49 protein-coding genes and 1 pseudogene (1 of these 50 cut by a window edge) are annotated in these 56521 nt (G+C 65.1%); 11 read left to right on the top strand and 39 right to left on the bottom strand.

The genetic code is table 11. The features are described 5' to 3' along the window. The 3 genes in view from EJC49_RS00250 to EJC49_RS00240 are tightly spaced (at most 28 nt apart) and all read right to left on the bottom strand, a layout consistent with a single transcriptional unit that may run on beyond the window. Nucleotides 1-1108, bottom strand: partial view of a substrate-binding domain-containing protein gene (locus EJC49_RS00250; protein WP_126697440.1) — the 5' portion only. It extends 98 nt beyond the left edge of the window; only the first 1108 of its 1206 coding nucleotides appear in the window; the start codon lies at nt 1106-1108; its stop codon lies off the left edge, out of view. Nucleotides 1109-1136: 28 nt separating this feature from the next. Further along, nucleotides 1137-1946: a 3-hydroxybutyrate dehydrogenase gene (locus EJC49_RS00245; RefSeq protein ID WP_126697439.1), complete on the bottom strand. Its 810-nt coding sequence runs from the start codon at nt 1944-1946 to the stop codon at nt 1137-1139. Then, nucleotides 1943-3499 (bottom strand): AMP-binding protein, encoded by a 1557-nt coding sequence (locus EJC49_RS00240; RefSeq protein ID WP_126697438.1) that lies wholly within the window; start codon nt 3497-3499, stop codon nt 1943-1945. Before EJC49_RS00240 ends, EJC49_RS00245 begins: the two co-directional genes overlap by 4 nt. Between EJC49_RS00240 and EJC49_RS00235 the strand changes: the two genes are divergently transcribed. Next, nucleotides 3498-4169 carry a PAS and helix-turn-helix domain-containing protein gene (locus EJC49_RS00235; RefSeq protein WP_210211727.1) on the top strand — a complete coding sequence of 224 codons (672 nt, stop codon included), beginning with the start codon at nt 3498-3500 and terminating at the stop codon, nt 4167-4169. The two genes, EJC49_RS00240 and EJC49_RS00235, sit on opposite strands and share 2 nt — an antisense overlap. 63 nt (nt 4170-4232) lie before the next feature. Here the strand turns inward: EJC49_RS00235 and EJC49_RS00230 are convergent, their stop codons facing one another. The 6 genes from EJC49_RS00230 to EJC49_RS00205 all read right to left on the bottom strand — a co-directional run bounded on the left by EJC49_RS00230 (nt 4233) and on the right by EJC49_RS00205 (nt 9721). Then, nucleotides 4233-5204, bottom strand: coding sequence for a sensor histidine kinase (locus tag EJC49_RS00230; protein ID WP_245453197.1), 972 nt, complete (start codon nt 5202-5204; stop codon nt 4233-4235). 194 nt (nt 5205-5398) lie between these two features. Next, nucleotides 5399-6148 carry an SDR family NAD(P)-dependent oxidoreductase gene (locus tag EJC49_RS00225; RefSeq protein WP_126697436.1) on the bottom strand — a complete coding sequence of 250 codons (750 nt, stop codon included), beginning with the start codon at nt 6146-6148 and terminating at the stop codon, nt 5399-5401. A 68-nt stretch (nt 6149-6216) separates the two neighbouring features. Then, complete coding sequence (locus tag EJC49_RS00220) at nt 6217-7941, bottom strand: SulP family inorganic anion transporter (protein WP_126697435.1); 1725 nt, start codon at nt 7939-7941, stop codon at nt 6217-6219. Nucleotides 7942-8138: 197 nt separating this feature from the next. Further along, nucleotides 8139-8393, bottom strand: a complete 255-nt coding sequence (locus EJC49_RS00215; RefSeq protein ID WP_126697434.1) for a helix-turn-helix domain-containing protein — start codon at nt 8391-8393, stop codon at nt 8139-8141. A gap of 93 nt (nt 8394-8486) precedes the next feature. Then, nucleotides 8487-8825 (bottom strand): hypothetical protein, encoded by a 339-nt coding sequence (locus EJC49_RS00210; protein WP_126697433.1) that lies wholly within the window; start codon nt 8823-8825, stop codon nt 8487-8489. A gap of 101 nt (nt 8826-8926) precedes the next feature. Next, a complete protein-coding gene (locus EJC49_RS00205; protein ID WP_126697470.1) occupies nt 8927-9721 on the bottom strand; it encodes a potassium channel family protein in 795 nt (264 codons plus the stop codon). Nucleotides 9722-9861: 140 nt separating this feature from the next. Between EJC49_RS00205 and lepA the strand changes: the two genes are divergently transcribed. Next, on the top strand, nt 9862-11667 hold the full coding sequence (gene lepA, locus EJC49_RS00200) for a translation elongation factor 4 (RefSeq protein WP_126697432.1): 1806 nt from the start codon (nt 9862-9864) through the stop codon (nt 11665-11667). Nucleotides 11668-11732: 65 nt separating this feature from the next. Here lepA and EJC49_RS00195 read toward each other — a convergent pair whose 3' ends face one another. The 4 genes from EJC49_RS00195 to EJC49_RS00180 form a co-directional block, all read right to left on the bottom strand. Continuing rightward, on the bottom strand, nt 11733-12125 hold the full coding sequence (locus EJC49_RS00195) for an endonuclease domain-containing protein (protein WP_245453196.1): 393 nt from the start codon (nt 12123-12125) through the stop codon (nt 11733-11735). Between the two features lie 137 nt (nt 12126-12262). After that, nucleotides 12263-12667 carry a hypothetical protein gene (locus EJC49_RS00190; RefSeq protein ID WP_126697431.1) on the bottom strand — a complete coding sequence of 135 codons (405 nt, stop codon included), beginning with the start codon at nt 12665-12667 and terminating at the stop codon, nt 12263-12265. A 413-nt stretch (nt 12668-13080) separates the two neighbouring features. After that, complete coding sequence (locus tag EJC49_RS00185) at nt 13081-14919, bottom strand: 5'-methylthioadenosine/S-adenosylhomocysteine nucleosidase family protein (RefSeq protein ID WP_126697430.1); 1839 nt, start codon at nt 14917-14919, stop codon at nt 13081-13083. A 4-nt stretch (nt 14920-14923) separates the two neighbouring features. Then, on the bottom strand, nt 14924-15817 hold the full coding sequence (locus EJC49_RS00180; protein ID WP_126697429.1) for a winged helix-turn-helix domain-containing protein: 894 nt from the start codon (nt 15815-15817) through the stop codon (nt 14924-14926). Between the two features lie 402 nt (nt 15818-16219). Between EJC49_RS00180 and dtd the strand changes: the two genes are divergently transcribed. Both dtd and EJC49_RS00170 read left to right on the top strand, forming a co-directional pair. Beyond that, complete coding sequence (gene dtd / locus EJC49_RS00175; RefSeq protein WP_126697428.1) at nt 16220-16660, top strand: D-aminoacyl-tRNA deacylase; 441 nt, start codon at nt 16220-16222, stop codon at nt 16658-16660. Nucleotides 16661-16737: 77 nt separating this feature from the next. Then, nucleotides 16738-17100, top strand: a complete 363-nt coding sequence (locus EJC49_RS00170; RefSeq protein ID WP_126697427.1) for a hypothetical protein — start codon at nt 16738-16740, stop codon at nt 17098-17100. 54 nt (nt 17101-17154) lie between these two features. On the opposite strand, the gene EJC49_RS00165 is transcribed toward EJC49_RS00170, so the two are convergent. Further along, nucleotides 17155-18288 (bottom strand): acyltransferase family protein, encoded by a 1134-nt coding sequence (locus EJC49_RS00165; protein WP_126697426.1) that lies wholly within the window; start codon nt 18286-18288, stop codon nt 17155-17157. A gap of 222 nt (nt 18289-18510) precedes the next feature. Here EJC49_RS00165 and EJC49_RS00160 point away from each other — a divergent pair, with 222 nt between their 5' ends. Then, entirely contained in the window at nt 18511-20742 is a 2232-nt protein-coding gene (locus EJC49_RS00160) for a transglycosylase domain-containing protein (RefSeq protein ID WP_126697425.1), read from the top strand. A 44-nt stretch (nt 20743-20786) separates the two neighbouring features. Here the strand turns inward: EJC49_RS00160 and pheS are convergent, their stop codons facing one another. From pheS to infC, 4 genes are all read right to left on the bottom strand, one after another. Then, entirely contained in the window at nt 20787-21872 is a 1086-nt protein-coding gene (gene pheS / locus EJC49_RS00155; RefSeq protein WP_126697424.1) for a phenylalanine--tRNA ligase subunit alpha, read from the bottom strand. A 120-nt stretch (nt 21873-21992) separates the two neighbouring features. Then, nucleotides 21993-22394, bottom strand: a complete 402-nt coding sequence (rplT, locus tag EJC49_RS00150) for a 50S ribosomal protein L20 (RefSeq protein WP_126697423.1) — start codon at nt 22392-22394, stop codon at nt 21993-21995. A gap of 45 nt (nt 22395-22439) precedes the next feature. Continuing rightward, the gene (gene rpmI / locus EJC49_RS00145; protein WP_126697422.1) at nt 22440-22649 is read right to left on the bottom strand and encodes a 50S ribosomal protein L35; all 210 of its coding nucleotides are present in this window, start codon (nt 22647-22649) and stop codon (nt 22440-22442) included. A 366-nt stretch (nt 22650-23015) separates the two neighbouring features. Continuing rightward, complete coding sequence (gene infC / locus EJC49_RS00140) at nt 23016-23552, bottom strand: translation initiation factor IF-3 (RefSeq protein WP_126697421.1); 537 nt, start codon at nt 23550-23552, stop codon at nt 23016-23018. A 193-nt stretch (nt 23553-23745) separates the two neighbouring features. Here infC and EJC49_RS00135 point away from each other — a divergent pair, with 193 nt between their 5' ends. Both EJC49_RS00135 and EJC49_RS00130 read left to right on the top strand, forming a co-directional pair. After that, entirely contained in the window at nt 23746-24522 is a 777-nt protein-coding gene (locus EJC49_RS00135; protein WP_126697420.1) for an alpha/beta hydrolase, read from the top strand. A 126-nt stretch (nt 24523-24648) separates the two neighbouring features. Further along, nucleotides 24649-25113 (top strand): DUF2852 domain-containing protein, encoded by a 465-nt coding sequence (locus tag EJC49_RS00130; RefSeq protein ID WP_126697419.1) that lies wholly within the window; start codon nt 24649-24651, stop codon nt 25111-25113. 82 nt (nt 25114-25195) lie between these two features. Here the strand turns inward: EJC49_RS00130 and EJC49_RS00125 are convergent, their stop codons facing one another. The 19 genes from EJC49_RS00125 to EJC49_RS00035 all read right to left on the bottom strand — a co-directional run bounded on the left by EJC49_RS00125 (nt 25196) and on the right by EJC49_RS00035 (nt 49905). Then, nucleotides 25196-26527, bottom strand: a complete 1332-nt coding sequence (locus EJC49_RS00125) for a bifunctional folylpolyglutamate synthase/dihydrofolate synthase (RefSeq protein WP_126697418.1) — start codon at nt 26525-26527, stop codon at nt 25196-25198. Between the two features lie 59 nt (nt 26528-26586). Continuing rightward, the gene (gene accD / locus EJC49_RS00120) at nt 26587-27513 is read right to left on the bottom strand and encodes an acetyl-CoA carboxylase, carboxyltransferase subunit beta (protein WP_126697417.1); all 927 of its coding nucleotides are present in this window, start codon (nt 27511-27513) and stop codon (nt 26587-26589) included. Nucleotides 27514-27570: 57 nt separating this feature from the next. After that, complete coding sequence (gene trpA, locus EJC49_RS00115; RefSeq protein WP_126697416.1) at nt 27571-28413, bottom strand: tryptophan synthase subunit alpha; 843 nt, start codon at nt 28411-28413, stop codon at nt 27571-27573. 263 nt (nt 28414-28676) lie between these two features. Beyond that, the gene (locus EJC49_RS00110; protein WP_126697415.1) at nt 28677-29513 is read right to left on the bottom strand and encodes a glycosyltransferase family 2 protein; all 837 of its coding nucleotides are present in this window, start codon (nt 29511-29513) and stop codon (nt 28677-28679) included. Nucleotides 29514-29530: 17 nt separating this feature from the next. Continuing rightward, nucleotides 29531-30751 carry a tryptophan synthase subunit beta gene (gene trpB, locus EJC49_RS00105; protein WP_126697414.1) on the bottom strand — a complete coding sequence of 407 codons (1221 nt, stop codon included), beginning with the start codon at nt 30749-30751 and terminating at the stop codon, nt 29531-29533. Nucleotides 30752-30840: 89 nt separating this feature from the next. After that, nucleotides 30841-31482 (bottom strand): phosphoribosylanthranilate isomerase, encoded by a 642-nt coding sequence (locus tag EJC49_RS00100; protein ID WP_126697413.1) that lies wholly within the window; start codon nt 31480-31482, stop codon nt 30841-30843. A gap of 53 nt (nt 31483-31535) precedes the next feature. Further along, the gene (locus EJC49_RS00095) at nt 31536-32303 is read right to left on the bottom strand and encodes a M48 family metallopeptidase (RefSeq protein ID WP_126697412.1); all 768 of its coding nucleotides are present in this window, start codon (nt 32301-32303) and stop codon (nt 31536-31538) included. Nucleotides 32304-32463: 160 nt separating this feature from the next. Next, entirely contained in the window at nt 32464-32784 is a 321-nt protein-coding gene (trxA, locus tag EJC49_RS00090; RefSeq protein WP_126697411.1) for a thioredoxin, read from the bottom strand. A gap of 103 nt (nt 32785-32887) precedes the next feature. Next, complete coding sequence (gene addA, locus EJC49_RS00085) at nt 32888-36406, bottom strand: double-strand break repair helicase AddA (protein WP_126697410.1); 3519 nt, start codon at nt 36404-36406, stop codon at nt 32888-32890. After that, nucleotides 36403-39546 (bottom strand): double-strand break repair protein AddB, encoded by a 3144-nt coding sequence (gene addB, locus EJC49_RS00080; RefSeq protein WP_126697409.1) that lies wholly within the window; start codon nt 39544-39546, stop codon nt 36403-36405. The genes addA and addB overlap by 4 nt, the downstream gene beginning before the upstream one ends. Continuing rightward, complete coding sequence (locus tag EJC49_RS00075) at nt 39543-40274, bottom strand: nucleotidyltransferase family protein (protein WP_126697408.1); 732 nt, start codon at nt 40272-40274, stop codon at nt 39543-39545. The genes addB and EJC49_RS00075 overlap by 4 nt, the downstream gene beginning before the upstream one ends. Further along, complete coding sequence (tsaE, locus tag EJC49_RS00070) at nt 40271-41779, bottom strand: tRNA (adenosine(37)-N6)-threonylcarbamoyltransferase complex ATPase subunit type 1 TsaE (RefSeq protein ID WP_126697407.1); 1509 nt, start codon at nt 41777-41779, stop codon at nt 40271-40273. The genes EJC49_RS00075 and tsaE overlap by 4 nt, the downstream gene beginning before the upstream one ends. Before the next feature lie 11 nt (nt 41780-41790). Continuing rightward, nucleotides 41791-44337, bottom strand: coding sequence for a sensor histidine kinase (locus tag EJC49_RS00065; protein ID WP_126697406.1), 2547 nt, complete (start codon nt 44335-44337; stop codon nt 41791-41793). A gap of 205 nt (nt 44338-44542) precedes the next feature. Beyond that, complete coding sequence (gene ahcY / locus EJC49_RS00060; protein ID WP_126697405.1) at nt 44543-45943, bottom strand: adenosylhomocysteinase; 1401 nt, start codon at nt 45941-45943, stop codon at nt 44543-44545. Nucleotides 45944-46090: 147 nt separating this feature from the next. Next, complete coding sequence (locus EJC49_RS00055) at nt 46091-46387, bottom strand: HPr family phosphocarrier protein (protein WP_126697404.1); 297 nt, start codon at nt 46385-46387, stop codon at nt 46091-46093. Then, nucleotides 46384-46785: a PTS sugar transporter subunit IIA gene (locus tag EJC49_RS00050; RefSeq protein ID WP_126697403.1), complete on the bottom strand. Its 402-nt coding sequence runs from the start codon at nt 46783-46785 to the stop codon at nt 46384-46386. The genes EJC49_RS00055 and EJC49_RS00050 overlap by 4 nt, the downstream gene beginning before the upstream one ends. A 133-nt stretch (nt 46786-46918) precedes the next feature. Beyond that, on the bottom strand, nt 46919-47383 hold the full coding sequence (locus EJC49_RS00045; protein WP_126697402.1) for an HPr kinase/phosphorylase: 465 nt from the start codon (nt 47381-47383) through the stop codon (nt 46919-46921). 5 nt (nt 47384-47388) lie between these two features. Next, nucleotides 47389-49158: a sensor histidine kinase gene (locus EJC49_RS00040; RefSeq protein WP_126697401.1), complete on the bottom strand. Its 1770-nt coding sequence runs from the start codon at nt 49156-49158 to the stop codon at nt 47389-47391. A 45-nt stretch (nt 49159-49203) separates the two neighbouring features. Beyond that, nucleotides 49204-49905: a response regulator transcription factor gene (locus EJC49_RS00035; RefSeq protein ID WP_126697400.1), complete on the bottom strand. Its 702-nt coding sequence runs from the start codon at nt 49903-49905 to the stop codon at nt 49204-49206. Between the two features lie 367 nt (nt 49906-50272). Here EJC49_RS00035 and EJC49_RS00030 point away from each other — a divergent pair, with 367 nt between their 5' ends. The 4 genes from EJC49_RS00030 to EJC49_RS00015 all read left to right on the top strand — a co-directional run bounded on the left by EJC49_RS00030 (nt 50273) and on the right by EJC49_RS00015 (nt 53965). After that, nucleotides 50273-51883 (top strand): phosphoenolpyruvate carboxykinase, encoded by a 1611-nt coding sequence (locus EJC49_RS00030; protein WP_126697399.1) that lies wholly within the window; start codon nt 50273-50275, stop codon nt 51881-51883. A 129-nt stretch (nt 51884-52012) separates the two neighbouring features. Further along, nucleotides 52013-52678 (top strand): nitroreductase family protein, encoded by a 666-nt coding sequence (locus tag EJC49_RS00025; protein ID WP_126697398.1) that lies wholly within the window; start codon nt 52013-52015, stop codon nt 52676-52678. After that, nucleotides 52678-53112 (top strand): alternative ribosome rescue aminoacyl-tRNA hydrolase ArfB, encoded by a 435-nt coding sequence (gene arfB / locus EJC49_RS00020; RefSeq protein ID WP_126697397.1) that lies wholly within the window; start codon nt 52678-52680, stop codon nt 53110-53112. The genes EJC49_RS00025 and arfB overlap by 1 nt, the downstream gene beginning before the upstream one ends. 238 nt (nt 53113-53350) lie before the next feature. Next, on the top strand, nt 53351-53965 hold the full coding sequence (locus EJC49_RS00015) for a transglutaminase-like cysteine peptidase (RefSeq protein WP_126697396.1): 615 nt from the start codon (nt 53351-53353) through the stop codon (nt 53963-53965). Between the two features lie 90 nt (nt 53966-54055). Here EJC49_RS00015 and EJC49_RS00010 read toward each other — a convergent pair. Together EJC49_RS00010 and EJC49_RS00005 are read right to left on the bottom strand one after the other, a co-directional pair. Beyond that, a pseudogene (locus tag EJC49_RS00010) lies at nt 54056-55360 on the bottom strand (YifB family Mg chelatase-like AAA ATPase); the annotation flags it as partial. Between the two features lie 559 nt (nt 55361-55919). Then, a complete protein-coding gene (locus EJC49_RS00005; protein ID WP_126697394.1) occupies nt 55920-56183 on the bottom strand; it encodes a helix-turn-helix domain-containing protein in 264 nt (87 codons plus the stop codon). Between the last annotated feature and the right edge of the window lie 338 nt (nt 56184-56521).

The raw sequence follows: 56521 nt of genomic DNA, 5'->3' as shown, positions 1-56521 counted from the left end.
CGATCTTGAAGTGGTACATTGACTGCAGCGCCTGGTGATCCTCGGGGCGGAAGGTCATGGTGCCCTTCGGCGTCTCCCAAGACATCCCTTCCATGGTGGAGATCAACGTTTCGGTCTCCCAGTCGTCGGCCTTCTCCAGAGCTGCGACGATGGCAAGCGCTGCGGCCATGCCGCCAGCGGTGAAGAAATCGGGCGGCGAGCCGAACTTCTCCTGATGCTTCTCAACCAGCCAGTCGTTGATCTCATTCTTTGGCGCTTCATAGTAGTAGTAGATCGCGCCTTCCATGCCCGGCACCTTCTTGTAGGATGCCATGGCTGGCAGGATGTTGCCGCCAGTGGACAGCTCGATGCCGTAGCGGCCCGGGTCGGCGGCGGCGAGCGGCGTCATGGCGTCGATGCCGGCGACGTACATGACGATGACCTTGCGACCCTCCTTGTCGCGCAGCGCGCCGAACAGCCGCTCGATCGTGGCGGTGAAGTCCGTGGTTTGCTGCGGCACGTACTCCTCGGCGACGAGATTGGCGCCAGTGCCTTCGAGCGCCTTCTTGAACGCGGCGATCCCGTCGCGGCCGAAAGCGTAGTCCTGCGCAAGAGTAGCGACGTACAGGTTTTCGTTCGGCTGCAGCGCGATGGCCTGCGCCTGCATGTCCATGGAGGAGTTGCGCGAGGTCTTGAAGACGTAGCGGTTGGAATCCGGGCCGGTCAGCGAGTCGGCCACGGCCGGCTCGACCAGCAAGATCTTCTCGTATTCAGCCGCAATCGGCAGCATCGCGGTGGTGACGCCGGACGACGTACCGCCGACGGCGATCAGCACGTCGTCATCGCCATAGGCCTCGGCGAGAACCGAACGGGCGACGTCGGGCTTGAACTGGGTGTCCTTCTCTATGACCTCGATCTTCCGGCCCTTGATCTCCATCGTGCCGTTGGTCGCGTATTCGAGCCCGAGATTGAAGCCGTTCGTGGTCTGCTTCGAATAGGCCTCGAGCGGCGAACCGGAAAGGCCGTGCACGAGCGCTATCTTGACCGGGTCTTCCTGTGTGAAGCTCGTCAATGTGCCGCCGACCGCAAAAACTGCGGCGATGGCGACCGTCGAAAACAGTCTCTTCATGTCATCTCCTCCTTTGAGAGCGGGTCGTTCATTGGGCGGTCCAACCGCCATCGACCGGGATCGCGGTCCCGGTGAGATTGTGGGCCGGCTTCTGGCAGAGCCAGAGGGCGAGCGCGCCGATCTCCGAGGGGTCGGACATCCGCAGGCTCGGCTGCTTCTCCGACAAGAGGCTTGCTATGCCGGCATCGTGATCGCCGCCATGGGTGGCCGCGCGGGCTTCGACCTGGGGTCCGATGATCGCGGTTTCGGTCCAGCCGGGGCAGATGCAGTTGACGGTGACGCCACCGGTTTCTCGCGAACCGCTGGCGGCATATTCAAGCGCGGCGACCTTGCTCAGGCCGACAAGGCCGAACTTCGACGCAACGTAGGGCGACTTGTCCCTGGAGGCGACGAGGCCATGCACGGAGGCGATGTTGATGACGCGTCCGAAACCGCGTGCGCCCATTCCGGGCATGCCCAGCCGCATGGTGTGGAAGGCCGCCGACAGGTTGACCGCCAGGATCTCGTTCCATACGGCAGCGGTTGCATCGGCCAGCGGCGCCGTCCGCTGGATGCCGGCATTGTTGACGAGGATGTCGATCGGCCCCCATTCGGCGGCACGCGCCATCATCGTTTCGATCGCGGCCACGTCGAGGAGGTCGGCCTCGAGAAAGATCGTTTCCGGCGCGCCGCATGCCCGCAGGTCCGCCTCCACCGCGGCCACCTGCTCCGGCGTCGCATGGCCGTGGATCGCCATGCGGGCGCCCTCGGCGGCCAGCGCCCTTGCGATGGCAAGGCCGATGCCCTGGACCGACCCCGTGACCAGCGCCGTGCGTTCTGCAAGCGTCTTTCCAGTCATCGGGCATCCTCTCCGACGTTCGGCGCCGCTTCGGCCTCGAGCATCGCCCGAAGGTCGGTCTTCAGCACCTTTCCATAGGCGTTCTTCGGCAGCGCCTCGACGAAACGATAGTGCTTCGGCCGCTTGAAGCGGGCGATCAGGTCGAGGCAATGGGCGTCGAGCCCGGTCGGGTCCGCGCTTTCGCCCGGCGCCAGCACCACGAAGGCGACGACCGCCTCGCCCCATTCGGGATCGGCCCGGCCGATGACGGAGACCTCGCGCACGGCGGGGTGGGTCAAAAGCGCCTCCTCCACCTCGCGCGGGTAGATGTTGGTGCCGCCGGAGATGATCAGGTCCTTCGACCGATCCTTCAGCGTCAGGAAGCCGTCCTCGTCGAGCGCGCCCATGTCGCCGGTCCACAGCCAGCCGTCCCTGAGCGTCCGGTCGGTCGCGTCCGGGTTGTTCCAGTAGCCGGTCATGACGGCGGCGCCGCGCACGACGACCTCGCCGGTTTCGCCGGCAGTGAGCGGTATGCCGTCCGGATCGACGACGCGAACCTCCACGCAGGACTGCGCCGTGCCGACCGAGGCGAGGCGTTCCTTCCAGCGCGGATGGGATCGATCCGCGACGAGATCGCGCGGCAGCGCCGTGATCGTCATCGGGCTCTCGCCCTGCCCGTAAATCTGGCAAAAGCGCGAACCCATGATCTCGACGGCCTCGACGATGTCGGCGAAATACATCGGACCGCCGCCATAGACGACGGTCCGGATACCCTCTCCCGTCCGGCCACTCGCCTTCGCGGCATCGACGAGACGGCGCACCATGGTGGGCGCGGCGAACATGTGCACGCTGCCCAGACGCTCCGCGAGATCGAGTATCTCGGCAGTATCGAAAGCGCCCGATTCCGGCACCACGTGCCGCGCGCCCTTCAGCACGTGCTGGACATTGTAGAGCCCCGCGCCGTGGCTCATCGGCGCGGCATAGAGCGCGGCGTCAGACGGGTGCACCGCGTCCACGTCGGCGAGATAGGCGAATGTCATGGCGTGAATGTTGCCGTTGGAGATCATCACGCCCTTCGGCTTGCCGGTGGTCCCCGACGTATAGAATAGCCAAGCCATGTCATCGCGGTCGCGCGGCAGCGGCGCCGGCAGGGGCTCGCTGCCGCGCATGACGTGGAACTCCTCCGAACCAAGATCGACGATGAACCGACAAGCGGGCGGCAGATTCGGCGCCACAGCCGCGCCGAGTTCCGATGTCACGAAGACGATGGTCGCGCCGGAATTTTCCAGGATCCATGCGGCTTCGCGCGGATGCAGCTTGGCGTTGATGGGAACGACGGCTGCGCCGGCGAACCAGGCCCCATACATGACTTCCAGATATTCCGTGCCATTGATGGCCAGGATTGCGACGCGGTCGCCGGGTGCGATACCAAACCGCGAGGACAGCGATCCGCCGATGCCGGCAGCCGATGCGGCGAAGGCGCGATAGTCGGCGACGACCCTTGCCCCCTGCATCAATGCAGGGCTGTCGGGCGACAATGCCGCGCGTCTTGCCAGCCATTCGGCCAGGTTCATGGATGCAGTCCTCCCCGCGCGCATGGACGTTGTGGAATTCTTGTGTTGCGATCCAGCGCGCCTTGGTACTATCCGTTTCGGGCCCCCTCTCATCAATATCGTACAAATACGCATGGATAACCGGGAGACGACGCTAGAGACGCTGGCCTTCGAGCATGCTCCGGTCGGCATCGTGCTGACCGAAAACAGGATCATCAGGGCATGCAACCTGACCTTCGCGCAGGTGTTCCGCTACGACAGGGCCGAGCTCATCAACCAGTCGTTCGCGTTTCTCTATCCAACCTACGAGGAGTTCGAACGGATTCGCGACGTGGGTGTGGAACCGCTGCGCCGCGCCAACGAGTATTCCGACGAGCGCATCATGGCCCGCAAGGACGGGGCCTTGTTCTGGTGCCGCGTTCGCGGCCACTCGTTCACCAGGGACAATCCGCTCGCACGCGCCGTGTGGTCCTTTGCCGATCTCTCGGCCTACCGCCCGGTGATGCAGCTCACGACGCGCGAGCGCCAGATCGTGATGCACTTGGGCGAAGGCCGCACGAGCAAAGAAATCGGCCGGCTGCTCGCCATCTCGCCGCGCACGGTGGAGGCGCACCGCGCCCGACTGCTCAAGAAGTACTGCGCCAGCAACGTTGCAGAACTCCTTGCCTCGCTGTCTGGCATGCCGAACTAGAGGTTCCGAAGCACGAGCAACCCCACACAGATGGGATGCGATCGGTCGGCAGCCGCCGCGGCGTCAGGCAAGCTGGCCGTTCAGTTCGAAACGCAATCCATCGCGATCGTAATGCGTTCGTCCCTCTCCGGAAAAATAGGCGGCGACGATCCGGTTCGTCAGTCGTGAGCCGAAGCCCGAGCGCGTCGGCGGCTCGACGGGCGGACCGCCGCTTTCCTGCCAGGTGAAGCTGAAACCGCGTCGCCCATGCGTGTTCCAGGAGACATCAATTCTGCCTCCGTCGACCGACAGAGCGCCATACTTCATCGCGTTTGTTGCCAGTTCATAGGCCGCAAGGGATAGACCTATGGCCTGCTGGGAACTGATCTTCACCCCCGGTCCCGACAGGCTCACCCGACTGCTGTGATCGAGATGGGCGCGAAGCGCCGCGCGCAGGACAACGTCGACTTCGGCGCTGTCGGCATTGTCGTTGAACAGGTTCTGCGCATCGGCCAGCGCCGCCAGCCGCCTGGTTATGGTTTCGCGCGCCACCTCCAGCGACGGCGCCTGCCGCAAGGTCGCCGATATCACGCTGGAGGTCACCGCCAACGAATTCTTGACGCGGTGCATCAGTTCCCGCCGCATAACCTGCTGGGTGCGCTGGGCCAGGACCGCCTGCGTGGTCTCGACGGTCACGTTGATCAGTCCGCGTACCCGACCGTCATCGTCAAACAGGGGGCTGTACGAAAAGGTGAAGTAGGTTTCCTCCTCGAATCCGTTCCGGAACATCATCAGCCGCATGTTTTCGGCATAGGTGCCTTCGCCGCCCAGCGCCATGTCGACGAAGGGTTTCACGTCGTTCCAGACGTCGGACCAGATGTCTCGAAACGGTTTCCCGAGAGCGTCTCTTTCCTTGGCCCCGAGCAACGGCGCATAGGCGTCGTTGTAGAGCATGTTCAGGTCGTCACCCCAAAACAGACAGATTGCCTGGCGCTGGTGCAGCATCATCTGCACGACCGATCGAAGCGAAAGCGGCCAGGTTTCGGCTGGTCCCATCGACGTGGCACTCCAGTCGAAGGCGTGTATCGCTCGTGCCATCCGGCTGCCAGCTTGAGGGATCTGGTCCAAGAATGCGTCTCGCTTCACTGCACTGTCTCTGCCGTTGCAGCCGGCACTACCCTGCCCTGACGACATCGCAGCAATGCTATCCGATCCAACGCGCGGTTGAAAAGCCTCGCATCGCCGCGACTTCAGACATGCTGTCCACCATTGATGTGGATCTCGGAGCCGGAAACATAGGAAGATTGCGGAGAGCAGAGGAAATAGATGATGTCGGCCACCTCGGCCGTCTCGCCCAGCCGGCGCAGCGGAATCGTCTCGACGATCTTGTCGGTGCCGGGCGAGAGGATCGCGGTGTCGATCTCTCCCGGCGCGATGGCATTGACCCGAATGCCGTGCGGTCCGAAATCGGCTGACATCTCGCGGGTCAAGGAACCGAGCGCTGCCTTGGAGGTGGCATAGGCCGTGCCCGCGAAGGGGTGGACGCGGGTGCCGGTGATCGAGGTGACGTTTACCACGGAACCGCCCGCGGCCGCGAGTTCCTTGAAAAGGCCCCGCGCCAGCATGATGGGCGCAAAGAAGTTGACCTGGAAGACATCGCGCCAGACGTGCATCGGCGTGTCGATGGAGTTCATCCGGCTGCCGTCGGACAGTTTCGGCGAGATGCCGGCATTGTTGACCAGCGCCTCAAGCCTGCCGCCAAGGGCCTGGAGGCGATGGCGGATTTCCGAGACCGCGAGGCCCACGTCCTCTGGATCGGTCAGATCGACGCGGATGTGGTCTTCGGCACCCTGCGGCCAGGGGCAGTCCTCCGAAAAGGCCTGCCGCGAACAGGTGATGACTCGCCAACCCTCGCGTGAGAAGCGCTTCACCGTCGCATGGCCGATGCCGCGGCTGGCCCCGGTCAGGACGATGGTCTTGCGGGTCTCGGTGTCTGTCATGCGGGGTTCTCCAACCGCCTATGTAGGCGAGCGGGAGCCGCTTGGCGAGGGACGGTCGCCGCGACGGTTCAAGGATGGTCCACGACCTCGACCGTCCGTCCCTGAACCAGGTCCCACGCATCCGCGAGCGTCGCGGCATAGTCGACGTCCGGTGCCCTTATCCCGTGGCTGACCAACGTTCGGCGCACGTCCATCGACGCCCCCGCGATGACGAAGCGGACGCCGGATCGATGCGCCTTGCGCGCCGCTCCCTCGATGACGTTGGCGGCGGTGGAATCGAGGAACGGCACGACCGAGCAATCGAGAATGAAGTTCCGCCGCTGGTCGGCGATGCGGTCGAGCACAGCGCCGACGGTCGCCGCGGTGCCGAAGAAAAATGCCCCAGGAATGCGGTAGACCACCGTATCCGGATCGCTCGCCATCGCTGCGTCGTAGTCTTCGCGGTCCACGTCGTCTGCAACGTCCTCCTCTATGCGGGACGCATATCCCTCGGTGGCCACCGTTCTGGACATGCGGTCGATGTACAGGATCGAGCCGAGCAGGAAGCCCACCACGATGCCTTCCGTGAGGTCGCGGAAGATCACCAGGAGCAGCGTGACGGCGAGCACCGCCGTGTCGGCGCGCGAAGTACGCAGGATGGCGGCGAAAGCCGGTTTCTCGATCATGTTCCAGGCCACCGTGGCCAGCACGCCCGCGAGCGCGGCAAGCGGGATGTAGGCCGCCAAAGGTGCGGCCACCAGCATGAAGACAAGCAGGAACAGCGAGTGCAACATGCCGGCCACGGGGCCGCGCGCGCCTGCCCGCACGTTGGTCGCCGTGCGCGCGATGGTGCCCGTCACGCAAAAGCCACCGAAAAGGGCCGCGCCGATGTTGGCGAAGCCCTGCGCCACCAATTCGCAGTTGGAACGGTGCCGCCGCCCGGTCATGCCGTCGGCGACCACCGCCGACAGGAGCGATTCGATCGAGCCGAGAAGCGCGAACGCGATCGCGTCGGGCAAGACGGCGAAGGCCAGTTCCCAACTGATCGACGGCAAGCCCGGCGTGGGCAGCATGCGCGGTATGCCGCCGAAGCGGGTGCCGATCGTCTCCACAGGCAACGCCAGCGCCACCACCAGGGCCGAGGTCAGAACGACGGCGAACAGCATGCCGGGCCAGCCCGGCCGGTAACGCTTCAGCCCGACGATCAGCCCGATGGTCAAAGCGGCGACGCCGATCGCCGCCGGGCTCGCCGTTCCCGCCGCCGCCCAGAGCGCCGGCAGCTTTTCCAGGATTTCACCGGGCTCCGGCCCGGTCAGCGTCAGTCCGAAAAGGTCCCGGATCTGGCTTGCGAAGATGATGACGCCGATGCCCGCGGTGAACCCCACCGTGACCGGAAAAGGAATGTACTTGATGTATGTGCCGAGCCGCAGATAGCCGATGGCCAGAAGGAACAAGCCCGACATCATGGTGGCGAGCAACAGCCCGTCGAGTCCGTGCCGGGCGACCGTAGCGGCCACAAGAACAATGAAGGCGCCCGCCGGCCCGCCGATCTGGAAGCGGCTGCCGCCGAGCAGCGACACGAGGAATCCGCCGACAACGGCGGTGTAGAGCCCGCGTTCCGGCGACACGCCTGACGCGATCGCGATTGCCATCGACAGCGGCAGCGCTACGATCGCCACCGTCAATCCGGCGATCGCATCGGCCTTCAGGCCCGCCAGCCCGTACCCCTCGCGCAGGACGGTCACGAGCTTGGGCGTGAAAAGCTCGGCGAAGTCCGGCGAGCGAACCGGCGATGGCGTGGATTTCGTCTGCATTCTGGCCTTGCCTCCTGGGGAGCGTCCCCTCTGGAAGGCGGCGGGATCGTCGGCGGGACGATGCCCGGGCAGGCGGGCAAGGTCCGGAGGTCGGCGGTCGCCGTCGCGACACTGTGTCTGCATGCGCGCTGGCCCTGGAACCCGCCGCGACATGCGCGCTTCGATCTGTTCCGGCGTAGACGCCGCCGGATACCTATTCAGCCATCCAACGCCTTCAGCCGAACTCCTCGGCCACCGCGCGGGCTTGCCTGCTCCTCGCCAATCAGTTCGACGCCGGATTGCTCGAGCGCCTGGATCACCTTGACCAGCGTATCGACCACGCCGCGCACTTGGCCATCGCTCGCCTCCATCCGCTGGATGGTGGGCAGAGACACGCCCGCGCGTTCGGCCAGCGTCCTCTGGTCGATACCGGCGAGCGCACGGGCAGCGCGCATCTGTGCGGCTGTAATCAAAGATTCCTCGCTTCAGACGTCATGTTCAAAGCGTAGGCCATTGATGCTGATGTTTCAAGCATCATTATCGAGGCAAAATCATGCACCGCCGACTCAACGGCCGGTGATATAAGGTCCGAATGTCACCAACGCTACGGCGAGGATGGCGACGAGGATTCCCGCACCCTGGACGACGTCCACCCGCTCGCCGAAGAAGGCGAAGGCCACGATGTTGACCGCGATGAGCTGGATCACGGCCGATAGCGACAATGCCACGCCCATGCCGAACTCGCGGATCAGGCGCAGCATTACGAGGTTCCCGATCGAGTAGAGCACCAGCGTCAGGGCCAGCTTGCCGTAGCCTGGCGAAAGCGTCCACGCCTTGGCGGCACTGGCAGCGAGGATGAAGATCGCGGTCGAGATGCAGAGCTGCACGAAGCCGAAGACGGTCAAGCGGAATTCCTTCCAACGACATGGGCGCACGCGCTTGTCGGGCTGAACCATCGCACCGTCAAGACGCGTCGCAGGCCTGGCGGGCGATGACGGGAACCTGTTCAGTCACCGTCGTCGGGAATCTTCAGCGGATGTCCACAGGCCTTGCAGTGCACGGCGTCCGGATCGTGCCTTTGCAGGGCGCATTGCGGGCAGGGAAACACCACCTTGCTGGTGCGGAACAGGGCCTGCGCAAGCTTCACGAACAGCGCGATGCCGACGATCATGATCGCGATCGACGTCAGCTTGCCCCAGATGCCGGGCAGGACGATGTCTCCGAAGCCCGTGGTCGTGACCGTCGCCACCGTGAAGTAGAAGGCATCGACATAGCCCTCGATGCCGGAGCCGGTTCGAAAGAAGAAGGTGTAGACGAAGCCGGTGGTCACCAAGAGGAACGTGACCAGATTGACGATGTCCTCCATCACTTCTCGCCACGCCGCATGTCCACGACGCTCCAGCGGCTGCCAGATGAAGCCGCTGCGCGACAGCGACCATAGCCGCAGGATGCGCAGGAAGCCGAGATTGGCGAGCGAGTGCGGGAACAGCAGGGTCGCCAGTATGAAGAGATCGACCCACACCGTCGGCCGTCGCGCCCAGCCTGCCAGACTGTTGCTCGCCAGCCCGCGCGCCAGGACATCCGCCGCCAGCACGGCCGCTATTCCGTAGTCTACCCAAAGGAAGCTCGGGCGATCGCGCAGCACCGGCGAGGCCACGAAGAAGGCGATGATCACCAGATCGACCGCAAGTACGGAGATCTGGAACCGCAGTGCCGCCCGCGTCCGCCCGTAGTAGAGCCGGCGCAGGAACGCACGCAATCGGTCGAAACCGTCGACCTCGCCAGGGTTCGTCGCATCCATGGGATCGGGATAGGGCGCGGGCGCCGCCGCGTCCAGAGCAGCCTTCATGGCCACCCCTTGAAATCAGCAGCCTTTGCGGCATGTTTCGCGCAGAAATCCGGTTTGGCGTTTTGCCTCGGAATGCTCTATACGCCCGGCCCATGACACCTTTGAAGAACATCCGCAATTTCTCCATCGTCGCGCATATCGACCACGGCAAGTCGACGCTCGCCGACCGGCTGATCCAGATGACCGGCTCCCTCGAGGTGCGCGAGATGAAGGAGCAGGTGCTCGACTCGATGGACATCGAGCGGGAGCGGGGCATCACCATCAAGGCCAATACCGTGCGGCTCGAATACAAGGCGCGCGACGGACAGGACTATGTGCTGAACCTGATCGACACGCCGGGCCATGTCGACTTCGCCTACGAGGTTTCGCGCTCGTTGCGCGCCTGCGAGGGGTCGCTGCTGGTCGTCGACGCTTCGCAAGGTGTCGAGGCGCAGACGCTCGCCAACGTCTATCAGGCGCTCGACGCCAACCACGAGATCGTGGTGGTGCTCAACAAGGTCGACCTGCCCGCCGCCGAGCCGGACCGCATCCGCGAGCAGGTGGAGGAGGTGATCGGGCTCGATGCCTCCGACGCTGTGCTGATCTCGGCCAAGACGGGGCTGGGCGTCGACGAGGTGCTGGAGGCGATCGTCACCCGGCTGCCGCCGCCCAAGGAGGGCGACCGCGACGCGCCGTTGAAGGCGATGCTGGTCGACTCGTGGTACGACGCCTATCTCGGCGTCATCGTGCTCGTGCGGGTCATCGACGGCGAACTGAAGCGCGGCCAGAACATCCGCATGATGGGCACCGGCGCGAAATACGCCGTCGACCGCGTCGGCGTGATCACGCCCAAGATGCTGACGGTCGACGCGCTCGGCCCCGGCGAGATCGGCTTCCTCACCGGGTCGATCAAGGAGGTGGCAGACACCCGCGTCGGCGACACGATCACCGAGGACAAGCGGCCGACGCCGCACATGCTGGAGGGCTTCAAGCCGGCGCAGCCGGTGGTGTTCTGCGGGTTGTTCCCAGTCGACGCCGCCGACTTCGAGGACCTGCGCGCCGCCATGGGCAAGCTGCGACTCAACGATGCTTCGTTCTCCTTCGAGATGGAAACGAGCGCGGCCCTTGGCTTCGGTTTCCGCTGCGGCTTCCTCGGGCTCTTGCACCTCGAGATCATCCAGGAGCGTCTGGAGCGCGAGTTCGACCTCGACCTGATCGCCACCGCGCCCTCGGTCGTCTACCGCCTGGCGATGACCGACGGCTCGACGAAGGAACTTCACAACCCGGCCGACATGCCCGACGTGGTCAAGATCGAGGCCATCGAGGAGCCGTGGATCCGCGCCACGATCCTCACCCCGGACGACTATCTCGGCGCGATCCTGAAGCTGTGCCAGGAGCGGCGCGGCGTGCAGGTCGACCTCTCCTATGTCGGCAAGCGCGCCATGGCCACCTACGAGCTGCCGCTCAACGAGGTGGTCTTCGACTTCTACGACCGGCTGAAGTCGATTTCCAAGGGCTACGCCTCGTTCGACTACCAGCTGACCGACTACAAGGAGGGCGACCTCGTCAAGATGTCGATCCTCGTCAACGACGAACCGGTCGACGCGCTGTCGATGCTGGTTCACCGTTCGGCGGCGGAAAAGCGCGGCCGGGTCATGTGCGAGAAGCTCAAGGATCTGATCCCCAAGCACATGTTCAAGATCCCGATCCAGGCCGCCATCGGCGGCAAGGTTATCGCCCGCGAGACGATCTCGGCGCTGCGCAAGGACGTGACCGCGAAGTGCTATGGCGGCGACGTGTCGCGCAAGCGCAAGCTGCTCGACAAGCAGAAGGAAGGCAAGAAGCGCATGCGGCAGTTCGGCAAGGTCGAAATCCCGCAGGCCGCCTTCATCGAGGCGCTGAAGATGGGGGAGAGCTGAGGCGCCTGATCCTCCCCTCCGAAGCGGGGGAGGGGGACCGCCGAAGGCGGTGGAGGGGGCACGCCTCAACGACGCGCCATCTCCGCGATCGTCACCAGCATCCCCTCGAGCGCCTTTTCGTCCAGAATATCGGTCGCCGCAATTCGCAGCACGCGGATGCCTTGCCCTTCGAGCCAGGCGTCGCGCCGCAGGTCATTCTGCATCTGCCCTGGCAGGTCGTGGTGGGCGCCGTCGACCTCGACCGCCAGTCTTCCCTCGGCATGGTAGAAGTCGAGTACATACGGCCCGACCGGGTGCTGGCGCCGAAACCGCAGCCCGTTAAGACGCCGGCCGCGCAGGCAAACCCAAAAGATCACCTCGGGCAGGCTCAGCTCGCGCCGCAATCTTCGCGCGCGCTCGAATGTCATCTTCTCGGATCGCATGTCTCGCCTTGGCGCCCCCTCCACCATGCTACGCATGGTCCCCCTCCCCCGTAAACGGGGGAGGATCAGGACGCGCACCAGCGCCCTCCGGCCGCGGGTTTCGCGGGGAGGCACGGCCGGTCGACCAATCCACAGGGGCGGAGTCAGGCTGTTCGCCGTCGCGACGTGTGACGTCAGGACGTATCCGGCGCGGGCCATGCCGGCACGGGGCGTCCCGGACGGGCGGGCAAAGGAGGCTCGGACGACGATCCGGTCCGCAGGCCCATCTCTTTGCCGGAGAGCCAGGCGCGTCGCCGCGCCCGCGCCAGAAGGGCGCGGAGCAGCCGCGCCAGCGCCCGAAGATCAACGGCCAGCCGCTCGGCGCGGTCGGTCGACTCCGAGCCGACGACGCAGGCCGCCATGCCGGCCGGCAACCCGGCGAGGAAGTCCCGCGCCACGTCCTCGGCCCGCGCAATGAAGCCGAGCGCGGGCAGGGCGAGGCAAAGCGGCATGCCGGCCGCGCGATCGGCCAGACCGGCAAGCGAGACGAGCAGCGCCAGGATGCTCTCCAGTATGTCGCCCTCCCTTCGCCAGTCCATCCGCTGCCTCCGTTTTGTTGGGACGCAGTATGGGAGAGGTGCGATGGGGCGTGGATAAGTTTTTTTTCGCCTCGCCGCCTTTCCTCTCCCCTACGCAGTGGGGAAGAGGTGGCATGCGAAGCATGACGGTGAGGGGGAGGGTCTTCGCATTGCTCGCCGCCGCCCAGCGTCGATCGTCGCGCACGTCGTCATCCTCGGCCGACCGTAGCGCAGCGAAGGGATAGCCGGGGATCCATGCCTCGGCGGCCGCGACGGGCGACGCGGTGCGGGAGAAGCGCCCCTCGCCCAACGCCTCGCGTGGCCGGGATGGCGAGGCATGGATCCCGGACACGACGTTCTTCGCTTCGCTCGAATGTCGTTCCGGGATGACGAAGGTGGTGGGGCGCGCGAGGCGCAGAACTGCCGTGTCGCCCTCAACGTTTTAGGGGGCGTGCGTCTATAGAAGTGTGAATCATGTCCGCTACGAATCGTGCCGCAGCACTCGCAGCAGCCTTCTGGTGCTTTTTATCTTTGTCGAATCCCCAATCGCATATTGCTTTTACAACGACCCATTCCACACCTTCAGCAGCGGCGGCAGAAGATATTCCCACTCCCTCCATTTCACCGCCAATTGCATCCGGGAAGCGGGACCGAAGGGTTCGCATGAATTCTGGATCATCAACGAGTTTCTCTCCACACAAAAGCTGTCCATCGTACGCGGAGATTCGCTCGTCCCGCAGCCGTCCACGCCTCATCACGTCCCGCGCGATTGAGAGAAGGCCGCGCCCGGCAGGCACAATCGGCCCGCGTTCGCGAACTTCATTCGACCCTAACCTTACAAACTCGTAGTTGGCGACATGATCTGAAACAAGCACGTCTCCGATCTCAAAACCTTTGTCGTTAAAGCCGAAACAAATACCGCAAGCGATTGCAAATCGTGGCTTCACAGCTTGAATGGCCTCTGCGGCCATTAAATGTGACCCGCTTACGCCACTACCTCCAGCGCTGGTCCTGCACACGATGACCTCATGATCGCCAAGCGATACATATCTCGCGGCGAAGGTGCGCCCTAGAGAGACGGTCCCGTGATGAAAAAAACTCGTACTCTGGAGCGCCTTCGCGAGTTCATCCTCTTCGATCGGAGTTGCAACAAAGACAAGAATCCTATTGCCACTTCTATCCGGCACATAATTTCTCCAGGTTTTCTCAAATACTGGGTGTTTGCATAAGCGCTCACCAGCCTTTTCAATCATACTAGAACCGCGACGAAGAAACTCATCGATACTCGCAGTGTCCTGACCCGATACCTCATCTATGCCGGCAAACGTACCTGCGAGCGTATTTGCTACACTCGACCGAATGGAAGTCCATGCACCAGCCTCCGTTAATTTTGCTAGATCCGATGCTGCCAGTCTAACAACCGAGTCAGTTAATGCCCTACACAAATAGCAAAACCGATTATGATCTCTAGATCCGTAGTGACTAACGGATCTTTCCCTCCGGCCATTCTTGCAAGCAGTACTTCCATAGTATCCTGTTAATTCCAGAATATTGAATAATATGGGAATATCATAAAATGGAAAACTACTGTTGTCTTCCGCAAATCCGGTTTTAAGTATACCTGTGCATACCGCACACAAATTTTGCTCGGCGTAGTGCGACATGTAGAGGCCCGAAAAAACTCTACCTGAAGTCTCAACAACTGCCGCAGCAGGCGCACCGCGTTTGCCTGTATCTTTTAAGAACAGCGATTTGGTTATTGCGGCATCGGGTTCACGAATCGCTATTCTCTGAAAATAATCGATGTTGTCTCTAAATGTTTTCATATCTGATGGACGCACACGCTCCCCAATAAATTGTAATTTTCCTTCCTCTATATCAAAAAGGTCTCTGCGCAGCGTTTTTGTCATTGAAAATGTGTTATTTGTGGTAATTCGGAAATCTTCAATCTTCTCAGGATTTAAAAAATACATAGGGTAGCGGAGTCTGTCGTGACTATACATTCGTTGACGTGCGTCTATGAAAGAAGGAAGGTCTGGATCGTTACTCGTCGAAATGAGGATTCCAGCTCTAATAAGTGTTGTTATCCACTTTTGTAAGCGAGGTTTGTCGTCACAGTACTCTATCATTTGCGAAATATTTGCTGAAAAACGTCCCGTATGCGTAAGGAGAAGTACCTCAATAATAGCGAAATCGTCGGCTTCGCCTCGGTGATTATGCACTGCGGCGGCTGCTTCTCTATTTAAAAAATCTAGGAAAACGACGCGTTCCATAAAATTATTTTCTACTCAGTTCATGTAGAATTATTCTAGACCAGGGCTCATAGTCGGCTTCAACAATTTCGTCGGCTGAAAGCCAGCGGCAGCCTCGAATCTCCAGTCTTCGTTTAATTGGCGGTATAACTTTCAGGATATGGTCCAGCCGGAAGCCGGCCGCAAGTCCAATCATGTTAGAAGACGGATCGCATATTATGTAACTCCGCTGAAGACAAGACATTAATTCAATGTCGTTAATTCCTAACTCTAGAAATTCAATATGATGCGAGCAAGATCTAATCAATGCGCGGAAAAGGCCAATATTATCGAAATCAAGCAGGTCAATATCAAACTCATCGACAAAACGTCGTAGTAAGATGGAGGAAAGTCCAACGATATTACCGAAAAATGTAAAAGGACCGTTCTCAAATACTAGAAATCTGCCGTCGTAAATCAGGAATGGTGCGGCCAAAACAGGAAACAAGCCGTCCTGTTTCTGCCAAATATATCTATATTCGCTCCTTAATTTCATTAATTTATCGATAGGTGCGTTAAGGAGATGAATCTCATTCAGGTCGGGAACTAATGACAGATGTAATATCCGTTGACGATCAAATTTTTTCTTCCTATGCCTGATCGGATACTCGGAGACGACGTGCGTAGGCAGCGTTTCTTCCTGTGACATTGAACGGAGGAAGTATACACCTTGGGACGTACGGTAGAAGGCTGACCGTTCTCGGCGGCGAAAGATATCTTCTGCGATCCGAGCTTGTAAAGTTTTCTGCATAGTCGCACCCGAGAGATGTGACGGCAGCAGATCAAATTTTCTTGCGCGCGCTAGAATTTCCTGGGCTGTCATAGGGCGACCATGGGCCCTGAGAATCTGCGCCGCTAAGTCTAGGTAGCTATCTTCCATATCGCGACTTCACATCATGTAGTCGGTTAAATTGTTCGCAACGTCGTCTTTTGAGTCAAGGATCGAATCGCCTTTAAGAGGCACGTATCGCCAATAATAGCACGCAGAGAGCGGTGGCAATGAAAACAGCTACATTCGGTTTTCGGCGCTTGATGCAGCGGCTACGGCTACGGAAATGCCCCATCCTGCAGGTATATTTACCGTAAGCCCCGCCCGCGTGAACTCCGCACACGATAGTGGACGCGAGCTTCGCGACCATTTCCCGTCATTTCCCCCCCCCCCACTCCTCCAAACCGCTCGGGCATGGATCCCTGATACGACCAGCTTCGCTTCGCCTGACCGTCCTTCCATGGCACCACCGCAGACCTTTCCCACCGCCCGCCGATCGCCTAGACATCCCCCATGCGCGCGCTGATCCAACGCACCACAGGAGCGTCCGTCACGATCGATGGCGTCGTCGTCGGCGAGATCGGCGCGGGGGTGGTCGTGCTGGTCTGCGCCATGCAGGGCGATGGCGAGGCGCAGTCGGCGTGGCTGGCGCGCAAGGTCGCCAACCTTCGGATCTTCAAGGATGACGCAGGCCGCATGAACCGCTCCGTGGTCGACGTCGGCGGGGCAGCGCTGGTGGTCAGCCAGTTCACGCTGGCGGCGGAGACCAAGGGGAACCGGCCGGGATTTTCCTCCGCCGCGGCGCCCGATGATGGCCGCCTGCTCTACGCGCATTTCGCCGCCGCGCTCGCCGCCCACGGCGTGCCCGTCGCGACCGGTGTCTTCGGCGCCGACATGGCGGTGTCGCTGGTCAATGACGGGCCGGTGACGATCTGGCTGGACAGCGAAGCGTGACGGGCTCGTTCCCGGCGGGTTGAGCGCGTGAAGACGGACCCTTGATCCGCACCTCTTCCGGGAGGAGAATCGCGACCATGATTCGCGGCTTCCTCCTCGCGCTCGCCATCCTCGCCGCCGCCATTCCGGCTAAGGCGGACGTGATGACGTTCTTCGTCATGAACCGGGCGCCCTATGGCGTGGTGATCGAGTTTTCCGACGCCGCGTCCGGCAAGGTCTGGCCCGGCGGCGAGCGGATCTACCTGCTGGAAAAGGGCGAGAGCAAGTCGGTGGCGATCGACTGCACCGGCGGCGTGCGCATCTGCTACGGCGCCTGGCGCAATGGCGACGACGGCACGGCGTGGGGGGTCGGTCCGGATCGCGATCGCGAATGCCGGGACTGCTGCCGCATCTGCGCGCTCGGCCCCGGCAAGGGGGAGACGATCGAGATCGAGCCCTGACGCCTGTCTCCCGAAAGCGGTCTCGGGTCGAAGACCTGCGGAATGTTCAGGGTCCTAGGGGGCGCGGGGGATCCCCTCGGGCCCCTGCCCCGCACGCGTTCGCACGCTGCCGCGTTCGATCGAAGCCCAGGCCGGCCGTTCGAACAGGAACTGCCCACGCCCGCTCCACCGCACCAACGCATAGAGCACCGCCGGCCCGGCAATGCCCGCTGCGGTGGTGAGCAACGCCATCAGCCCGACATCCGGCACGAGCCCCGTCTGGACCAGCACGATCCGCGTGGCTGCCATGGGCAGGAAGAAGGCCAGGTAGACGACGATCGAGTGTTCTCCCAGCCAGCGCAGCCAAGCAGCCCAGGGCGCCCGTGCGACAAGCGCAGCCGTGGCGACGATGGCGAGGGCGCCCGCCAGACCCAGCACGAGCGACACGCCCGGCAGTTCCGACAGGCCGCCGGTGGCGCCCGTGTCACCGATCTCGCCCTGGATGAGGAAACCGAGCGCTTCGGGCGAAGGCGTGAAGACGAGAACGCCGTTGACGAGACCCCAGCCCGCCAGGCCGACAATGGCGATGCCGGGCCGTCGGGCCACCGCCGCGGCGAAGGACAGCACGTGCGGCGCGAAGACATAGCCGATGAAGAAGAACACGTAGCGCTGCGCGAACTCGTCGAAGACGATCGATCCGGTGTGGACCGGCAACGCCTCGAGGATCGCCGCCCATGCCAGCACGAACCAGACCGGCAGCCCGCGCACCAGGCGGGTGAAGACGAAGAACACCGGCAAAACGTAGATGAACCACAAGGTGCCGAAGGGCTGCCACAACGCTTCGACCCAGCCCGCCAACGGCGCGGTCCAGTCGCCGGCCTCGACCGCCATCTCCGGCGCCTTGAAGGCGAACTGGATGGTCAGCCACAGGAGGTAGAAATAGACGAAGTGCACGACCTTGCGGTCGAGGTAGCGGCGCCAGGGCCGGTCGATGGTGAGCGCCAGGAACAGGCCCGAGATCAGGAAGAAGTCGGGCATGCGGAACGGCCGCGCCCAGGCCACGATGGCGTGCATGAAGCCGCGCTCGCCGGCCGCGATTTCCACGCCGATGGTGGCGTGCACCATCACCACAAGGATGATGCACAGCCCTTTCGCGGCATCGACCCATGCCACCCTGCGTTCGCCGGCGGCCAGCGTTGCATCCGTCATCCGTCTCGTCCCTGCGCCGGGTTCCCGGCCTGCGAAGGGACCTTAAGGGGCGGGTGCAACCAAAGGCTTAAGCCGCGGACGGGCTCACACAAGCGTGATTGGGCGACATTCAGGCCGACCATGCGCTCCGAGGCCGCGTTCTCGGCTTAATCTCCCCTTAAACCGCCGGCCTTAACGTCCGGGCAGACGGCCGGTCGAGGCCCACGACGACAGGCAGTGTTCATGGCCAATCGCAAAAGCAACGTCCGGATCGAACCACGCTTCGAGGATGCGCGAGCGTCCCGCGGCGGCGTCGAACTGACGGCGAGCGAGGATGATCGGGTGGTCGGTCCGCCTCGCCGCGCGAAATCGGGTCGCGGCAAGACTTCAGGGGCAGGCAAGGCTGCGCGCGGCAAGGCCGGCAAGGGCAAGCCGACGGGCGGACGCCGCAACGGCTCGCGCGGCGGCGGCTTCTCCTTTTTCGGCTTCGTTCGCGGCAGCGCCTATTGGGCGCTGGTCGCCTCGATCTGGATCGGCATCGGCGGCGCGGTGATGGTGGCGTACTACGGCGCGCGCCTGCCTTCGGCCACCACCTGGTCGGTGCCCGATCGCCCCCCCAACGTGCGGATCGTCTCGGCCGATGGCCATCTTCTGGCCAATCGCGGCATGACCGGCGGCGAAGCGGTCGGCATTCACGAGATGTCGCCCCATATCCCGCAAGCCGTGATCGCCATCGAGGACCGGCGCTTCTACTCGCATTTCGGCGTGGATGCGTTGAGATTGGCGCGCGCGATGACTGCCAATGTCGTAGAAGGCCGGCTCGTGCAGGGCGGCTCCACCATCACGCAGCAGTTGGCGAAGAACCTGTTCCTGAACGCCGACCGCACCATCGAGAGGAAGGTGCAGGAGGTTCTGCTGGCGCTCTGGCTGGAGCGCAAGCACACCAAGGCGCAGATCCTGGAGATGTATCTGAACCGGGTCTATTTCGGCTCGGGCGCCTATGGCGTCGAGGCGGCGTCGAGGCGCTACTTCAACAAGTCGGCGCGCGAGGTGACGCTGTCGGAAGCCGCGCTCCTGGCGGGCCTCCTGAAGGCGCCGTCACGGCTGTCGCCGGCCCGCGACCCGAAGGCCGCCGAGGCCCGTTCGCAGCTGGTCCTCTCGGCGATGGCCGACCAGGGCATGATCGGAGGCAGCGAGATGACGGCGGCCATCAGCGCCCCGGCCACCCGCGCCGCCGCCTACTGGACCGGATCGGAACACTATGTCGCCGATCGCGTGATGGGCGAGTTGCCCGGGCTGATCGGTGACGTCCGCGGCGACGTCGTCGTGGAGACCACGATCGACCTGACGCTGCAGAAGCTCGGCGAGGCATCGATCCGAAAGCTGGTGTCCGAGAACCGCGACACGCTCGCCGTTACACAAGGGGCGCTGGTCTCGATCGACAATTCGGGTGCCGTGCGCGCCATGATCGGCGGCGCCGATTACGCCAACAGCCAGTTCGATCGCGCCTCGGAGGCGCGCCGGCAACCGGGCTCGGCGTTCAAACCCTTCGTCTTCCTGGCCGCGCTGGAGCAGGGCCGAACGCCGGAAAGCATCCGCAACGACGCGCCGGTCCGTATCGGCAAGTGGGCGCCGGAAAACTACAACGGCAAGTATTATGGCGAGGTCACGCTGACCGCCGCCCTGTCGAAGTCGCTCAATTCGGTGGCGGCGCAGCTTGCCGTGGAAGCTGGGCCAAAGGCGGTCGTGGAGGTCGCGAACCGGCTCGGCATCGAATCCACCCTGACCGCGAATGCCTCGATTGCGCTGGGAACGTCGGAGGTGACGCCGCTGGAGCTCACGGCTGCCTACGTGCCCTTCGCCAATGGCGGGTACCGGCCGCAGATCCATTTCGTCAGCCGGGTGACGAGTGCGTCCGGCAAGGTGCTCTACGAGCATCCGAGCGGCGGCATACCGCGCGTGATCAATCCGCAGATCGTGGCGATGATGAACTCGATGATGGCCGAGACGATCCGGTCGGGCACGGCCCGGCGCGCCGATTTCGGCTGGCCCGCCGCCGGCAAGACCGGCACCACCCAGAATGCGCGTGACGCCTGGTTCGTCGGTTACACGGCAAACCTGACCACAGGTGTGTGGTTCGGCAATGACGACGCAAAGCCGATGAAGAACGTCACCGGGGGTTCACTGCCGGCCATGGCATGGAAGGACTTCATGACGGCAGCCCATGACGGCGTGCCCATCGTCGCGCTACCGGGCGCCGGCATGCGCCGCTATCTGCCCGCCGAAGAACCGGCGCGGCGGCCAAGCATTCCGGTCGGCTCGCCGGAGGACGAGGCGCCTGCGATCTCGCGCGCCGAACCGCCCCTGCCGCAGCGCGAGGAAACGACCGCCTCGATCCGGCGGCCGAGCGTCGGCGTCGGCGAAACCGTCGAGCGGCGGCCCGGATCGATCATGGACGTCATACTCGGGCGGTAGGGAGCATCGCGGCCACCACGCGGCCTCGATCGAGGTGCAAGACGTCAGCTGCTCAGCCCGCCAAACAGCGTCGGCAGATCCAGCGGCCGGAAGCCGTAGTGCTGGAGCCAGCGGACATCGGCGTCGAAGAAGGCGCGCAGGTCTGGCATCCCGTACTTCAGCATGGCGATGCGGTCGATGCCCATGCCCCAGGCGAAGCCCTGGTATTCGTCCGGATCGAGGCCCGACATCCGCAGCACGTTCGGGTGGACCATGCCGCAGCCCAGAATCTCCATCCAGTCCTTTCCCTCGCCGAAGCGCACTTCGCCAGGACGAGAACGGTCGCACTGAATGTCGACCTCGAGGCTCGGTTCGGTGAAGGGGAAGAAGGACGGACGGAAGCGCATGTCGACCTTCGGCACCTCGAAGAAGGCCTTGCAGAACTCCTCCAGCACCCATTTCATGTTGGCGACATTCGCCGATTTGTCGATGACCAGGCCTTCTAGCTGGTGGAACATCGGCGAATGGGTGGCGTCCGAGTCCTGGCGGTAGGTCTTGCCGGGGATGACGATGCGGATCGGCGGCTTCTGCGTCTCCATGGTACGGATCTGCACCGGCGAGGTGTGGGTGCGCAGGAGCTTGCGCTCACCGTCGGCGCCGGGACGGAAAAAGAAGGTGTCGTGCATCTCGCGGGCAGGATGGCCGACCGGGAAGTTGAGCGCGGTGAAATTGTAGTAGTCCGTCTCGACGTCCGGCCCCTCGGCGATGGCGAAGCCGAGATCGCCGAAAATCGCGGCGATCTCGTCGATGACCTGACTGATGGGGTGGATGCGGCCACGCTCGGCGGGCGACTTGCGCACGGGAAGCGTCACGTCCAGCGTCTCGGCAGCGAGCCGGGCATCGATCGCGGCATCGCGCAGTTCGGCGCGGCGGGCAGCCAACGCCTCGGTCACACGGTTCTTCAGGCCGTTGATGGCCGGGCCCATCGACTGGCGCTCCTCGGGGGACATCGAGCCCAGTGTCTTCAGGCGCTCCGAGACGGAGCCCTTCTTGCCCAATGCAGCGATGCGCACCGTCTCCAGCGCAGTCTCGTCGCCGGCTGCCGCGATGTCGGCGAGAAGGGCGCTTTCCAGCGTGGTCAGTTCCGTCATGTCAGTTCACCGATCTTCGCGTTCGCAGCAATGCTCTGTGCGTCAAACAAAAAACCCGCGCCAGCAAGGCCGGCGCGGGTTTCCCAAATCAGAAATTCGAACGATTGGGAAGCGCCAGCCTCAGGCCACGGCTGCTTCGAACTCGTTCGGCATGCCGTCCTTGAGATAGACGAGCGCTTCCTTCGCCTTGGCGACCAGCACGGCGAAGGCCTGCGGCTCGTGGATGGCCATGTCGGACAGCACCTTGCGGTCGATCTCGATGCCCGACTTGTTCAGGCCGTCGATGAAGCGGCCGTAGGTCAGGCCGTGCTCGCGGGTCGCCGCGTTGATGCGCTGGACCCACAGGGCGCGGAAATTGCGCTTGCGATTCTTGCGGTCGCGGTAGGCGTACTGAAGCGACTTTTCGACCGCCTGCTTGGCGATGCGAATGGTGTTCTTGCGGCGGCCGTAGAAGCCCTTGGCGGCTTTCAGGACCTTCTTGTGCTTGGCGTGCGAGGTGACGCCTCTCTTGACGCGTGCCATGTCGTAATCTCCTTAAGTTTTCGGGCGCTTGTCGTCAGGCGTGGCTCAGAGGCCGCCGCCGTTCGGCAGAAAGTTCTTGATGACCTTCTTGGCATCGGCCTCGTGGAGGACCATGGTGCCGCGAGCGTTGCGAATGAACTTGTTGGAGCGCTTGATCATGCCGTGGCGCTTGCCGGCCGCAGCCGACAGGACCTTGCCCGTCGCAGTGATCTTGAACCGCTTCTTGGCGGACGATTTGGTCTTCATCTTGGGCATTTTGCTTCTCCTTTTTTCGTTGCGCTCGCGCCGGCCGTCTTCACGGTCGACTTTGCGAGGGCGCCAGATCACTGGCACGGCCCGAAGGCCGCTCCCCCGCTGTCCTCGAAGACCATTCGAGTGAGCTGTCAGCATAAGAAACCGCCACGGCATGCCCTGCCGGGCGGTTCTCTGAACGCGGCGTCTATACATCCGATGCGCAGCGGGCGCAACGGATGTTTTTGGATCGCAGGCCAAGACATCATCGAAGGACAACAGCCCTCGACCTCCGACGCCCCAAAAAACGAAGAACCCCCGAGCGTCGCCGCCCGAGGGTTCCATTATGCGAGCCTAATGCGTTTCACCATTTCCGACGTGGGTCGCGCGTCAACGCGGAGCCAGCACCATCATCATCTGGCGGCCTTCCAGCTTGGGCTCGGCCTCGACCTTTGCAATCGTGGCCACCTCCTCCCGCACTCGGTTCAACAGCGCCATGCCGAGCTCCATGTGCGCCATCTCGCGGCCACGGAAGCGCAGCGTCAGCTTGACCTTGTCGCCTTCGTCGAAAAAGCGCCGCACGGCCTTCATCTTGGTCTCGTAGTCGTGCGTATCGATGTTCGGGCGCATCTTGATCTCCTTGATCTCGACCACCTTCTGATTCTTGCGCGCCTCTGCCGCCTTCTTCTGGCTCTGATACTTGAGCTTGCCCAGATCGGTGATCTTGCAGACGGGTGGTTCGGCGTTGGGCGAAATCTCGACGAGGTCGAGGCCCTTGTCCTCCGCGATCTGCAAGGCTTCCTGGATGGCGACGACGCCGCGGTTCGAGCCGTCGAAATCGATCAGCTGCACCCGGGGCGCCCGGATCTCACTGTTTGCGCGCGGCCCTTCCTTGACGGGCGCTGCGGCTTTGAACGGTCTGCGAATGGTCGTGTACTCCTTGTTCCGATATCGTTCGGGGTGATTTGCCTGGATCCTCCCGGCCGCCTATGTCGGGACGGCAGGAAATCTGTCAATAGCACGACGCCGCACGGAAATCACGCGATACGAACGGGTTTACGCGAAGAGCGTCGATCGGTTCCATAAGACGGACGCGGTGGGTCACAAAAAGGAGAAAGGCATGGAGGGATCGGTCCCAATGGAGTTCATCGAGGTCGATGGCGCCCGGATCGCGGTTCGCCGCCAGCCAGGCCGCGCGCCAGGCTTCGTCTGGCTCGGAGGGTACCGATCCGACATGGCCGGAACCAAGGCAGAGCGGCTGGCGGACTGGGCCCGCGTGAACGGCCATGCCTGCCTCAGGCACGACTATTCGGGCCATGGCCAGTCGGGCGGCGCATTCGCCGACGGCACGATCTCGCGTTGGCTGAGCGAAAGCCTGGCCGTTCTCGACCGCTATTCCGAGGGTCCGCAGATTCTGGTCGGCTCCTCGATGGGGGCGTGGATCGCGCTCAGGATGGCGCAGGACCTATCGCGAAGGGGCCAGACCGGACGAATCGCTGGCATGCTCTTGATTGCGCCCGCCCCGGACTTCACGGTCGAACTGATGGAGCCGCACCTCACACGGGCCCAACTGGATGATCTAGAGACGAAGGGATACTTCGAGGAAACCTCCGACTACAGCCCCGAACCGAACATCTACACACGCGCCCTGATCGAGGACGGACGAGCCAACCGCGTGATGGCCGGCGTCATCGAAACGCACTGCCCCGTGATCATCCTGCAAGGCATGAAGGATCCGGACGTGCCCTTCCAGCACGCTCGGAAACTGATGGAGCACCTCCCGGCCGACGACGTGAGCTTGACGCTCATTCCGGACGGGGACCACCGTCTGTCGCGCGAGGAAGACATCGCGCTGATCCTCAAGGCGGCGCAGGAACTGTTGGCGCGGGCGGGATAGCGAGCCGCGTCGGAGGGCGGGTTTACGCAACTTTACAATCGGCCGGCTTGAATCGCCGATTTGCGGTTCCCATTTCGAAATCATGCAGCCCGGATCGGCTGCCCCCCACGGAAGGAACGGGAAACGATGAACACGACTGCACTGATCCGTCCGGCCTGGACGCCTGCGACGATTGCACTGATGGTGCTCGGCTTCGTGGTCTTCTGGCCGCTGGGCCTGGCCATGCTCGCCTACATCATCTGGGGCGACCGGCTTGACGGGTTCAAGCGCGACGTCAATCAGGCCACCGACGGCTTCTTCGCCTCATGCAAGGGTCGTGGCCGCCATGCCCGCGGCCGTCACGGCGGCTTTGGCCGTACTGGGAACGTGGCATTCGACGACTGGCGCGATGCCGAGATGACCCGCATCGAGGAAGAGCGCCGCAAGCTCGACGAGATGCGCGAGGAATTCGACGGTTACCTGCGCGAGTTGCGCCGTGCCAAGGACCAGGAAGAATTCGACCGGTTCATGACCGAGCGCAAGCGCCAGCGCGATGCCGGCGAGCCGCGGCCGAACGAGCCGAAGAGCGGCCCCACGCTGCTCGACGACTGACACGACCGCTTCCAGGGGTCCATTCCGGCGGCGCCGTGGCAACACGGCGCCGCTTTCGATTCCGGCCCGAAAGCGGCGCTGCTCACACCGGCGGGGTGCCGTTTTCCCTGAGCACGTCGCCCATCAGGTAGAGCGAGCCGCAGATGAGGATGCGCGGCGCCGGCTCGTTGGCCTCCCAGTTGTCTCGAAGCAGCACGAGCGCCTCGGCGACCGAATTGATCGGTTCGGCCGACAGGCCGGCCTCGGCGGCACGCGTCGCAAGCTGATCGTTGGGGACGCCCGCCTCGCTTCCCGCCACCGGCACCGTGAAGACGTGCCGCGCGATGCCTTCGAAAGCGGCAAAGAAGCCGGTCTGGTCCTTGGTGGAGATCATGCCGCAAATCAGGAACAGCGGCCGGGCGAAACGCTCTTCCTGTTCACCCAGCGCTTCGGCGATGACCGCGCCGGCCCCCGGGTTGTGGCCGCCGTCGATCCAGATTTCGGCGCCTTCCGGCGCGAGTTCCGCCAGGCGGCCGCTGGTCAGCCGCTGCATGCGGCCGGGCCAATCCACCGTGGTCATGGCCTTTTCCACCGCCTGCATCGGCAGCGTGAATCCCGCGGCCTTGATCGCAGCGATGGCCGCCGCAGCGTTGGCAAACTGGTGCCGGCCGGGGAGGCGCGGCAAGGGCAGGTCGAGCAGGCCGTCATCGTCCTGATAGGTAAGGCGGCCGTTTTCCGAAAAGGAAAGGAATTCCTGCCCGTAGACGAACATCGGGCAATCGAGCCGCGCGGCGGTGTCGATGAGGACATCGCGCGCGATGTCGGATTCCTGCTGGCCGATGACGACCGGCACGCCGCGCTTCATGATGCCGGCCTTCTCGGCGGCGATGAGTTCGACCCGGTCACCCAGATAGGCCTGGTGGTCGAGCGAGATCGGCATGACGATGGTGACGGCTGGCCGGTCGACGACATTGGTCGCGTCGAAACGCCCCCCGAGACCCACCTCGAGGATCACCGCATCGGCGGGGTGCTCGGAAAACAGCACGAAGCCCACCGCCGTCAGGATTTCGAAAACGGTGATCGTCTCGCCCCGGTTGGCCTCGGCAACGCGACCGATCGCCTCGGCGAACACCTCGTCGGCGACGAAGCGGCCGCCACCGGGAGCAGCCATTCGGTAGCGCTCGTGCCAGGAGACCAGATGCGGCGAGGTGTGCACGTGCGCGGTATGGCCGGACGCCTCGAGCAGGGCGCGCGAAAAGGCTGCCGCCGAGCCCTTGCCGTTGGTACCGGCGATGTGGATCACCGGCGGCAGCCGGTCCTGCGGATTGCCCAGCCGGTCGAGCAGCCGCCGGATGCGGTCCAGCGACAGGTCGAAACCCTTGGGATGCAGCGTCATCAACCGCGCAATCTCGCGGTCGGCCCTGGATATGGTCACAAATCTTCCCTCGCGCCGCCCGATGCACGGCTCCTGCCCGGTATCAAACCACCCGGTGCTTACGCCGGCTGGTGCGATTCGGCCTCTTCGGCCTGCGTCTCGGGCGTATCCGTTTGCGCCGCGACGAGAACCGGCAACGGGATGTTGAGGAAGATCTTCAAAAGACGGGCTATCGTCGCCTTGAGCTCCGTGCGTGGCACGACCATGTCGACCATGCCGTGCTCCATCAGATACTCGGCGCGCTGGAAGCCTTCGGGCAGCTTTTCGCGGATCGTCTGCTCGATGACGCGCGGCCCGGCAAAGCCGATCAGCGCGCCCGGCTCGGCAATGTGGACGTCGCCCAGCATGGCATAGGACGCCGTCACGCCGCCGGTGGTGGGGTTGGTGAGCACGACGAAATAGGGCAGGCCGGCCTCCTTCAGGCGGTCGACACCAACCGTGGTGCGCGGCAATTGCATCAGCGACAGGATGCCTTCCTGCATGCGCGCGCCGCCGGAGGCCGCAAACAGCACGAGCGGAAGCCGCCGCTTCAATGCCACTTCGAAGCCGTGCACGATCGCCTCGCCCGCGGCGAGCCCCAGCGAACCGCCCATGAAGGCGAAGTCCTGCACGGTGGCCACCACTTCGAGACCATCGATGGTGCCGACGGCGTTGAGGATAGCGTCCTCCATGCCGGTCTTGGTGCGCGCATCGCGCAGGCGGTCGGTGTAGCGCTTCTCGTCACGGAACTTCAGCGGATCGATCGCGACCTTCGGGTTTTCCAGAAGCTCGTAGCGGCCGTCATCGAAAAAGAAGCGCAGCCGGTCCTTGCCGGAGATCCGCATGTGATGGCCGGATGCCGGGATGACCCACTGGTTCTCCTCGAGATCCTTGTGGAACACCATCTCGCCGGTTTCGGGACATTTGATCCAGAGGTTTTCCGGCATGTCGCGCCGGCCGAGCATGGAATTGATCTTGGGGCGAACGTAGTTCGTGATCCAGTTCATCGAAAGGTCTCCTTCCGCGGGGCCATCCGCGCGGCCCGTGTTCCCTAGATGGGACGATTATTCGGCGGCAGCAAGGCGGGCCTGGCGCACACCCTGCGCGAGGCCGGACACGAGCGTGGCGACGGCCTCAGCCGGATCGGCGGTCATTTCGCCGTTGGGGCCGAGGACGTTGGCGACGGCATTGACGATCGCGGTACCGACCACGACGCCGTCGGCCGACGCCCCGATGGCGCGCGCCTGCTCTGCAGTCTTCACGCCAAAACCGACGCAGACCGGCAGGTGGGTGTGGCCTTTAATTCGGCGAACCGCGTCGCCGACCTTCCCCGTATCCGCGAGCGCCGAGCCGGTGATACCGGTCATCGAGACATAGTAGACGAAGCCGGAGGTGTTCTCGAGCACCTTGGGCAGCCTCTTGTCGTCGGTGGTGGGCGTGGCGAGGCGAATGAAGTTGATGCCCGCACGCACGGCGGGGATGCAGAGCTCGTCGTCCATCTCAGGCGGAAGATCGACCACGATCAACCCGTCGATACCCGACTGGATGGCATCCGCCAGGAAGCGCTCGACGCCGTAGATGTAGATGGGATTGTAATAGCCCATCATGACGATCGGCGTCTCGTCGTCGGACTTGCGGAAGTCGGCCGCCATGGCGAGCGTCTTCTTCAGCGTCTGACCCGCTTTCAGCGCGCGCAGGCCTGCGGCCTGGATGGCCGGGCCGTCGGCCATGGGGTCGGAAAACGGCATGCCGAGCTCGATGACGTCGCTGCCGGCCTTGGGCAACGCCTTCATGATCGACAACGAGGTGTCGTAGTCCGGATCGCCGCCCATGAAATAGGTGACGAGGGCGGGCCGGCCTTCGGCCTTGAGCTTGGCCATGCGGCGGTCGATGCGGGTGTTGGTCATGCGGCTTGCTACTCGTCCCTCACGGCTCGGCGATTGTCTGCGCGTCGATCGGAGACGCGCGGTATCGATCTTGTCCTCGACGATCCGGTCATAGCCGAAAACGGCCTTGCTGGAAGCGGAAATTCCGGGCGTCGTTCTCCTTCGGGTGACCGATATACGGGTTTGGAGCGAGATTTGCCATAGGACGGCCCGCGCGCCGTGCATCCGTGGACACCAGCTACGCCGTCTGCGGACCCGGCAGTCGAAGCCGCGGTTGGCCGGCGTCAGCCCGTCCGAGAATCGAGACCGGCCGGCCGGCGCGGAACGACGGGTTCCGGCGTGGGTTCGACCGGCCCGGACTGGTCTGTCCCGCGCGCGAGGCGCCGGGCATGGACATGCTTGCGATAGGTGTAGCGACAGGCAAAGACGCCGGCCATCAACCCTACTTTCCCGTCCCGCCAGCTGCCCGTGGCGACATACCATCTCACGAAGGCGATCAAGGCTCCGACGGCTGCGACGGGAGCTGGCTTCGCAGACCGCCCGCGTTCGAGAAGGTCCTGTCCGCCGAAGCGGGAGTAGCTGTCGAGCTTCCGGCTGAATTCTTCCGGGCTGTGGAACGTGTCGTGAAACAGCGGTCCGTCCAAGACGGCGACCGAACGCTGTCCGCTCGGCCGCTCGTGAATGACCCGCGCCGACGCGAAGCTGCTCCGGGTGCGATTGAGGAGACGGATGGGAAAATCCGGGCTCTTGACCGGATAGAAGGCGCGAACCGGCCGGCCAAGGACGATCCATTCGCGCCGGAAGGCATAGGCGTCCTCGGGAAAACCGGAGGCCTTGAGGCTTCGCACCGCTTCGACCAGAGCCTCGCTCATGATCTCGTCGCTATCGACGAAAAGAACGTGGTCGTGGGAGCAGAGCCACTGGGCCTTCTGGCGCTGGGCGCCGTACCCCTCGAAGGTCGATTGCTCGATCCGGCAACCCAGGCCGCGCGCGATATCGAGCGTGCGGTCCGTGCTGCCGCTGTCGAGAACCAGCACTTCGTCCGCTACGGCCAGTAGCGGCCGGAGAACTTTTTCCAGCAGTCGTTCGCTGTTCCTGGTCAGAACATACGCCGACAACATGAAGTCGCGCCTCCTGGTCAGAGCTCCACGCCGAGGATCTTGCCGACCGTGAAGATGTCCTTGTCGCCGCGGCCGCAGAGGTTCATCACGATGATCTGGTCCTTGTCCATCTTGGGCGCGCGCTTGATCACCTCCGCCAGCGCGTGCGAGGGCTCAAGCGCCGGGATGATGCCCTCCAGCTTCGTCAGCATCTGGAACGCCTCCAGCGCCTCCTGGTCCATGATCGGCACATACTCGACGCGGCCCGAATCCTTCAGCCAGGAGTGCTCGGGGCCAATGCCGGGATAGTCCAGTCCGGCCGAGATCGAGTGACCGTCCTTGATCTGGCCGTCCTCGTTCTGCAGCAGGTAGGTGCGGTTACCGTGCAGCACACCGGGCGAGCCGGCCGTCAGAGAGGCGCAGTGCTCCTCGCCCGACAGGCCCTTGCCGCCGGCTTCGACGCCGACGATCCGCACGTCCTTGTCGTCCAGGAAGGGGTGGAACAGGCCGATCGCGTTCGACCCGCCACCGACGGCGGCCACCAGCATGTCGGGCAGGCGCCCTTCCACAGCCAGCATCTGCTCCTTGGTCTCGCGGCCGATGACCGACTGGAACTCGCGCACCAGCTCCGGATAGGGGTGCGGGCCGGCGGCGGTGCCGATGATGTAATACGTGTCGTCGACATTGGTGACCCAGTCGCGCAGGGCCTCGTTCATGGCGTCCTTCAGCGTGCCGTGGCCGGAGGTGACCGGACGGACCTCTGCGCCGAGCAGCTTCATGCGGAAGACGTTGGGCGCCTGGCGCTGCACGTCTGTCGCGCCCATGTAGACGATGCAGGGCAGGCCGAAGCGCGCGGCCACGGTGGCGGAGGCCACCCCGTGCTGGCCGGCGCCCGTCTCGGCGATGATGCGCTTCTTGCCCATGCGCCGGGCGAGCAGGATCTGGCCGAGGCAATTGTTGATCTTGTGCGAACCGGTGTGGTTCAGCTCGTCGCGCTTGAAGTAGATCTTCGCGCCGCCGAGATGCTCGGTCAGGCGCTCGGCGAAATAGAGCGGCGACGGACGGCCGGTGTAGTGCGTGTTCAGGTTGTCCAGCTCGGCCTTGAAGGCCGGATCGTTGCGCGCCTCGGTCCAGTGCTTTTCCAGGTCGAGGATCAGCGGCATCAGCGTCTCGGCGACGAAGCGTCCGCCGAAGATGCCGAACATGCCCTGCTCGTCGGGTCCCGTGCGGAAGGAATTGGGTGCGACCGGCTGGTTCATTGCGCTCTCCTCGCCTGTCGGATCCTGCCGACGGCCTTCATTGGGTCTCGCATATCGCGTCGTTGGGCCGAAAGGCAACGGGGAAGCGCTCAGGCGCCGCGCACCGCGCGGAAGAATTCAGCGATCAGCCCGATATCCTTCACCCCCGGCGCGCTTTCGACGCCCGACGAGACGTCGAGCCCTGGCGGCGCGACGAGGCGGATCGCCTCGGCGACGTTTTGCGGCGTCAGCCCGCCCGACAGCATGTAGTCGATCGCCGGGTCGAGCCCGGCAAGCACCGTCCAGTCGAAGGAAACACCGTTGCCGCCGGGAAGCTCGGCGCCCTTCGGCGGCTTGGCATCGAACAGGAATTTGTCGGCGACGCCGCGAAACGGCGCGACCTTCTCCAGGTCGGCCTTCTCGGCAATCGAAAACGCCTTCATCACCGGCAGGCCATGCCGCGCCTTGACCTCGGCCACGCGCGCGGGCGTCTCCCTGCCATGCAGCTGCAGCATGTCGGGGGCCATGTCGGCGACGATGGCGTCGAGCGCGGCGTCGTCGGCATCGACCGTGACGGCGACCGCCTGCGCCCTCCCCTGCGCCGCCTGGCGCAGGCGGCCGGCTTCGGCGGGCATCAGGTTGCGCGGGCTCTTGGCGAAGAAGATGAAGCCGACATGCGAGGCCCCGCCGTCGAGCGCGGCGGCGAGCGTGTCGGGCGTGGAAAGGCCGCAGATCTTTATGTCGAGGGGCATGGCCGAGGATCTACCGATCTGTGGCGGAAATGTCGACTGGCGGGAATGGCAGGTTATCCCCCGAACCCGATCGCGTGCAGCGCCGCGCCGTTGCGCTTGAGCCAGGCCTTTGCCTCGTCGGTGCGGGGGCTCAGCTGGCGGCAGAGCTTCCAGAATTTCGGGCCGTGGTTCATTTCCTTCAGATGCGCGACCTCATGGGCGATGAGGTAGTCGATCACCACCGGCGGGGCCATCATGATGCGCCAGGAGAAGGAGAGGTTGCCGTCCGACGAGCACGAGCCCCAGCGGCTGGTCGTGTCCTTGAAGCGGACGGCCTTGGCCTTGCGGCCGACGGCGGCCGAGTGCTTCGCCACCAGCGGCTCGATGTCGCGCTTTGCTTCGCGCTTGAGAAAGTCGGCGAGGCGGCGCGGCAAGTGGGCGCGGTCGCCATGGACGACAAGGGCGGGCGCGCCGTCGACGCTGTCCACAGCCACGCTACCCCGCGCGGACGGCTCGTGCACGATCAGATGCGGCACGCCGCGCAGCGGCAGTTTCGCACCGGGGCGAAGCTGGGGCCGGTCGGGCAGTTTGCCGAGCTTCTCCTCCAGCCAGCCATGGTGCCGGTCGAGGAAGCGATCGACCTCGCGCTCCGGCAAGCCGGGGGGGACCGTGACGCGCAAGCCGCGCCCGCCGGCGTCGATCCTGAGTGTCAGCCGCTTGGCGCGGGCATTCTCGACGACGCGCAGCGGCAGTTCGCGGCCGGCGACGACATGGGTCCGATCCTCTGGCTCGCTGGACGGCGGCGGAAGGCGGACGGGACGCTTGAGGAAGCCTGGCAGCATGGGCGTAGGATAGACGATTCGGGTTTGGGGAGAAGCGAGGATGCAACGACAGTGAAATGTCGGCGCTCGACGCGGACTTTCAGTTGTATGCAGAAGTCACACCTTCCACGAAAAAGCCCGGCGCGGGGGCCGGGCTCGTTCGATGCGGGTCGTCGGACGATCAGACGTTGCCGCTGATCCAGGCCGAGAGCGCGGTCTTGGGCGACGCGCCGACCTTCATGTCGGCGACCTGGCCGCCCTTGAAAAGCATCAGCGTGGGAATCGAGCGGATGCCGTACTGGGCGGCGATCTCGGGGTTCTCATCGATGTTGACCTTGGCGATCTTCACCTTGCCGGCCATCTCGTCGGAAATTTCCTCGAGCGAAGGGCCGATCATCTTGCAAGGACCGCACCACTCGGCCCAGAAATCGACGACCACCGGCTCGGCGGCGTCGAGCACTTCGGCCTGGAAGGTATTCTTGTCGGCTTTGACGGTGGACATCCATGTCTCCTTCGCGCGGGTCGCGGCGGACCGCCGTGCCCAAAACAGATTACGTTCCACGCATATGTGGTCGGCCGGCGGGCCGTGTTCAAGACGTGTTTTGTCACGCCGCCGTGAGTCGGACAAGGGTGGCGGCGAGCAGCGCATCGGGCAGCGCCACGAGATGCGGCCCCTCGGTGAAGAGCAACGCCGCCTCGACCCGCCGGCCCGGATAGAGCGGGGCGAGCAGCGCGCGGTAGAGCGCCAGTTGGGCGACGTAGATTTCGGGAACGGCGTTCAGGTCGACCGGCGGCGGGCGATTGGTCTTGTAGTCGATGATCAGCACCGCCTCGTCCGTTACTGCCAGGCGATCGATCTTGCCCGAGACGGCGCGGGGGCGGCCTGCGACCTCCAGCGTGCCCATGACCGAGACCTCGGCCCGCGAGCCTGGCGCAAAGACCGGCGCGTAGGCGGGCTGCGACAAGACCGACTCGACCGAGCGCCACAGCGCCTCGCGTTCGGTCGTGCTCCAGCCGTGGCCGGCGCGATCGAGATAGCGGCGGGCCGCTGCCTCGCGCTCGGCCGGCGCAATATCGGGCAGGCTCTGCAGCAGGCGATGGACGGCGGTGCCGCGCGCGGCGGCGAAGGAGGGGCCTGATGCGGGCGACAGAACCGGCGAGGCCGACAGAGGCGCGATCTCCTCACCCTCGCCGATCAGCACGCCGGCTCCCGACGGCGCCAGCGGACGCGGGAAAGCGCCCGAACGCGGCAGCCTCTGCATGAAGCTCTGCGGCAGGGCGTCTTGCTCGCATGTGGCGTGCTGCTGGGTCTCGGCCGCCCGCAGCGGCCGGTCGGGCGTGATGCGGAAGCGGCGGAGCCGCAGCCCGGTTTGCGGATGCCGGACCTCCTCGATCGTCGCAGTTGCAAACCCGGCTTCGACGAGGCGATGCCAGATGCCGTCCTGCGGGTCTCGCACGCCGCGGTAGCCGCAGACGATCAGCCGGTCCTCGGCTCGCGTCATGCCGACATAAAGCAGGCGGCGGTATTCTTCCCGAGCCTTTTCGCCGATGGTTTGGCCGATGCCGCGCGAGACGCGGTTCTGGACGTCGGCGGAAACCCGCCAGACATAGCCGTCGCCTGGCCACAGCCCCTTCGTCGAGGAAACGGGCAACAGGCGCGGCAAGTGCGTGTCGGAAAAGGGCGCGCTGCCATTGTCGACCAGGAAGACCAACGGCGCTTCCAGACCCTTTGAGGCGTGCACCGTCATGATGCGCACCTCGTTTCGCGTCTGGTCCATCTCTCGCTTGATGTCGGGACCGGCATTTTCCAGCGCGGCGAGGAAGGATTCGAGCCGGGCCAGCCCGGATTTCTCGGCGGCGAGGCAGAAGCCCAGGAACTCGTCGAGGATCTCGCCGGCCTCATGGCCAAGCCGCGCGATCATCTTGCGGCGCACCCCGTCGCGGCCGAGGATGGCGGAATAGAATTCGAACACCGGGCGGCCGTCAGCCTCGTCGCGCCAGCGCCTCAAGGCTTCCCCGACAGGCTGCCAGTGCGGATCGTCAGTCGAGCGGGCGAGCAGGACGTCCCACAGCGATGCGCGGCCTCGTTTGTGGGCGATGTCGAACAGGTCGGCTTCGGACAGCCCGAAGATTGGGCTCTTCAAGAGGGCGGCCAGCGACAGGTCGTCGTGCGGCTGGAGCACGAAGCGACCGAGCGCGATCAGATCCTTGACGGCGATATGGGCGCGCAGGTTCAGCCGGTCGGCGCCCGCGACCGGAATGCCCCGGTTCTTCAGGCCACGAGCGAGCGCATGGATGAAGCGGTCGCGCTTGCGCACCAGCACCAGGACGTCGCCCGGCCGCACCAGCCGATCCTTGCCAGGAAGCGGTTCGCCCGCCTTCAGCCAGCCGTCGATGGTGCGCGCGATGGTCTCGGCCAGCCGAACGGCGGGCGCGGAGGCGTGGTCGACCGGTTCGGTCCAATCGTCGGGCTCCTCGACCGCTTCCGGCGCGATCTGATCCCAGAGTTCGACCAGACCGGGGTCTCCCGCGCGGATCGCCTTGTGCTCGATGCCCTCTGGGTCCACGGTCAGCCCCGCGCGAGCGCCATCGCTGGCGAAGACGATGTCGACCGCCCTGAGCACGTCTTCCGTCGAGCGGAAGGAATGGGTGAGCCTCACGCGGGCGAAGCCGGCCTGGGCGGCGTCCACCTTCCGCCGGAAAACGTCGCCATGGCGGGCGAAAGCCTCGGGCTCGGCGCCCTGGAAGGAGTAGATCGACTGCTTCTCGTCACCGACCGCGAAGATGGTGCGGTGAGTGTTGTCCCGCGCGCCAAGGCCGGTGAAGAACTCTTCCGCCAGCCGCGCCACGACCTGCCACTGGTCTGGGCTGGTGTCCTGCGCCTCGTCGACCAGGATATGGTCGATGCCCTGGTCGAGCTTGTACTGGATCCACGGGCCGACGTCCGCGCGCGACAGGAGCCGCACCGTACGGGTGATCAGGTCGTTGAAGTCGAGGAAGCCCCGCGCGCTCTTCAGCCGTTCGTAGCGGGCGATCAGCCATTCGGCGATGGTGAGTGCGGCGCGCGTGGCTTTCAGCATGCGGAAAGCGGCGAGCCGGTCACAGGCGTCGAGAAGCGCCGCGCAGACGCGGCCGTGTTCGCCGGCGAAAGCGGGGAAGTGTTCGGCGACGCCTTTCGACAGCACCGGCTTGACCGATTTCGGTTCCCAGTCGGGCTTGCCCTTCTTCAAGAAGAGGTCGCGTGCGGCGAGCAGCGCCGCCACCGGTTCGCGCTCGGCGCAGACGGCCGCGAGTTCGGCAGCGAAGTCGCTCGCCTTTGCCTTGCCGGCGGCATTGGCGCGCTCGCCGAAAGAGCGTGCGAGGGCAGCGGTGAACCAGGTGTCGGGCCAGGCGGCGGACGCGATGGCGGCCTCGGTCTCGTCGCCGGAAAATCCGAACTCCTCGAACAGGTCAATGAAACCCGACGGCGCGCCGCCAACATGATCGATGAAGGCGCGCAGCTTGTCGCGCTTGCCGACGATCTCCGAAAGCAGCGCGTCGAGCCCCGCCTCCCCTCCTGCCTGCAGCACCATGGCGAAGGCGTCGGCAAGCACGGCGTCGCGCCCCTCGGATGCACCCGAGAGCAAGTCGCGGCGGGCCTCGGCAACGAGCGCCTGTTCCATCTGGCCATCGAGCATCTCGAAATGGCCGGCGATGTTGGCCTCCAGCGGGAAGCGGTGCAGCACGGCCTCGCAAAAGGCGTGGATGGTCTGGATCTTCAGCCCGCCCGGTGTCTCCAGTGCGCGGGCGAAGAGCCGGCGGGCGCGCTCCCGCTTGGCGCGCGACGGGGGCGAGCCTTCGATCTTCTCGATCTCGGCCGAAAGCGTCGCGTCGTCCAGCGTCGCCCAGCGGCCAAGGTCGCGAAACACCCGCGTCGCCATGTTGGCGGCGGCCGCCTTGGTGTAGGTGAGACACAGGATACGCGCGGGATCGGCGCCGTCGAGCAAAAGCCGAACGACGCGCAGCGACAGCACGTGCGTCTTGCCGGACCCGGCATTGGCCGACACCCAGGCGGAAGTCTGCGGGTCTGACGCGCGCGCCTGGCTGCGCTGCGTTTCCTCGGGAACGAAGAAAGGCTTCTTCATGCCTCGCCCTCCCCGCCGCCGGCCTCGTCGGCGCCCGCCGACCATTCCAGCACGCGGGCGAGATGGTCGTAATCGCCGTCGGTGTCGCCCTCGCGAAAGGGCAGCGCGCGCGACAGGTAGCCCGTCGACGGCTTCTGATAGTGCGCGACCAGCTTTTCGAGCCGCGCCCAGGCCTCTTCCGACAGGTCCGATGCGAGGCGGATCTCGCGCTTGAATTCGAGGATCGAGTCCGGCACCACCTGCCCGTCCGGCTTCAGCCGCACATAGAGCAGATCGGCGGGCTCCGCCTTGCCGGCGCCGGCAAAGGCGCCGCGCTTCAACAGCGCGCCTTCGAGCGCGAGCTGCGGCGACAGAAGCGTGTGCGCCTGACCCTTCGAGGGGGTGGAACCGGTCTTGTAGTCGAGGATGTCAGCCAACCCGCCGCCGCGGATGTCGATGCGATCGGCATAGCCCGACAGCGTGACGCCCGTCGCGCCGATCGGCGTCGGGCTGGCCCGGTCCTCGGCATGGCGGGCGCGGATACCCGGCCCGCGCTCGCGTTCGAAGGCGAGGATATGAGGGGCCATCGCCATGAAGCGCGGCCACCAGACCGCCTCGACATCGACCGGCAGCGCCAGCGCGTCGAAGGCGGCGCGCGCGATGTCGATCAGCGCGCCCAGCGCGGCGTCGGACGACGGATCGACGCCCGAGACGGTGAAGCGATGCAGGATGTCGTGGAACAGCGTGCCGCGCTCGGCAGCGCCCGGGTCGCGCACCAACGGGTCGAGCGGCTTCAGGTCGAGGATGCGGCGCGCATAAACCGCGTAGGGATCGCGGCGCAGCGTCTCGATCTCGGTGACGGAAAAGCTCGTCGGCCGCGCCTCGACCGGCGGCGCGGGATAGGGCCGCTCGACGAAGGGGATGTCGGGGGCCGCATCGAGCTGGCGCGCCCAGGCGAGGTAGCGTTCGCCGCGTGTGCGCATGGCCTTGCTCGCCTCCTCGCCCACCAGCGTGGTGAGGCGCTGCAGCCAGCGCGACGGCACGGCCGGCGCATCGCCGGCCCGTGCGGCACGGGTGAGAACGAGACGCTGCGCGCCCATCGCCATCATGAAGTCATGCGCGGCAAGGCCGATGCGGCGCTCGGGCGGTTCGAGCTCGATTCCGGTCTTCATCATCCGCGACATGAAACGGTCGGCCTCGGCCTTGCGCGGCCAGGTGCCCTCGTTGAGCCCGCCGACGACGAGCAGATCGGCGCTCAGCAAGCGGGCTTCGAGCGCGCCCCATATCGAGACGCGCGGATCGCTGCCGGCGGACGGCTTGACGGTCTCCCCTGAAAGAAGGGCCGAAACGATCGCCTCCCATTCGCCGGGCTCGACCACCAGGTCTCCCGCGGCCGAGGCGAGATTGCGCAGGAAGCCAATCAGCCCTTCCCCAGCATCGCCTTCGTAAAGCTTGCCAAGCCCGCCATCCTCGTCCCGGCCGATCGCTTCCAGCGCGGCGACGGTCGCGGCGACGAGGTCCGCCATAGGCGCTTCAGGACGGCCGCGCAGGGCCACGAGCGGCGCGATGGCCTCGCCGAGATAGGCGATCAAGGCGCGGCAAACCTCAAGATCGGCGTCGGAGAGACGCTTCAGCCAGAACGGCTTGCGCTGCTCCTCCGCCAGCACGCGCACCCGTTGCTCGAACTCGAGGCCGAGCGTGGCGATGTCGGGACGACCGGTGCCGCCGCGCAAGGCGACGAGTTCAATCCACTCGACCGCGCCGCGCACGGGGCCGCGCCTGCGTCCAAGGCGAAACAGCGGATGCTTGAGCAGCGCCAGCAGCGGCACCGGATCGCCCGGCACGAAGACTGCGGCGAGCAGCTGGACGAGCAGCAGCCCCGGCCGCGTGCGGGCAAGCGGCGTGCCGCCCGAATCGTCGGCGTGGATGCCGAAGCGCAGCAATTCGGAGGCGACGCGGCGGGCGAGTTCTCGGTCAGAGGTAACGAGCGCCACGTGGCTGTCGTCGTTTTCGATCGCATTGCGCAGGGCCACCGCGATGGCAACGGCCTCCTCGCGCTCGTTGGCGGCCTCAATGAGGGCAATATCGTCAAGCGCGCCGTCGGCCAACGACTGGTCGACCGCTTCCTTGGCTTCCACCCAGTGTTCGGTGGTTTCCGCCGGGCGGAGAGCTTCCGACAGGATGAGACCGCGCGCAGCAAGCGGCGGCGCCGGCTGCGCCATGTCCTCGACGTCGGCGCGGGAGATGCCGATGGTGGCGAGGAGTTTCTTCAGCCCATATTGCGGGTGGCCGAAGGCCGACGCCGGCTGGTCCGACTGGCCGATCAGGTCCCAGGAGGCGGCGTCGAGCCGCCGGTCGAGGCCGGGCAACACGACGGCGCCAGAGGGCAGGCGCGCGATGGCCGCCAGCAGCCGAGCGGTGGCCGGTATCGAGCCCGTCGACCCGGCGGCGATCACCGGACCCCGCGGCGGTTGGCGCAACAGCCTTTCGGCCTCGGCGTCGATCATGGCCGAGCGGTGCGCGGCGGGATTGGATCGGTCGATGGCTTCGAGCACCTGCGGCCAGGCAGTGGTGACGATCGACAGGAACTCCAGAGTCACCTGCCACCAGTTGGCGAGGTCGTCCTTGACGAGGCCTTGCAGGCCTGTCCAGCCGACGCCCTCGGTCTCGATTTCGTCCATCAGGGCGGCGAGGTCGCGGGCAAGCCAGATCGCATCGGCGAGCGAGGACGGCACGACGACCTCCTCGGCGAAAAGCTGCGCCACATGGGCCGGCAGCCGGCGCTTCCAGGCCTGAACCAGCGGCGCCAGCGCCATCAACCGCTCCATTGGCGCGATCGGCGGTGCAAGGTCGAGCGCCTGCGCGCCGCCGTCCTCGAACAGCACCGCGTCCTCGTCGAAATCGCCGAGCGGGCGGATCACCGGGAGGATGGCCGACGTCGCGCCCGCCATGCCGCCGACGCGGGCGGCGAAGACGGCCCGCAGTTCGCGCGCCGCTCGTCTCGTCGGGACGAAGATCGTGACGTCGGCGAGCTTCAGCGGGTCGCCGTCCCAGGAAAAGCCAGACACCAGGCGGCCGGCCAGAAGCGCATCGGCAAGCGTCTCGAGGAACGAAACGCCAGGCGGGATCGAGAGCACCCGTGGGACGGCGTAGGCGCTCATCGCCGGCCTGCCGCAGCCCTCGCGACGGCTGCCTCGGCCGCCGGGATTGCGTCGGGCGTGCCGACTGTGATCCAGACTCCGCGCATGCAGTGGCCGAAGAGCCGGCCGGCGGCGATGGCGCGATCGAAATAGAGGTTGAGCGAGTGTGGCTCGGGCTCCGCGCCTTCGAAAATGCGCGGATGGAGGATCATGGCGCCGGCATAGATGACACCCTCGGCGACGGCGTTCGCCCGCGCGAGCCGGCCCTGCGCGTCGACGGTGAAATCCACACCGCCGGTATGGCCGGTGGCATCCGCCATATCCGCGGTGAGCAGCAGCATGTCCATGGCCGCAGGGTCCCACGCCCTGGCCATCTCGGCAAGGTTGTGGACGCCGTCGGCATCGATCCAGAACGTGTCGGCGTTGAGCACGAGGAAGGGATCGGCGCCTAGATGCGGCAGTGCCATGACGATGCCGCCGGCCGAATCGAGCAGACCGGACGTCTCGTCGGAGATCGTGATCGCCGGGCTCATCCGCGATGCGACGTGGGCGATGATCCGGTCAGCGAGATGGTGGACGTTGACCACCGCACGCCGCACGCCCGCTCGCTCCAGCGTGTCGAGGCCTCGGTCGAGCAGGGTGCGGCCCGATATCTCGACCAGCGGCTTGGGGATCGTGTCGGTGATCGGCCGCATGCGCGTGCCGAGGCCGGCGGCGAGCACCATGGCGGTCTCGGGCACGGCGCTCATGAAAGCGTGTCGTCGAGCAGGCCGGCGCTCTGGCAGAAGGCGGCGACCGGCTCCAGTGCCGGGTGAACGAGCGCGCGGGCAAAATAGGCGCGGATGCGCGGCAGATGCTTCAGGTAGACCGGCTTGCCGTCGCGCCTGTCGAGCCGCACGAAGATGCCGAGAATCTTGGCATTCCGCTGCGCGGCCATGATGGCGTAGGCCTCGTCGAACCCGGCGCGGTCGAAGCCGCCGGCAGCCGCCCGCGCTGATGCATAGGCCTCGATCGTCGCGCGCTCCATTTCGGGCGGGATGGTCACGCGGGCGTCCATGGCAAGCGAGGCGAGGTCGTAGGCAGCCGGGCCGATCATCGCGTCCTGGAAATCGACGAGGCCGAGACGGTCGAGCCCTTGCCGATCGTCCCGCCAGACGATGTTGGGCGAGTGGTAGTCGCGCAGTACCAGGCTCTTCTCGGCGCTCTCCAACCGGTCGAATACCGTGTTCCAGGCCGCGACATAGGCGGCTTTCACCTCCGCCGAGACCGGGCTGCCGGTCACGTACGGCATGTACCAGTCGGTCAGGAGTTCGACCTCGATCGTCATCGCCCCGCGATCGTAGGCCGGCACATGATGGGCGACGCCCTGGCTCGTCGTGATCGTTTCGGGCCACGACTTGCCATGCAGGGCGGCGAGCAGGCGGCCCGCTTCCGCATAGCGTTCGGCGACCGGAGAACCGTCGTTGGCGAGGAAATTGCCGCTGCCGAGATGCTCCAGGAGAAGCAGGCCGGCCTCGATGTCGGCGGCATGGATGCTGGGTGCGGCGAAACCCGCGGTCTTCAATGCCTCGCCGATGGCCACGAAGGGCAGCACATCCTCGGCCAGATGCGCGATCTGGCTGTAGGGCTTGCCGTCGCGGATCACCGGACCGTCGGGCTGGCGGGGCGCGTTCATGAGGATCCGGCGCTCGCCGCCCTGCTCGACCGTCTCGTAGGCACGGGTCGACGCATCACCGAACATGAAGCGGCGCGTGGAGTGGCTCCATCCGGCCCCGGCCAGGAACCCGCGGATGGCGAGCGAGCGGTCGAGCCGCTTCAGCGCCGGTGCCGCGCCGGAGATCCGGGCACGGCGACCGTCACCATCCTGATCCAGCCTGATCGTCAGCGCGGCGGGCGGCAGGCGCCCGGCGGCCCGTTCCGGCCATTCGACGAGCACGATCCCCGACGCGATCATCTCCTCGACGCCCAGTTCGTCGATCTCGTCGGCAGCGCCCAGGCGATAGAGATCGAGATGGTGCACAGGAACGCGAAGATCGTAGGTCTGGACGAGCGTGAAGGTGGGGCTCGGCACTTCGAGGTCCGGATCGTCGGCCATGGCGCGCAGAAACGCGCGGGCAAGCGTCGTCTTGCCAGCGCCGAGATCGCCTTCGAGACACACGAGATCGCCGGGTTTCAGCGCCAGCGCCAGGTCTTCGCCCAGCCGCCGCGTGGCGGCCTCGTCGGCCAGACCGATGTCGAAGGGACCGTCACGCATTCTGGCTGTTCCTACTCGGCCGCCTTGGCCTCGCGCGGCGCGGCGGGGAAGCGGCAGATGACGGTAGTGCCGCGCGACCGCCCGGTGTCGATCTCGACCGTGCCGCCATGCAATTCCACGAAGCTCTTGACGATGGCGAGGCCGAGGCCCGCGCCGCGCTTGCGGCCGCCATTGGCGCGCGGCTCGAAGCGCTTGAAAGCGGCGTCGAGGATTTCGGGCGGCATGCCGGGGCCGTCATCATGGACGACGAACTCGATCCGGTCGCCCGCCTGCCGGCACGACAGCACGATCGTCGAGTGCTCGGGCGCATAGTTGGCGGCGTTGCTGAGCAGGTTGAACAGGATCTGCCGCAGCCGCTGCTCGTCGGCCTGGAAGGCGGCCGGCGCTGCATCGAGGTCGATCCTGAGTCCGATGTCGTGCTCGCGCAGTTTCTCGGCGACGAGTTCGGCGGTTTCGTGGACGGTGCGGGCCACGGGCACTTCGCCGATCTCCAGTTCCATGATGCCGGCATCGACGGTGGCGAGATCGAGGATGTCGTTGACGATGGTCAGCAGCACCGAGGACGAAGAGGCAATGTGGTCGAGATATTCTTCTTGCCGCGGGTTCATCGGTCCGGTGTCCGGCTGCTCGAGCAGTTCGGTGAAGCCGATGATGTTGGTCAGCGGCGACCGCAATTCGTAGGACACGTGCTGGACGAAGTCGTTCTTGAGCTGGTCGGCCTTCTGCAGCGCTTCGTTTTTCTCCTGCAGGGCGCGCTCGAAGTTCACGCTGTCGGTGACGTCGACGAAGGTGGTCATGACCTGGCCGTTCGGCAGCGGAATCACGGCGTAGCTCAGGATCGATCCCTCGACGAGTTCGACCTTGCCATGCGTCTCGCGGCGCTCTTCGTCGAAGCCGGTGACAGCGGCCACGAAATCCGGCCAGGGACTCTTCGCGCAGGCCCGCTCGCAGGCCTTGCGGATCACGGCTATGTGGATGCCGACGCCGACCTCGTCATTGCCCAGACGCCAGAGCCGCGCAAAGGCAGGGTTGAAGAGCCGCACCCTTCCATCGGGTCCGAAGACGGCGACGCCCTCGGCGAGGTTGTCCAGCGTCTCGCGCTGCACCCGGACTGCCGTGTTGTAGCGGCTTTCGAGATCGAAGCGCTCGGTGAGGTTCTCGAACACCCATGTGACGCCGCCGCGCGGGCTCGGATTGCCGACCACGCGGATCGTGCGCCCGTCGGGCAGGTGCCACCAATGCACCTGCGGATCGACCGAGCGGTACGCCGACAGGAGGTTTTCCTTCCAGCGCCGCCATTCCGGCTGCTCGGCGAGCTTGCCGGCGCTGCGCAGCCTGTCGAGCATCAGCGTGTTGTCGGGGGCGCTTTCGAGGAAACCGGGCTCAAATTCCCAGAGCTTCTGGAGCGCCTGGTTGAAGAAGCGCAGCTTCTGATCGGCGTCGAAGATCGCAACGGCGGTGTTCAGCTGGTCGAGCGTCTCGGAATGGCTACGCATCATGCGTTCGAACTCGCCGCGCAACGTTTCGATCTCGCTGCGATCGGTGGCAAGACCGGCCGATCCGGAGTTCGTGGCGATGTCGGTCACGGCGAAAAGGCGCCGGTCTCCCCCGATCACGGCCGACACGGTCTGCTGGTAGACCGGATCGGACCCATGATGGCGCGTCATGGCTTCGCGCGCCTGGGTGCCGAGCAGTTCGCGACCTTCCGCAACTGCCTGGCCGGGCGTCTCGGCCTCGACCGCTATCGCGTATGCCTCGTTGGCATGCCGAAGTCGGCCGGCAGCATCGCGCAGCCAGAAGGGCATCTCGATGGAATCGAGCAGTTTCAGGACGAGGTCGTGCTCGCTGGCGACAGCGGCATGCTCGGCGCGCAGACGGGCGTGCTCCCTTTGACGTTCCGTCAGCGACTGGAAACGCACGATGGAGTGGCCGGCCGCCTTGCGACCCTGAACTTCCAGGACGATACCGCTCTGGGTTTCGGCGACGAGGTCGAACGGTTCGCCAGCGCTGCGCAGCGACGAAATGGCATTCTCGATCGCAGTCGCGGATCCTGGTGTGAGCCAGCGACCGAAGGCGAGGAACCCCGCACGCTCGTCAGGCACGCCATGGGCGGCGGGAAGGGAGCCCAAGATTTCGGGACGCCGGTGCTCGCTCGACCAGATGACGGTGCGCTGATCACGCACGCTGGCGAGTGCGTCGGAACGCTGGACCACCGCATTGAGTTCGGCGATGCGTTCGCGCAGTTCGAGGTTCTCGGCAGCGATACGTCCACGCTCGCGGATCAGCCAGATCGCCGATACAAGTGCCGCACCCAGCACGCCGGCGAAGGTTGCGAACTGGATGACCTCGAACGCGCCAAAGCCGCCAAAGACGCGGACGCCGGCCGCGCCGATACGTTCCTGCGCGGCGGCAGGCGTCTGGAGGCAGACGAGGCCCGCAAGCGAGGCAACGCCGGCCGCACCCGAGCGCAAGGCATTGCGTACCGTCCTGGTTCGCACCGCGCCCACCGCCGAACACGACCCGCCGATCCCCGAATCTCGCGGGCGCAACACCTGCATCGTTCCCGTCCTCTCCGCCGCTCGACAGCCAGCCGCCCGGCCGCGCCCTCGATTACGCATCCCCGCTCCGAGACCGCATCCCATGGCGAATCAGGGCACTGTACCGGTCGGCGGATTCGCCGTGAAGAAGCTTCCGGGACAAAAAACAGGCCGGGCGGAGAAAGCTCCGCCCGGCCTCTAGATGTTGTGTCGTACAGTAGAAAATTCAGTACCGGTAGTGTTCCGGCTTGAAAGGCCCCTGCGGCGTGACTCCGATATAGGCAGCTTGTTCGCTGGACAGTTCGGTCAGGCGCGCATTGAGCTTGCTGAGATGCAGGCGCGCAACCTTCTCATCGAGATGCTTGGGCAGAACGTAGACCTCGTTCTTGTAGCTCGAACCCTTGGTGTAGAGCTCGATCTGGGCCAGCACCTGGTTGGTGAAGGAGGCCGACATGACGAAGCTGGGATGGCCGGTGGCATTGCCGAGGTTGAGCAGCCGACCTTCCGAGAGAAGCAGGATGCGCTTGCCATCCGGGAACTGGACCATGTCGACCTGCGGCTTGACGTTGGTCCATTTCAGGTTGCGCATCGCCGCGACCTGGATCTCGTTGTCGAAGTGGCCGATGTTGCCGAGGATCACCATGTCCTTCATGGCGCGCATGTGGTCGAGCGTGACCACATCCTTGTTTCCGGTGGCGGTGATGATGATGTCGGCGGAGGGTGCCGCGTCCTCGAGCGTGACGACCTCGAAACCATCCATGGCCGCCTGGAGCGCGCAGATCGGATCCGCCTCGGTGACCTTGACGCGGGCGCCGGCGCCGGCGAGCGAGGCGGCCGAGCCCTTGCCCACATCGCCGTAGCCGCAGATGACAGCGACCTTGCCGGCCATCATGACGTCGGTTGCGCGACGGATGCCGTCAACGAGCGATTCCTTGCAGCCGTACTTGTTGTCGAACTTGGACTTTGTGACGCTGTCGTTGACGTTGATCGCCGGGAAGGGCAGCAGCCCCTTCTTCTGCAACTGATAGAGGCGGTTGACGCCGGTGGTCGTCTCCTCGGACACGCCGCGGATGGCATCCTTCTGGCGCTTGAAGAAGCCGGGAGTCGCCGCCATGCGCTTCCGGATCTGGGCAAAGAGGATTTCCTCCTCCTCGCTGCCGGGATTGGTCAGCACGTCCTCGCCCGCCTCGGCGCGAGCGCCGATCAGGATGTACATCGTGGCGTCGCCGCCATCATCGAGGATCATGTTGCTGGGCTGGCCGTCCGGCCACTGGAAGATGCGGTCGGTGTAGTCCCAGTAGTCCTCCAGCGTCTCGCCCTTGACGGCGTAGACGGCCGTACCGGCGGCGGCGATGGCGGCGGCGGCATGGTCCTGGGTGGAAAAGATGTTGCATGAAGCCCAGCGCACGTCTGCACCGAGCGCCTTGAGCGTCTCGATCAGGACGGCGGTCTGGATGGTCATGTGCAGCGAGCCGGTGATCCGCGCGCCCGCCAGTGGCCTGGAAGCGCCGAACTCCTCGCGGCAGGCCATCAGGCCGGGCATTTCCGTTTCGGCGATCTCGATTTCCTTGCGGCCCCAGTCCGCAAGCGAGATATCCTTGACGACGTAATCCTGGCTGGAAGCCATTGCGCATCTCCATTCGACGGCGAAAGGGCCGGCGCAGCCCTAGAGGCCACCCGGCACGAATGGCGCGTCCGTAGCAGATCGCGGCGTCCGTCACAATGGGATATAAGGAAATCTTTATCCGTCTATGTCGGCAACGTTAACCCGCCGTTACGCGTCCTCGCCGAAACGGTCGGCAATCAACGCCGCGATCGCCGCGATCGCCTCGTCCGCGTCCGCCCCGCTGGCGGAGACGCGGATGCAGCAGCCGGGGCTCGCCGCCAGCATCATCAGGCCCATGATGGAGGTTCCGCCGACCGAAATCCCGTCCTTCTCGACCGTGATCTCCGCCTGGTAGGCGCCAGCCACCTGCACGAACCGCGCCGAAGCCCGCGCATGCAGGCCGCGCTGGTTGACGATCGCGAGGTCGCGCACCACCGAGATGGCGGCGTTGTCGTCGCTGCTCATTTGGCGCTCAGGACCTGGCTTGCAACGTTGATGTATTTTCGACCGGCGTTCTGAGCGCCTTCGAGCGCAGCGGCCATGTCGTCGGCGGCGCGGACGCTGGTGAGCTTGATCAGCATCGGCAGGTTCATGCCGGCAATCACCTCGACACGACCCGTCTCCATGACTGAAATCGCCAGATTGGACGGCGTTCCGCCAAACATGTCGGTGAGGATGATTACCCCGGCGCCGACATCGGCCCGTGCGACCGCATCGACGATCTCCCCGCGACGCTCTTCCATATCGTCGTCGGCACCGATGGAGACGGTTTCGAAATTCTGCTGGGCGCCGACGACATGCTCCACCGCGTGGCGGAACTCCTCGGCAAGCCGACCGTGCGTCACGAGCACGAGTCCGATCATAAATGACTTACTCCCGTCACCGCCTGGCTCGGCGCTCTTGTCTCGTCATGCCGAAACGGCCCCGCCGATCGACAGGAGCGCTATCTTGTCGAGCCGGCCGGCATTGACAAGCCCAAATCGAACCACGTGACGGTCATTTCGCCGCGCCAGGTGTCACAATCGCCACGCCCGAGAGAGCGAGAAAGGCTTGCACGGCGGCCACCGAGCCGGTTCCACCGCGCTCGGGAAGATCAAGGCGCGGAAGGACTATTCCCTCGACGGTCGCGGTTTCGCCATCCCAGATCCGCGGCGCAGTCGCGGCCGGAACGAGTCGGACCACGAGGTCCACCTCCATGGCCGGCTCGGCGTCGACCGCACATGGTCCGATCCCGCGAATCTCGACCAGGCCCCCGATCGTTGCGGCGGCGCGGGCCAGCAGGCGGCCCGAACGTTTCTGCACGAACATCTGGTCGTCGCAGACGATGCGCGCGAAACCGCCGGCCATGCGGACACGGTCCAGGAGATCCAACGCGAGGGTCGACTTGCCGCTGCCCGAGGGGCCCGTGATCAGCACGCCACGATCACGCAGGATCACGCCGGTGGCGTGGATGTTGTGCAAGGCCCTCAGTCCTCGGCCGGCAGCGTCATCACGAAGCGAGCGCCCCGAACGTCGCCGGGCTTGCCTCCCACGATGTTCTCGGCCGTGAGCGACCCGCCGTGAGCCTCGACGATCTGCCGGCTGATCGAGAGTCCAAGGCCGGAATTCTGGCCGAAGGCTTCAGTCGACGGCCGATCGGTGTAGAAGCGCTCGAAGATCCGCTCGATGCTCTCGGCGCGGATGCCGGGGCCATTGTCCTCGACGGTCACGAGCACGTGGCTGGCAGTGCGGGAAATGCCGACGACGATGCGTCCACCCTCGTCGGGCACGAAGGAGCGAGCATTGTCGACGAGATTGGTGATGACCTGCCCCAGCCGCAGATCGTGACCGGCGACGCTGAAGCTGCGGCCATTGTCCTTGCCGACCTTCATCTCGATCGCGACGGTCTTCTTGTAGCGTGTCTGTTCGCGCGACAGGGCGACGATGTCGGCGACCAGCTTCTTCAGATCGACCGGCGAGGCGTCCTCACGGGCGAGTTCGGCGTCGAGGCGCGAGGCATCGGAAATGTCGGTGATCAGCCGGTCGAGACGGTGAACGTCATGCATGATGATCTCGAGCAGCCGTTCGCGGTTCGTCTCGTTGCGCGCCAGCGGCAGCGTTTCCACGGCGCTTCGAAGCGATGTCAGCGGATTCTTCAGTTCGTGCGAGACATCGGCTGCGAAGCTCTCGATGGCGTCGATGCGCGCATAGAGCGCGTTGGTCATGTCGCGCAGCGCGACGGACAGATTGCCGATCTCGTCCTGGCGATCGGAGAAGTCGGGAATTTCCTCGCGGCTTCGGACGCCGCGCCGCACCCGAACCGCCGCAGCCGAAAGGCGGCGAAGCGGATTGGCGATGGTGGAGGCGAGCAGCAGCGACAGCGTGGCGGTGACCAGCGCCGCGACGCCGAAGACGCGGAAGATCGCCTTGCGCTCGTCGGAGACGATCTTGTCGATGTCGCCGCCTTGGGTGGAAAGCAGCAGCACGCCGAGAACTGCGCGAAAACGCTGCACCGGCACGGCGACGGAAACGATCATCTCGCCCTTCTCGCTGATGCGCACCACGAAGCCCGGACTGCCGATGAGCGCATTCACAACTTCGGGATAGGCTGCGCCATTGCCGCCCGGCTGCTCGCGGTAGATTGGCAGATCCTTGCGTTGGAAGAAGCCGTAGACGAAGTCCTCGACGCGATCCATCAAGTCGCTTTCGGTGTCGTCGAGCGGCGGCAGATCGTAGCGCAGGATCTGGCCGCGCGAGTAGAGATGGCGTGAATCAAGGACCAGATTGGCGTCGCGATCGTAGATGCGGGCGCGCGTGCGCGTCGGCGAAATAAGCCGGCGCAGAACCGGCGCAACACGCTCCGGATTGATTGGAAAGTCGAGACTGTCGAGTTGGTCAGAGCCCGGCGCGAGGCTCTCGCCGGCCTGCAATTCGAGCAGCTTCTCGGGATCGATGGTAATGGTATCGGTTTCGACCGTCGCCGACGCCGCGATGGCGGCGGCGATGATCTCACCCTGGGTCATCAGGCTCTCGACCCGCGCCTCGATCAGTCCGTCGCGAAACTGGTTCAGGTAAAGGATGCCAAGCACCAGCACGCCGAGACCGGCCAGATTGAGATACAAAATCCGGCGGGTGAGCGACGAGAAGACGTGGTGGCCGAAGAACCGCCGCAACGGCAGCGTGAACCATCGCAGGACGGCTGGCACGCGCTGCCCGTTGGTCGTCCTCGTTTCAGCGGGTGTCGTTTCGGCTACCATATCCTGCCGGGTTCCGCCACGTCACGAGGCCGAAGCGTCGAGCGCCTACATCTCGCGGAAGCGATAGCCCACCCCATAGAGCGTTTCGATCATGTCGAAGTCGTCGTCGACCGCCTTGAACTTCTTCCTCAGCCGCTTGATGTGGCTGTCAATCGTCCGGTCGTCAACGTAGACCTGTTCGTCATAAGCCGAATCCATGAGGGAATCGCGGCTTTTCACGACGCCGGGACGCTGCGCCAGCGAGTGAAGGATCAGGAATTCCGTGACCGTCAGCGTGACCGGCTCGCCCTTCCAGGTGCAGGTGTGGCGCTCCTGGTCCATGACCAGTTGCCCACGCTCGAGCGATTTGGTCTGCGGGGTCGGCGACTTGGCCGCCGCTTCACGCGCGTTGGCGCGCCGCAGCACGGCCTTGACCCGCTCGACCAGCAGGCGCTGGGAAAATGGCTTCCGAATGAAATCGTCAGCGCCCATCTTGAGGCCGAAGAGTTCGTCGATCTCGTCGTCCTTGGAAGTGAGGAAGATGACGGGCAGGTCGCTCTTCTGGCGCAGTCGGCGCAGGAGTTCCATCCCGTCCATGCGCGGCATCTTGATGTCGAGCACGGCAAGCGTTGGCGGGCGGGCCGCGAAGCCCTCGAGCGCGGACGCCCCGTCCGTGTAGGTCTCGACCCGATACCCTTCCGACTCCAGCGCGATGGACACCGAGGTCAGGATGTTGCGGTCGTCGTCGACTAGCGCGATCGTTGCCATATCAAGCATATCCCTCATGAGCGGGCGTCCCTTCCTGCTGCAGGAGAAGGGTATAGGCGGACAAATTGGGTACAAAATGTGGCACAGCCACCCGGCCATAGCATACTCGGCCGCTTCATGACACCGTCGCGGGCCCGATTCCGGTCCGATGCCTCTTTCGCAACGCCCTGGCGCGGATATGGTTCGTTTCGAGTTCGGCGACCACTCTTTAAACGATTTAAACGGATTTCAAAACTTTAAATCGATTAATGATTTGAAATCAAAGACCTTTTCTGTTTCTCCCGTTCAGTGACGTCTGCGTCGATCATTCCGATCCCGCATGCCGTCGATCGGGCGAGCGTGTTTCGCGATGCAGGGAGTGATTGGAATGCAGGAAATCGGAACGCGTAATCCCGCCTGCGGGATCGAGGTTGCGGGACTGACGGATGCGGGCAAGGTCTACTACAATCTCGGCGAGGCCGATCTCTACGAGGAGGCGATTCGACGCGGCGAGGCACGCCTGACCGCGCATGGCGCCCTGGTGGCGCTGACGGGCCAGCACACCGGCCGCTCGCCCAAGGACAAGTTCATCGTCCGCGATGCAGCCACCGACAGCCAAGTCTGGTGGGACAACAACAGGCCTCTGACGCCGCATCAGTTCGACACGCTTCTTGCAGACTTCCTTGCCCACGCGAAGAACCGCGAACTGTTCGTGCAGGATTTGATTGGTGGCGCCGATCCGGAAAACCGCCTGTCGACGCGCGTCATCACCGAATATGCCTGGCACTCGCTGTTCATCCGCAACCTGCTGATCCGTCCCCAGCGCAGCGAGCTCGCCAGTTTCGTGCCGAAACTGACGATCATCGACCTGCCTTCGTTCAAGGCCGACGCCAGCCGACACGGCGCGCGCACCGAGACGATCATCGCCGTGGACTTCACCCGCATGATCGTACTGATCGGCGGCACGTCCTATGCCGGCGAGATGAAGAAGTCGGTCTTCACGGCGCTCAACTACCTTCTGCCCGAGAGCGGTGTGATGCCGATGCACTGTTCGGCCAATGTCGGGTCGGACGGCGACGCCGCCGTGTTCTTCGGCCTTTCGGGCACCGGCAAGACGACGCTGTCGGCCGACCCGGCGCGGACCCTGGTGGGCGACGACGAGCACGGCTGGGGCGAAGACGGCATCTTCAACTTCGAGGGCGGCTGCTATGCCAAGACGATTCGCCTGTCGGCCGAAGCCGAGCCGGAGATCTTCGCCACCACGCAGCGCTTCGGCACGGTGCTGGAGAACGTCGTGCTGGATGCGAACCGCGTGCCGGACTTCGACGACGGTTCGCTGACCGAAAACACGCGCTGCGCCTACCCGCTTCACTTCATCCCCAATGCGAGCGAGACGGGGATTGCCGGGCACCCGAAAAACATCATCATGCTGACGGCCGATGCTTTCGGCGTGATGCCGCCCATCGCCAAGCTGACGCCCGCGCAGGCCATGTACCACTTCCTGTCGGGATACACCGCCAAGGTGGCCGGCACGGAGAAAGGCGTGACCGAACCCGAGGCGACGTTCTCGACCTGTTTCGGCGCACCGTTCATGCCCCGGCACCCTTCGGAGTATGGCAACCTGCTACGCGCGCTCATCGCACGCCATGGCGTCGACTGCTGGCTCGTCAACACCGGCTGGACCGGCGGCGCCTACGGCACCGGCCGGCGCATGCCGATCAAGGCGACGCGCGCCCTGTTGACAGCCGCACTCGACGGTTCGCTCAACCAGGTGGAATTCCGCACCGACCCGAATTTCGGCTTTGCGGTGCCCGTGGCGGTCCCGGGTGTCGACGGCTCCATCCTCGACCCGCGATCGACCTGGACCGACAAGGCCGCCTACGACGCGCAGGCCCGCAAGCTCGTGAACATGTTCGTCGACAATTTCGGCAAGTTCGAAACCCATGTCGACGACAGCGTGATGGGCGCGGCACCGCGGGTGCAGGAAGCCGCCGAGTAGCTTTCCGCTCCGCATTCGACACGATATGATGAGGCCCGGCGCAACCCGCCGGGCCTTTGTCGCTGGGCAGGCAAGGCAGACGACCGCCGCACGCAAAGTGTCCTCCATTTCGCGGCGCAGGAGCACGCCATGGACCAGAAAGCCGAGATCCCTCTTGACTTCGCGCCACTCGGCGAGGACGAGATGTCTCGGCGGGCGCGGGATTATCGTACCCTGATGGCGCAACGGCGCACCGTGCGCGACTTCTCCGACCGGCCGGTCCCCCGCGAGGTCATCGCAGACTGCGTGATGACGGCTGCCAGCGCGCCATCGGGCGCCAACCAGCAGCCCTGGACTTTCGCCTGCATCTCCGACCATCAGGTCAAGCGACGCATTCGCGAAGCGGCCGAGGAGGAAGAGCGGAACTTCTACGCCGGCCGTGCCTCCGACGAATGGCTGCGGGCGCTGGCCCCGCTCGGCACCGACGCCGACAAGCCGTTCCTGGAAACGGCGCCCTGGCTGATCGCGATTTTCGGCCAGCGCTACGGCCTTGGCACCGACGGCAGCCGCGTCAAGCATTACTACGTGCCTGAATCGGTCGGCATCGCCTGCGGTTTCCTGATCGCGGCTCTGCACGGGGCCGGGCTCGCCACCCTGACCCACACCCCCTCGCCGATGGGCTTCCTGAACGCCATCTGCGGTCGTCCCGACAACGAGAAGGCGCTGATCCTGCTGGTGGCGGGCTATCCGGCCGCCGGGGCGAAGGTGCCGGACATCCGCCGCAAGAGCCTCGACGACGTCTCGGTCTGGATCTGATGGCGAGCGTCATATTCGACATCGCGCCCGGCGCGCGCATCAGCGAGGACGAACTCGAGGAAACCTTCATCCGCGCCTCGGGCCCCGGTGGCCAGAACGTCAACAAGGTGGCGACGGCGGTGCAACTTCGCTTCGACGCGGCGAACGCGCCCGGCCTGTCGGAGCGGGTGCGCGAACGCACGATCAAGCTGGCGGGGCAACGTGCGACCAAGGACGGGGCGATCGTGATCGAGGCCGGCCGCTTCCGCACGCAGGAGCGCAACCGTGCCGACGCGCGCGACAGGCTTTTTGCGCTGGTCGCCAAGGCGGCCGAACCGCCGCCGCCGCCGCGCAAGAAGACGAAGCCGTCGCGTGGCGCCGTTGAAAGACGCCTGAAGGAGAAATCCGGCCGCTCGACGATCAAGAAGATGCGTGGCAGGGTCGACGGGGACTGACCCGATCTGAGGGACCCTGTCGCCCACCCGTGCTTTCGACGCGCGCCAGCCGCGTCTGGACAACTCGCTGTCCGACAGGCCGGGGCAAACCGTGGCGTCGCAGCGACGTGACATGGATGTGTCACAAACACCACGCCGGTAACCATAAAACTGCAGCGTCGGCATTGTCGATTGACACGAATCGGTATCGCCCTTTAACTTTTTGTTAACGACGAAGCGCCGGGGCGAGGTTTTGCGGATGGTTTCCAAGTTCAGGCTGGCGGGCGCTCTTGTCGCTCTCGCAGGATATGCCAGCCTTGGCGGCATCGTGACCGGCGTGGCCTTCGCCCAATCGCTCGGGACCAGCGGTCTCACGTCGCAGCCCATCGGCCACTATGACTTCTGCAAGGCCAATCCCGCCGAATGCGCGATCGTTACGCCCGATCGCGGGCCGGTCCGGATGTCGCCTTCGCTGTGGACCAGCGTCAATGACGTCAACGTCGCCGTGAACGCCGCCGTTCGGCCGATGTCCGACTTCGACATCTATGGCAAGGACGAGGTCTGGGCCTATCCCGACGATGGCGTCGGCGACTGCGAGGATTATGTGCTGGAGAAGCGTCGGCAGCTTTCGCGCGTGATCCCCCTGTCGAACCTTCTGATCACCGTGGTGCGCAAGAAGAACGGCGAAGGCCATGCCGTGCTGACGGTGCGCTCCGACATGGGTGATCTGATTCTCGACAACCTCACCGACGAGGTGAAGACCTGGGACCAGACCGGCTACCGCTTCCTGAAGCGGCAGGCCAGCAGCCACACCGGCCGCTGGGTCAGCCTCGTCGACGACCAGAACATGATGGTCGGCTCCGTCCGCAAATAGTGGCGCGCGCGGCAGTGCGTGCGGGTGTGCAACCACCCGCGACGCTTGCCATGCAGCCACCCACCCCGATCCCATCGCGCCAGCCCGGCGTCACGCCGCCTGGCGCGCCTGCGTGTCGGCGCCGACGCGATAGGAGATCGCTTCGGCCAGATGGATGCGGCCGACCGTCTCGACCCCATCGAGATCGGCCAGGGTCCGCGCGACCTTGAGAACGCGGTGATAGGCGCGGGCCGAAAAGCCCATCTTCTCCGACGCCTCGCGCAACAGCGCCAGACCGGCGGCATCCGGTGCCGCGATCTCCTCGATCAGCGCCGGACCACACTGGGCATTGGTACCGATGCCTGGCAAACCGCGCGCGTCGAAACGCTCGCGCTGGATGCGGCGGGCGGCCGCGACGCGCGCTGCGACCTCGGCGCTGGTCTCGGATCGAGCATGCCGCGTCAGGTCGGCGGCGGAGACGGCCGGCACCTCGATGCGCAGGTCGATTCGGTCGAGCAGCGGCCCGGATATGCGCGCCTGGTAGTCGGCCTGGCAGCGCGGGCCGCGGGCGCAGCGATGGCCGGGCTCACCCGCCATGCCGCAGCGGCAAGGGTTCATGGCCGCCACCAGCTGGACGCGCGCCGGATAGGTGACGCGGGCATTGGCGCGGGCTATGACGCATTCGCCGGTCTCGAGCGGCTGGCGCAGCGAATCGAGCACCGGGGCGGCAAATTCGGGCAGTTCGTCGAGGAAGAGGATGCCGTGATGGGCGAGCGATGCCTCGCCCGGCTTGACGCGCAGACCGCCGCCGACCATGGCAGCCATGGAAGCGGAATGGTGCGGGGCGCGGAAGGGTCGCCGGTCCGACAGCTTGCCGCCAGCCAGTTCGCCCGCGATCGAGGCGATCATCGACACCTCCAGCAGTTCGCGCGGCGACAAAGGCGGTAGGATGGATGGCAGGCGTTGGGCCAGCATCGACTTGCCGGAGCCTGGAGGGCCGCTCATCAGAAGATTGTGCCCACCGGCGGCAGCCACCTCGAGCGCACGTTTGGCGCTTTCCTGGCCCTTGATGTCGGCGAGGTCGGGCAGGTTCAGGGCCGGCGGTCGGATCTGCGCCTGCGGGCGGGTCAGGACCTGCGTGCCACGAAAATGGTTGGCGATAGCGATCAGGCTGCGCGGCGCGAGAATCTCGACCTCGGCCCCTGCCCAAGCTGCCTCGGGGCCGCTGGCATGCGGGCAGATCAGCCCCTTGCCGAGCGCATTGGCGCCGATCGCCGCCGGCAGGGTTCCGTCGACCGGTGAGGTCGTGCCGTCGAGCGAGAGTTCGCCGAGCACCACGAACCCGGCCAGCGCATCGCCGGGCACCGCGCCCAGCGCCGCCATCAGCCCGAGCGCGATGGGGAGATCGTAGTGGCTTCTTTTGACACATTCGGCATAAGCTATGCAAAGGTCTCACGTCTCCTTGCGCCACCGATGGTGGCTCACCCAAGCACGCAGAGGACAGAGAGGGTAGCTGTCGGGGGCGGCGCGAGCCTTACTACTCGCCGAAGCCGACCCCGACAGCGGCTGCAACGCGGTGAGCTAGACGGTTCTGCAATGCCGTTTGTGCGAGGCTTCTTGAGCCCGCCGCAGGCGCACTGAGAGTAGCACAATAGGTGGCCTCTTCCGGCTATCTCGTAACTTCCCAGGCTGCGCGAATGAAATTTCCGCTGATGTCTGAGGACGTAATGGGCATGGCCGAGAAGGCAATCAGCGGCTGCATGACTGGCAAAGCCCAGGGCGGTAGGATCGAGCACGACAGCGGAGCACGCGTCCCTCGGATCAAGGAAGGTTTGCTTGGGCGTCTGCAAAATCGCGCGTTGCAGTCAACCTGTGAATGGCCACTTGGATAACGGCTCTCTTGGGTCCGAATCACCGAGGCGGCGAGCAGAAATCCACCCCACAGGACCTCCACGCCATTGGCTTTGACCATCCCCTAGAACCGAAGGTTTCCCTTTATGAGAAGGTCCCTGCGAACCCGTAGTCCCGGTCCTGAGACGCCGTCGTCTGGAACGAAAACAACGCCCTGCTTCTCGAAGGCGTCCTGCAGGCGGCGCCGCGTCTCGAGCGAAACGGTCGTGTCGTTCTGCTCGATGCGCAGGATGGTTCTCTGGCCGACGCCCGACAGCGCGGCCAGCTCTCGCTGACCGATATCGAGGGCGACGCGCGCCGCCCGCAAGAGCTCACTCGGGACATCCATTGGGCCCTCGTAGCGCGCCTGTCCTGGCGGTTCCACAGGATTCCCACTCCGACCACACCGCCACGTGCCGACCAATGCTTGCGGCGTCGTTGACGCCACTTCGGGCCGGCTCGACGCCGCCCGCCTTGGCGCCGTATGCAGGGCCTGTTCCGGCGATCGTGGTGATTCGCTGAATCCTTGGGCGACAGAGGAAGGGCCTTCGACATGGTCGTGCAGTGGAAGCAGGGCGACGGGAACAGCCCGGGGTTCGAGAGGCTCCTTCGGAAGCTCGACTGCCTCGTCGCCGACATGAAGGCGCTTCGGGATGGAAGCCTGCCGGAGGAACTGGCCGGCGTCGA

It is taken from the genome of Aquibium carbonis (genome assembly GCF_003970795.1).
Classification (GTDB): domain Bacteria; phylum Pseudomonadota; class Alphaproteobacteria; order Rhizobiales; family Rhizobiaceae; genus Aquibium; species Aquibium carbonis.
The sequence above is the reverse complement of the archived record's forward strand: the minus strand, read 5'-3'. Positions and strand labels throughout refer to the sequence as shown.

What these genes read in the sequence shown, in the direction of transcription:
- EJC49_RS00030 (WP_126697399.1), top strand. Translation starts at nt 50,273, where the DNA reads ATGCAGGAAATCGGAACGCGTAATCCCGCCTGCGGGATCGAGGTTGCG.
- EJC49_RS00110 (WP_126697415.1), bottom strand. Translation starts at nt 29,513, where the DNA reads ATGTTGTCGGCGTATGTTCTGACCAGGAACAGCGAACGACTGCTGGAA.
- EJC49_RS00065 (WP_126697406.1), bottom strand. Translation starts at nt 44,337, where the DNA reads ATGCAGGTGTTGCGCCCGCGAGATTCGGGGATCGGCGGGTCGTGTTCG.
- lepA (WP_126697432.1), top strand. Translation starts at nt 9,862, where the DNA reads ATGACACCTTTGAAGAACATCCGCAATTTCTCCATCGTCGCGCATATC.
- EJC49_RS00075 (WP_126697408.1), bottom strand. Translation starts at nt 40,274, where the DNA reads ATGAGCGCCGTGCCCGAGACCGCCATGGTGCTCGCCGCCGGCCTCGGC.
- pheS (WP_126697424.1), bottom strand. Translation starts at nt 21,872, where the DNA reads ATGACGGAACTGACCACGCTGGAAAGCGCCCTTCTCGCCGACATCGCG.
- tsaE (WP_126697407.1), bottom strand. Translation starts at nt 41,779, where the DNA reads ATGCGTGACGGTCCCTTCGACATCGGTCTGGCCGACGAGGCCGCCACG.
- EJC49_RS00100 (WP_126697413.1), bottom strand. Translation starts at nt 31,482, where the DNA reads ATGCCCCTCGACATAAAGATCTGCGGCCTTTCCACGCCCGACACGCTC.
- trpB (WP_126697414.1), bottom strand. Translation starts at nt 30,751, where the DNA reads ATGAACCAGCCGGTCGCACCCAATTCCTTCCGCACGGGACCCGACGAG.
- EJC49_RS00015 (WP_126697396.1), top strand. Translation starts at nt 53,351, where the DNA reads ATGGTTTCCAAGTTCAGGCTGGCGGGCGCTCTTGTCGCTCTCGCAGGA.
- EJC49_RS00160 (WP_126697425.1), top strand. Translation starts at nt 18,511, where the DNA reads ATGGCCAATCGCAAAAGCAACGTCCGGATCGAACCACGCTTCGAGGAT.
- EJC49_RS00220 (WP_126697435.1), bottom strand. Translation starts at nt 7,941, where the DNA reads ATGCAGACGAAATCCACGCCATCGCCGGTTCGCTCGCCGGACTTCGCC.
- EJC49_RS00035 (WP_126697400.1), bottom strand. Translation starts at nt 49,905, where the DNA reads ATGGCAACGATCGCGCTAGTCGACGACGACCGCAACATCCTGACCTCG.
- EJC49_RS00025 (WP_126697398.1), top strand. Translation starts at nt 52,013, where the DNA reads ATGGACCAGAAAGCCGAGATCCCTCTTGACTTCGCGCCACTCGGCGAG.
- EJC49_RS00230 (WP_245453197.1), bottom strand. Translation starts at nt 5,204, where the DNA reads ATGGGACCAGCCGAAACCTGGCCGCTTTCGCTTCGATCGGTCGTGCAG.
- rplT (WP_126697423.1), bottom strand. Translation starts at nt 22,394, where the DNA reads ATGGCACGCGTCAAGAGAGGCGTCACCTCGCACGCCAAGCACAAGAAG.
- EJC49_RS00185 (WP_126697430.1), bottom strand. Translation starts at nt 14,919, where the DNA reads ATGGAACGCGTCGTTTTCCTAGATTTTTTAAATAGAGAAGCAGCCGCC.
- EJC49_RS00130 (WP_126697419.1), top strand. Translation starts at nt 24,649, where the DNA reads ATGAACACGACTGCACTGATCCGTCCGGCCTGGACGCCTGCGACGATT.
- dtd (WP_126697428.1), top strand. Translation starts at nt 16,220, where the DNA reads ATGCGCGCGCTGATCCAACGCACCACAGGAGCGTCCGTCACGATCGAT.
- EJC49_RS00225 (WP_126697436.1), bottom strand. Translation starts at nt 6,148, where the DNA reads ATGACAGACACCGAGACCCGCAAGACCATCGTCCTGACCGGGGCCAGC.
- EJC49_RS00055 (WP_126697404.1), bottom strand. Translation starts at nt 46,387, where the DNA reads ATGAGCAGCGACGACAACGCCGCCATCTCGGTGGTGCGCGACCTCGCG.
- EJC49_RS00180 (WP_126697429.1), bottom strand. Translation starts at nt 15,817, where the DNA reads ATGGAAGATAGCTACCTAGACTTAGCGGCGCAGATTCTCAGGGCCCAT.
- EJC49_RS00240 (WP_126697438.1), bottom strand. Translation starts at nt 3,499, where the DNA reads ATGAACCTGGCCGAATGGCTGGCAAGACGCGCGGCATTGTCGCCCGAC.
- EJC49_RS00170 (WP_126697427.1), top strand. Translation starts at nt 16,738, where the DNA reads ATGATTCGCGGCTTCCTCCTCGCGCTCGCCATCCTCGCCGCCGCCATT.
- EJC49_RS00005 (WP_126697394.1), bottom strand. Translation starts at nt 56,183, where the DNA reads ATGGATGTCCCGAGTGAGCTCTTGCGGGCGGCGCGCGTCGCCCTCGAT.
- EJC49_RS00195 (WP_245453196.1), bottom strand. Translation starts at nt 12,125, where the DNA reads ATGCGTAGCATGGTGGAGGGGGCGCCAAGGCGAGACATGCGATCCGAG.
- rpmI (WP_126697422.1), bottom strand. Translation starts at nt 22,649, where the DNA reads ATGCCCAAGATGAAGACCAAATCGTCCGCCAAGAAGCGGTTCAAGATC.
- EJC49_RS00235 (WP_210211727.1), top strand. Translation starts at nt 3,498, where the DNA reads ATGGATGCAGTCCTCCCCGCGCGCATGGACGTTGTGGAATTCTTGTGT.
- addA (WP_126697410.1), bottom strand. Translation starts at nt 36,406, where the DNA reads ATGAAGAAGCCTTTCTTCGTTCCCGAGGAAACGCAGCGCAGCCAGGCG.
- trpA (WP_126697416.1), bottom strand. Translation starts at nt 28,413, where the DNA reads ATGACCAACACCCGCATCGACCGCCGCATGGCCAAGCTCAAGGCCGAA.
- ahcY (WP_126697405.1), bottom strand. Translation starts at nt 45,943, where the DNA reads ATGGCTTCCAGCCAGGATTACGTCGTCAAGGATATCTCGCTTGCGGAC.
- EJC49_RS00190 (WP_126697431.1), bottom strand. Translation starts at nt 12,667, where the DNA reads ATGGACTGGCGAAGGGAGGGCGACATACTGGAGAGCATCCTGGCGCTG.
- trxA (WP_126697411.1), bottom strand. Translation starts at nt 32,784, where the DNA reads ATGTCCACCGTCAAAGCCGACAAGAATACCTTCCAGGCCGAAGTGCTC.
- EJC49_RS00205 (WP_126697470.1), bottom strand. Translation starts at nt 9,721, where the DNA reads ATGGATGCGACGAACCCTGGCGAGGTCGACGGTTTCGACCGATTGCGT.
- EJC49_RS00095 (WP_126697412.1), bottom strand. Translation starts at nt 32,303, where the DNA reads ATGCTGCCAGGCTTCCTCAAGCGTCCCGTCCGCCTTCCGCCGCCGTCC.
- EJC49_RS00040 (WP_126697401.1), bottom strand. Translation starts at nt 49,158, where the DNA reads ATGGTAGCCGAAACGACACCCGCTGAAACGAGGACGACCAACGGGCAG.
- EJC49_RS00165 (WP_126697426.1), bottom strand. Translation starts at nt 18,288, where the DNA reads ATGACGGATGCAACGCTGGCCGCCGGCGAACGCAGGGTGGCATGGGTC.
- accD (WP_126697417.1), bottom strand. Translation starts at nt 27,513, where the DNA reads ATGAACTGGATCACGAACTACGTTCGCCCCAAGATCAATTCCATGCTC.
- EJC49_RS00135 (WP_126697420.1), top strand. Translation starts at nt 23,746, where the DNA reads ATGGAGGGATCGGTCCCAATGGAGTTCATCGAGGTCGATGGCGCCCGG.
- EJC49_RS00050 (WP_126697403.1), bottom strand. Translation starts at nt 46,785, where the DNA reads ATGATCGGACTCGTGCTCGTGACGCACGGTCGGCTTGCCGAGGAGTTC.
- arfB (WP_126697397.1), top strand. Translation starts at nt 52,678, where the DNA reads ATGGCGAGCGTCATATTCGACATCGCGCCCGGCGCGCGCATCAGCGAG.
- EJC49_RS00245 (WP_126697439.1), bottom strand. Translation starts at nt 1,946, where the DNA reads ATGACTGGAAAGACGCTTGCAGAACGCACGGCGCTGGTCACGGGGTCG.
- addB (WP_126697409.1), bottom strand. Translation starts at nt 39,546, where the DNA reads ATGAGCGCCTACGCCGTCCCACGGGTGCTCTCGATCCCGCCTGGCGTT.